This window comes from Pseudomonas sp. OF001 (genome assembly GCF_904426495.1).
GTDB lineage: Bacteria > Pseudomonadota > Gammaproteobacteria > Pseudomonadales > Pseudomonadaceae > Geopseudomonas.
In genome coordinates, this window is record NZ_CAJGBM010000018.1 from 1 (window position 1) to 56,796 (window position 56,796).

General features: G+C 68.5%; 47 protein-coding genes (1 of these 47 only partly in view). 22 read left to right on the top strand and 25 right to left on the bottom strand.

All coding sequences use genetic code 11. From position 1 onward, the window contains the following. Positions 1-599: 599 nt before the first annotated feature. Entirely contained in the window at positions 600-842 is a 243-nt protein-coding gene (locus RA210_RS11995) for a hypothetical protein (protein ID WP_201486599.1), read from the bottom strand. Between the two features lie 333 nt (positions 843-1,175). Here RA210_RS11995 and fabI point away from each other — a divergent pair, with 333 nt between their 5' ends. The 3 genes from fabI to RA210_RS12010 all read left to right on the top strand — a co-directional run bounded on the left by fabI (position 1,176) and on the right by RA210_RS12010 (position 3,874). Next, entirely contained in the window at positions 1,176-1,958 is a 783-nt protein-coding gene (fabI, locus tag RA210_RS12000; protein WP_201486600.1) for an enoyl-ACP reductase FabI, read from the top strand. Between the two features lie 123 nt (positions 1,959-2,081). Next, entirely contained in the window at positions 2,082-2,657 is a 576-nt protein-coding gene (locus RA210_RS12005; protein ID WP_201486601.1) for a DUF922 domain-containing protein, read from the top strand. Between the two features lie 80 nt (positions 2,658-2,737). Beyond that, entirely contained in the window at positions 2,738-3,874 is a 1,137-nt protein-coding gene (locus RA210_RS12010; protein WP_201486602.1) for a glycerate kinase, read from the top strand. Between the two features lie 4 nt (positions 3,875-3,878). Here the strand turns inward: RA210_RS12010 and RA210_RS12015 are convergent, their stop codons facing one another. The 8 genes from RA210_RS12015 to RA210_RS12050 form a co-directional block, all read right to left on the bottom strand. Further along, positions 3,879-4,340 (bottom strand): Lrp/AsnC family transcriptional regulator, encoded by a 462-nt coding sequence (locus tag RA210_RS12015; protein ID WP_136491639.1) that lies wholly within the window; start codon positions 4,338-4,340, stop codon positions 3,879-3,881. Between the two features lie 168 nt (positions 4,341-4,508). Further along, positions 4,509-5,198, bottom strand: a complete 690-nt coding sequence (locus RA210_RS12020; protein WP_201486603.1) for an ABC transporter permease — start codon at positions 5,196-5,198, stop codon at positions 4,509-4,511. Then, the gene (locus RA210_RS12025) at positions 5,195-5,890 is read right to left on the bottom strand and encodes an ABC transporter permease (protein ID WP_201486604.1); all 696 of its coding nucleotides are present in this window, start codon (positions 5,888-5,890) and stop codon (positions 5,195-5,197) included. Before RA210_RS12025 ends, RA210_RS12020 begins: the two co-directional genes overlap by 4 nt. A 52-nt stretch (positions 5,891-5,942) precedes the next feature. Continuing rightward, positions 5,943-6,698 carry an ABC transporter substrate-binding protein gene (locus RA210_RS12030; protein ID WP_201486605.1) on the bottom strand — a complete coding sequence of 252 codons (756 nt, stop codon included), beginning with the start codon at positions 6,696-6,698 and terminating at the stop codon, positions 5,943-5,945. Between the two features lie 14 nt (positions 6,699-6,712). Next, positions 6,713-7,486 carry an ABC transporter ATP-binding protein gene (locus RA210_RS12035; protein ID WP_201486606.1) on the bottom strand — a complete coding sequence of 258 codons (774 nt, stop codon included), beginning with the start codon at positions 7,484-7,486 and terminating at the stop codon, positions 6,713-6,715. 283 nt (positions 7,487-7,769) lie between these two features. Then, positions 7,770-9,158, bottom strand: a complete 1,389-nt coding sequence (hglS, locus tag RA210_RS12040) for a 2-oxoadipate dioxygenase/decarboxylase HglS (protein ID WP_136490186.1) — start codon at positions 9,156-9,158, stop codon at positions 7,770-7,772. A gap of 233 nt (positions 9,159-9,391) precedes the next feature. Continuing rightward, positions 9,392-10,642 (bottom strand): 2-aminoadipate transaminase, encoded by a 1,251-nt coding sequence (locus RA210_RS12045; protein ID WP_201486607.1) that lies wholly within the window; start codon positions 10,640-10,642, stop codon positions 9,392-9,394. A gap of 169 nt (positions 10,643-10,811) precedes the next feature. Then, positions 10,812-11,702, bottom strand: coding sequence for a LysR family transcriptional regulator (locus RA210_RS12050; protein ID WP_201486608.1), 891 nt, complete (start codon positions 11,700-11,702; stop codon positions 10,812-10,814). A 137-nt stretch (positions 11,703-11,839) separates the two neighbouring features. On the opposite strand from RA210_RS12050, the gene amaB reads away from it, so the two are divergent. From amaB to RA210_RS12065, 3 genes are all read left to right on the top strand, one after another. Continuing rightward, positions 11,840-13,330 carry an L-piperidine-6-carboxylate dehydrogenase gene (amaB, locus tag RA210_RS12055; protein ID WP_201486609.1) on the top strand — a complete coding sequence of 497 codons (1,491 nt, stop codon included), beginning with the start codon at positions 11,840-11,842 and terminating at the stop codon, positions 13,328-13,330. A gap of 139 nt (positions 13,331-13,469) precedes the next feature. Next, complete coding sequence (locus RA210_RS12060) at positions 13,470-15,440, top strand: DNA topoisomerase III (RefSeq protein WP_201486610.1); 1,971 nt, start codon at positions 13,470-13,472, stop codon at positions 15,438-15,440. A gap of 118 nt (positions 15,441-15,558) precedes the next feature. Further along, positions 15,559-17,778, top strand: coding sequence for an LTA synthase family protein (locus RA210_RS12065; RefSeq protein WP_236574730.1), 2,220 nt, complete (start codon positions 15,559-15,561; stop codon positions 17,776-17,778). Here the strand turns inward: RA210_RS12065 and RA210_RS12070 are convergent. Next, positions 17,775-19,439 (bottom strand): SulP family inorganic anion transporter, encoded by a 1,665-nt coding sequence (locus tag RA210_RS12070; protein ID WP_201486612.1) that lies wholly within the window; start codon positions 19,437-19,439, stop codon positions 17,775-17,777. The genes RA210_RS12065 and RA210_RS12070 overlap by 4 nt on opposite strands. A gap of 208 nt (positions 19,440-19,647) precedes the next feature. Here RA210_RS12070 and RA210_RS12075 point away from each other — a divergent pair, with 208 nt between their 5' ends. Next, on the top strand, positions 19,648-20,541 hold the full coding sequence (locus RA210_RS12075) for a hypothetical protein (RefSeq protein WP_201486613.1): 894 nt from the start codon (positions 19,648-19,650) through the stop codon (positions 20,539-20,541). Between the two features lie 94 nt (positions 20,542-20,635). Here RA210_RS12075 and katG read toward each other — a convergent pair whose 3' ends face one another. Then, entirely contained in the window at positions 20,636-22,807 is a 2,172-nt protein-coding gene (gene katG / locus RA210_RS12080) for a catalase/peroxidase HPI (protein WP_201486614.1), read from the bottom strand. A 523-nt stretch (positions 22,808-23,330) separates the two neighbouring features. On the opposite strand from katG, the gene RA210_RS12085 reads away from it, so the two are divergent. After that, on the top strand, positions 23,331-24,179 hold the full coding sequence (locus tag RA210_RS12085; protein ID WP_201486615.1) for an alpha/beta fold hydrolase: 849 nt from the start codon (positions 23,331-23,333) through the stop codon (positions 24,177-24,179). 115 nt (positions 24,180-24,294) lie between these two features. Beyond that, positions 24,295-24,906, top strand: a complete 612-nt coding sequence (locus RA210_RS12090) for a hypothetical protein (protein ID WP_201486616.1) — start codon at positions 24,295-24,297, stop codon at positions 24,904-24,906. Between the two features lie 676 nt (positions 24,907-25,582). Here RA210_RS12090 and RA210_RS12095 read toward each other — a convergent pair. The 8 genes from RA210_RS12095 to hmpA form a co-directional block, all read right to left on the bottom strand. Further along, entirely contained in the window at positions 25,583-26,668 is a 1,086-nt protein-coding gene (locus RA210_RS12095) for a CaiB/BaiF CoA transferase family protein (protein WP_201486617.1), read from the bottom strand. Continuing rightward, a complete protein-coding gene (locus RA210_RS12100) occupies positions 26,665-28,290 on the bottom strand; it encodes a long-chain fatty acid--CoA ligase (RefSeq protein ID WP_201486640.1) in 1,626 nt (541 codons plus the stop codon). The genes RA210_RS12095 and RA210_RS12100 overlap by 4 nt, the downstream gene beginning before the upstream one ends. 239 nt (positions 28,291-28,529) lie before the next feature. Beyond that, a complete protein-coding gene (locus RA210_RS12105) occupies positions 28,530-29,303 on the bottom strand; it encodes an enoyl-CoA hydratase (protein ID WP_201486618.1) in 774 nt (257 codons plus the stop codon). Positions 29,304-29,319: 16 nt separating this feature from the next. After that, the gene (locus RA210_RS12110) at positions 29,320-30,510 is read right to left on the bottom strand and encodes an acetyl-CoA C-acyltransferase (RefSeq protein ID WP_136490174.1); all 1,191 of its coding nucleotides are present in this window, start codon (positions 30,508-30,510) and stop codon (positions 29,320-29,322) included. A gap of 14 nt (positions 30,511-30,524) precedes the next feature. Then, positions 30,525-31,289 carry an SDR family NAD(P)-dependent oxidoreductase gene (locus tag RA210_RS12115; protein ID WP_201486619.1) on the bottom strand — a complete coding sequence of 255 codons (765 nt, stop codon included), beginning with the start codon at positions 31,287-31,289 and terminating at the stop codon, positions 30,525-30,527. A gap of 234 nt (positions 31,290-31,523) precedes the next feature. Then, the gene (locus tag RA210_RS12120) at positions 31,524-32,579 is read right to left on the bottom strand and encodes an AraC family transcriptional regulator (RefSeq protein ID WP_236574731.1); all 1,056 of its coding nucleotides are present in this window, start codon (positions 32,577-32,579) and stop codon (positions 31,524-31,526) included. Positions 32,580-32,821: 242 nt separating this feature from the next. Continuing rightward, entirely contained in the window at positions 32,822-34,012 is a 1,191-nt protein-coding gene (locus tag RA210_RS12125; RefSeq protein ID WP_201486620.1) for an NnrS family protein, read from the bottom strand. A 164-nt stretch (positions 34,013-34,176) separates the two neighbouring features. Continuing rightward, the gene (gene hmpA / locus RA210_RS12130) at positions 34,177-35,358 is read right to left on the bottom strand and encodes an NO-inducible flavohemoprotein (RefSeq protein ID WP_201486621.1); all 1,182 of its coding nucleotides are present in this window, start codon (positions 35,356-35,358) and stop codon (positions 34,177-34,179) included. Between the two features lie 182 nt (positions 35,359-35,540). Here hmpA and norR point away from each other — a divergent pair, with 182 nt between their 5' ends. Both norR and RA210_RS12140 read left to right on the top strand, forming a co-directional pair. Beyond that, positions 35,541-37,100, top strand: coding sequence for a nitric oxide reductase transcriptional regulator NorR (norR, locus tag RA210_RS12135; protein WP_201486622.1), 1,560 nt, complete (start codon positions 35,541-35,543; stop codon positions 37,098-37,100). A gap of 130 nt (positions 37,101-37,230) precedes the next feature. Continuing rightward, positions 37,231-37,653, top strand: a complete 423-nt coding sequence (locus RA210_RS12140; protein ID WP_201486623.1) for a DUF6306 domain-containing protein — start codon at positions 37,231-37,233, stop codon at positions 37,651-37,653. 72 nt (positions 37,654-37,725) lie between these two features. On the opposite strand, the gene cysS is transcribed toward RA210_RS12140, so the two are convergent. Next, entirely contained in the window at positions 37,726-39,111 is a 1,386-nt protein-coding gene (gene cysS, locus RA210_RS12145; RefSeq protein ID WP_201486624.1) for a cysteine--tRNA ligase, read from the bottom strand. Next, entirely contained in the window at positions 39,112-40,782 is a 1,671-nt protein-coding gene (locus RA210_RS12150) for a glutamine--tRNA ligase/YqeY domain fusion protein (RefSeq protein ID WP_136490167.1), read from the bottom strand. Between the two features lie 141 nt (positions 40,783-40,923). Here RA210_RS12150 and RA210_RS12155 point away from each other — a divergent pair, with 141 nt between their 5' ends. From RA210_RS12155 to RA210_RS12165, 3 genes are all read left to right on the top strand, one after another. Beyond that, positions 40,924-41,421: a peptidylprolyl isomerase gene (locus RA210_RS12155; protein ID WP_201486625.1), complete on the top strand. Its 498-nt coding sequence runs from the start codon at positions 40,924-40,926 to the stop codon at positions 41,419-41,421. 4 nt (positions 41,422-41,425) lie between these two features. Next, positions 41,426-42,151, top strand: coding sequence for a UDP-2,3-diacylglucosamine diphosphatase (gene lpxH / locus RA210_RS12160; protein ID WP_201486626.1), 726 nt, complete (start codon positions 41,426-41,428; stop codon positions 42,149-42,151). Between the two features lie 453 nt (positions 42,152-42,604). Next, positions 42,605-43,261 (top strand): hypothetical protein, encoded by a 657-nt coding sequence (locus tag RA210_RS12165; protein WP_201486627.1) that lies wholly within the window; start codon positions 42,605-42,607, stop codon positions 43,259-43,261. A gap of 57 nt (positions 43,262-43,318) precedes the next feature. Here the strand turns inward: RA210_RS12165 and RA210_RS12170 are convergent, their stop codons facing one another. Then, positions 43,319-43,921, bottom strand: coding sequence for a tRNA-(ms[2]io[6]A)-hydroxylase (locus RA210_RS12170; RefSeq protein WP_201486628.1), 603 nt, complete (start codon positions 43,919-43,921; stop codon positions 43,319-43,321). Positions 43,922-44,061: 140 nt separating this feature from the next. Here RA210_RS12170 and RA210_RS12175 point away from each other — a divergent pair, with 140 nt between their 5' ends. Further along, positions 44,062-44,928 carry a universal stress protein gene (locus RA210_RS12175; protein WP_201486629.1) on the top strand — a complete coding sequence of 289 codons (867 nt, stop codon included), beginning with the start codon at positions 44,062-44,064 and terminating at the stop codon, positions 44,926-44,928. A gap of 69 nt (positions 44,929-44,997) precedes the next feature. Here the strand turns inward: RA210_RS12175 and RA210_RS12180 are convergent, their stop codons facing one another. Further along, the gene (locus RA210_RS12180; protein ID WP_136490161.1) at positions 44,998-45,474 is read right to left on the bottom strand and encodes a DUF1289 domain-containing protein; all 477 of its coding nucleotides are present in this window, start codon (positions 45,472-45,474) and stop codon (positions 44,998-45,000) included. Between the two features lie 331 nt (positions 45,475-45,805). Between RA210_RS12180 and acnB the strand changes: the two genes are divergently transcribed. The 3 genes from acnB (at position 45,806) to RA210_RS12195 (ending at position 50,434) form a co-directional block, all read left to right on the top strand. Further along, positions 45,806-48,415 (top strand): bifunctional aconitate hydratase 2/2-methylisocitrate dehydratase, encoded by a 2,610-nt coding sequence (acnB, locus tag RA210_RS12185; RefSeq protein ID WP_201486630.1) that lies wholly within the window; start codon positions 45,806-45,808, stop codon positions 48,413-48,415. A 211-nt stretch (positions 48,416-48,626) separates the two neighbouring features. Further along, the gene (locus RA210_RS12190; RefSeq protein ID WP_201486631.1) at positions 48,627-49,838 is read left to right on the top strand and encodes a CmpA/NrtA family ABC transporter substrate-binding protein; all 1,212 of its coding nucleotides are present in this window, start codon (positions 48,627-48,629) and stop codon (positions 49,836-49,838) included. Positions 49,839-49,855: 17 nt separating this feature from the next. Next, a complete protein-coding gene (locus RA210_RS12195) occupies positions 49,856-50,434 on the top strand; it encodes an ANTAR domain-containing response regulator (protein ID WP_201486632.1) in 579 nt (192 codons plus the stop codon). Positions 50,435-50,541: 107 nt separating this feature from the next. Here the strand turns inward: RA210_RS12195 and RA210_RS12200 are convergent, their stop codons facing one another. Beyond that, positions 50,542-50,841: a hypothetical protein gene (locus RA210_RS12200; protein ID WP_201486633.1), complete on the bottom strand. Its 300-nt coding sequence runs from the start codon at positions 50,839-50,841 to the stop codon at positions 50,542-50,544. 204 nt (positions 50,842-51,045) lie between these two features. On the opposite strand from RA210_RS12200, the gene alaC reads away from it, so the two are divergent. After that, on the top strand, positions 51,046-52,272 hold the full coding sequence (gene alaC / locus RA210_RS12205; protein ID WP_201486634.1) for an alanine transaminase: 1,227 nt from the start codon (positions 51,046-51,048) through the stop codon (positions 52,270-52,272). A gap of 90 nt (positions 52,273-52,362) precedes the next feature. Here alaC and RA210_RS12210 read toward each other — a convergent pair whose 3' ends face one another. Further along, complete coding sequence (locus RA210_RS12210; RefSeq protein ID WP_201486635.1) at positions 52,363-53,286, bottom strand: 1-phosphofructokinase family hexose kinase; 924 nt, start codon at positions 53,284-53,286, stop codon at positions 52,363-52,365. Between the two features lie 447 nt (positions 53,287-53,733). Between RA210_RS12210 and RA210_RS12215 the strand changes: the two genes are divergently transcribed. The 3 genes in view from RA210_RS12215 to RA210_RS12225 are tightly spaced (at most 59 nt apart) and all read left to right on the top strand, a layout consistent with a single transcriptional unit that may run on beyond the window. Continuing rightward, positions 53,734-55,107: a CmpA/NrtA family ABC transporter substrate-binding protein gene (locus RA210_RS12215; RefSeq protein WP_201486636.1), complete on the top strand. Its 1,374-nt coding sequence runs from the start codon at positions 53,734-53,736 to the stop codon at positions 55,105-55,107. A gap of 59 nt (positions 55,108-55,166) precedes the next feature. Then, complete coding sequence (locus tag RA210_RS12220; protein ID WP_136490988.1) at positions 55,167-56,159, top strand: ABC transporter permease; 993 nt, start codon at positions 55,167-55,169, stop codon at positions 56,157-56,159. A 23-nt stretch (positions 56,160-56,182) separates the two neighbouring features. After that, a protein-coding gene (locus tag RA210_RS12225; protein ID WP_201486637.1) for an ABC transporter ATP-binding protein crosses the window boundary here: on the top strand, positions 56,183-56,796 show its 5' portion. 181 nt of this gene lie beyond the right edge of the window; only the first 614 of its 795 coding nucleotides appear in the window; the start codon lies at positions 56,183-56,185; its stop codon lies beyond the right edge, outside the window.

Here is a 56,796-nt window from a genome sequence, read left to right on the forward strand (position 1 = left end):
TGTGGTTGTGGTGAAAAGCGACACTGTCGGAACAGGCGAGTCCTGCAACGGAACAAGGCCGATAACAATCATGATCCTCGTGATCGATTGAGCGCTTGGCCCCCGCTGCGCGAACTACAGAGTGGCCGGGCGGCAACGCCTAGCAAAGGCCGGATATACGAATGCAACCGCACTGACGACAGGGTTGGTAAGGCTTTACTCACTACTTGTGGGGAGAGTCCATATACAGAATGTTAGAAGGCATTGCCCCTCCTGCGGTAGAAATGGGCTGCAACCGATGAAGCAATGACGCAACCCCAAAATACCCAAAATGAAAGCAAGCTATAAAACGGGGTTGCGATGTAGGGATGGTTCTCGGTGTAACTACATTGCCATGCGGAATAGTCGAAACTGCCACCATGATCTAAGCATGCATCAGGGGCAAATGCTTGCCCTAGGAAATACCAAAACGCCACAAGGCTCGGTAGAAAAATGAGCCCTGTTGTGATTGCTGAGCGCGGGGAGAATCTCATGGCTTCTAACGTTTGGTTAAGGGGCGACCGCGGCACGCGGACGTCCCAGTGAGCGAAGCGAACGACTTGAACCGCATGTTAGGCCGATCACTCGATGATCTCTAAATCCGCTTCAAGAATGTAAAGACTATTTTCGACTTCATTGTGGCATGCAAGGCCAAGTGATTTAACGGATGTATCGAATTTTACGAGTGCCCGCCCGCGAGCGTTCTTCCGTTCCACTAATTCGCCATAACTCCCAATGAGCAACCAATAGTTTTCTTCGGGCTCGGTATTTTTAGGAGGCGTGAGAGACCCGTTAAAGGATTTGAGTCGTACTTTTTGGATCACAAGACCCTCCTTGCGGCCTAACTATAAATAGACACCAACCGGTGCATAACACCCCGGACGGGGCTGGTGGATAAAATTCAAGGACGCGAAAGCCTGACCGCTCTGGAATGCAGCTTTCGGAGGTGGCCTGGGGTGAGTTGGCGGTTATACACCATGGCAGCAAGTCCTTTTGCGCGAGAGGTTTGACCGGTGTCGAGGTTAGCGCGGTGCACCGTGGAAAAACAACCGGGAGTGCGCCCGCAATCCCGGCGTTTCGGGTTAAATGGCCGTGCCGGTTACGACCGCCCCGTCAGCCCTTCGGGGCATCCCATCTGAAAACCGAGGAAAACGGACATGACTCTGGAAATCCCCCGCCTGCCGCTGAAGGGCGCCAAGGCCCTGGTGGTCGGTGTGGCCAACGAGCACTCGATCGCCTACGGCTGCGCCCGGGCCTTCGCCGAACTGGGCGCCGAGGTGGCCATCACCTACGCCAGCGACAAGGCCCGCCCCCACGTCGAGCCGCTGGCCCGCGAGCTGAACGCGCCGATCTTCATGCCGCTGGACGTCACCCATCCCGGTGAGCTGGAGGCGGTGTTCGCCGAGATCGAGCGGCACTGGGGGCAACTGGACATCCTGGTGCACTCCATCGCCTGGGCGCCGAAGGAGGACCTGCAGGGCGGCCTGCTCGACTCCTCGGCGGAGGGCTTCGCCCAGGCCATGGACATCTCCTGCCACTCCTTCGTGCGCATGGCCCGCCTGGCGGCGCCGCTGATGAAAAACGGCGGCACCCTGTTCGCCATGAGCTACTACGGCGCCAACAAGGTGGTGCCCAACTACAACCTGATGGGCCCGGTGAAGGCCGCGCTGGAAGCCTCCTGCCGCTACCTGGCCTACGAGCTCGGCCCGAAGGGCATCCGCGTGCACGCCATCTCCCCCGGCCCGCTGAAGACCCGCGCCGCCTCCGGCCTCAAGGACTTCGACCTGCTGCTCAACGAGGCCGCCCAGCGCGCGCCGCTGGGCGAGCTGGTGGACATCATGGACGTCGGCTTCACCTGCGCCTGGCTGGCCACGCCCTACGCGCGGCGCCTGTCCGGCGAGACGCTGTACGTGGACGGCGGGGTGAACATCATGGCGTGAGCGCCACAGCCGCCCGTCTCCCGCGCGGCGCCGGGATGGCCCCGCGCACTATCCTCTTGCAGACAACCCCGGAAAACAGACCTTCGCCGCCGCATGGATCGCCCGGGGCGGCGGGGAGGCTCCATGCGCGGGATCTGGCTGTTGCTGGCCCTCACCCCACTGGCCCTGGCGGCCGAGCCGGTCAGCTCGACGGTGCGCGAACAGCACTACCTGGTGTACGGCCGCACCATCGAGGAAATCCGCCGCTCGATCGGCGAGCGCAGCCCGGTGCGCAACGCCCACAGTGCGTTCGGCGGCGCCACCGAGACCCACTACAGCGCAAGCTACCGGCTGGTCCCGGTGGCGGAGACGCAATGCCTGCTGAAGGATGCCGCGGTGAAGGCCGAATCGGTGGTCACCCTGCCCCAGCTTGCCCCCGGCACCCTGCCCCCGGCGGTGTCGGCCGAGTGGCGACGCTACTATCTGGCGCTGCGCGCGCACGAGTACCAGCATGTGGAAAGCGCCAGGGCATCGGCCCGGGTGGCGCAGCAATGGCTGGCCGGCCTGCAGCTCAGCGGTCCGTGCCATGCGGCGCGGCCCCGCGTGCGTGCCGCCATCGAGGCGCGCATCCGCATGCTGGACGAGCGTGACCGGCTGCTGGACAGCATGACCGATCACGGCCGCTCACAGGGCGCCGAGCTGGATCTGCGGATCAGGTGAGTGGATCGCGGCTGATTTGTTGCTGCTCGCAGGTCAGAATCAGGCAACGCCTGTGCGCCCCATCGTCCGAGAGAGGCCCCATGAAAGTCGTCATCGCCCCCGATTCGTTCAAGGAAAGCCTGTCCGCCGCCGAGGTGGCCGCGGCCATCGCCGCCGGCTTGCGCGAGGTGTGGCCGCAGGCCGAGCTGCTGTGCCGGCCGATGGCCGACGGCGGCGAAGGCACGGTGGTGGCGCTGGTCGCGGCGACCGGTGGCGAGTACCGGGAGACGCTGGTGCGTGGCCCGCTGGGCGAGCCGGTGGCGGCCACCTGGGGCTGGATCGCGGCAAGCCGCAGCGCGGTGATCGAGATGGCCGCCGCCAGCGGCCTGCATCTGGTTCCCCCGGCCAGGCGCGATGTGCTGCGCGCCTGCACCCACGGCACCGGCGAGCTGATCCGCGCCGCGCTGGAGGCCGGCGCCACGCGCATCGTCCTCGGCTTCGGCGGCAGCGCCACCAACGACGCCGGCAGCGGCATGCTGCGCGCCCTCGGCGCGCGCTTCGAGGATGCCGCCGGCCAACCGCTGGCGCCCGGCGGCGCGGCGCTGGCGCAGCTGGCACGCATCGACCTGAGCGGCCTCGATCCGCGCCTGACGCAGGTGGACTTCGAGGTCGCCTGCGACGTCGACAACCCGCTGTGCGGGCCGCGCGGCGCCTCGCAGGTGTTCGGCCCGCAGAAGGGCGCGACGCCGGAGCAGGTGCGCCAGCTCGACGCCGCCCTCGCCCGCTTCGCCGACGTGTGCGCGCAGACCCTCGGGCGCGACGACCGCGACCTGCCCGGCAGCGGCGCGGCTGGCGGCATCGGCTTCGCGGCGCGCAGCTTCCTCGGCGCGAGCTTCCGCCCCGGCATCGAGCTGGTCGCCGAGGTCAGCGGGCTGGAGCAGGCGCTGATCGGCGCCGACCTGGTGATCACCGGCGAGGGGCGGATCGACCTGCAGACGCTGCACGGCAAGACGCCAATGGGGGTGGCGGCCATCGCCAAGCGTCACGGCGTGCCGGTGGTGGCGCTGGCCGGCATGCTCGGCGAGGGCTACCAGCAGCTCTACGGCCACGGCATCGACGCTGCCTTCAGCCTGGCGCCCGGGCCGATCAGCCTGGCCGACGCCCTCACCGAGGCGCCACGCCTGCTGCGCCAGCGCGCCGCGGACATCGCGCGGCTGTGGCAGCTGGCGAAGAAGTGAACCGCTAGAGCCGCCCGCCGCGGTCGAGCTTGCAGGACAGGATGATCGAGGTGTTGGTCTTCTCCACCCCGTCCACCGCGCTGATCTCGTCGAGCAGCTGGTCGAGGCGCTCGGGGGTTTCCGCGTGCAGCCAGGCGACGAAGTCGAACTCGCCGCTCACCGTGCACAGCTGCTGCACCTCGGGCATGTTGCTCAGGCGGCGCAGCACCTCCTTGCCCGAGCGCGGCTGCAGGGTGATGCCGACGTAGGCCTGCAGGCCGCCCTCCAGCACGCGCTGGCCGAGGCGCACGCCGTAGCCGGTGATGACCTTGCTCTTCTCCAGGCGCGCCAGGCGCGAGATCACCGTGGTGCGGGCGATGCCGAGCTTGCGCGCGAGCATGGCGGCGCTCTCGCGGGCGTCGACCTGCAGGGCGGCGATCAGCTGGCGGTCGATCTCGTCGAGGCGGATGTTGGTGAGCTCGGTCATCGGCAAATCATCGCAAACGGGAAAGAGGGCATCTTAACAAACGGCCGGGGCGGCTTGCGGTCGCAGGGGCCGCTGCCGCTACACAGAAAAACCCGGCCACCTCACGGAGACCGGGCAAGGGCATCGCCCCCCTTTACGGACGATGCCGGCACCAGACTCGCTCCTGCTTCACCGCCCCTGGCAAAGCTCCACCCGCAGGCGCTGTTCCAGCAGGCGGAACAGGCGCACCAGCCCGTAGGAAGCCAGCAGGTAGAACACCCCGGCCATCAGGAAGATCTCCACCGGCTGGTAGGTGCGGGCGATGATGGTGCGCGACATGCCGGTCAGCTCCAGCAGGGTGATGGTGCTGGCCAGCGCGCTGGCCTTGAGCATCAGGATCACCTCGTTGCTGTAGGCCGGCAGGCCGATGCGCGCGGCGCGCGGCATGACGATGTGCAGCAGCGCCTGCCAGCGCGACATGCCCAGCGCCCGCGCCGCCTCGATCTCGCCCGGCGGGATGGCGGCGATGGCGCCGCGCAGGATCTCGGCGATGTAGGCCGCGGTGTGCAGGGTCATGGTGATCACCGCGCACCAGTAGGGATCGCGCAGCACCGGCCACAGCGCGCTCTGGCGGATCGCCTCGAACTGCGCCATGCCGTAGTAGACCAGGAACAGCTGCACCAAGAGCGGCGTGCCGCGGAAGAAGAAGATGTAGCCGTAGGGCAGCGCGCGCACCCAGGCGTGCCGCGAGCTGCGCATCACGCCCAGCGGGATGGCGAGGATGAGGCCGGCCAGCACGGCGATGCCCACCAGCTCCAGAGTCAGCCAGGCGCCTTCGAGCAGGCGCGGCGTCCACTTGATCATCAGTTCCCAGTTCATGCGTAGGCCCTCCGGAAGCCGCGGGCGGCACGCTTCTCCATCAGCGCCAGGCTGCCCATGGCGACGATGGTCAGGCTCAGGTAGATGCAGGCGGCGATCAGGTAGAAGGTGAACGGCTGCTTGCTGGCGGTCACCGCGATCTGCGAATGGCGCATGATTTCCTCGAGGCCGATCACCGAGATCAGCGCGGTGTCCTTCATCAGGATCATGAACAGGTTGCCGAGGCCCGGCAGGGCGATGCGCCACATCTGCGGCAGGATCAGCCGCCAGAGGATGGCGAAGGTGCCGAGCCCGAGCGCCTGCCCGGCTTCGCACTGGCCCCTGGGGATGGCCAGGATGGCGCCGCGGAACACCTCGGTGGCATAGGCGCCGAAGCACAGGCCCAGCGCCAGCACGCCGGCGGCGAACGGGCTGAGCTCCAGGCTGTGCATGCCCAGGGTGTCGGCCAGCGCGCGCATCAGGCTGACGCTGCCGAAGTAGATCAGCAGCACCCAGAGCAGTTCGGGCACGCCGCGCACCAGGGTCGAGTAGGTGGAGCCCAGCCACTGCAGCGCCGGGTACTTCGAAGTCTTGGCCAGCGCGCCGCAAAGGCCCAGCACCAGGCCGACGGCCAGCGAGCAGAGCGCCAGCTGGATGGTGATCCAGGTGCCCGCCAGCAGGGCGGGACCGAAACCGTGCAAATCGAGAAACATGCTTGTCACCCTCGCCTGCAGGTGCGCCCGGCCGCGGCCGGGCGCGGGCCCGTCAGTAGATGCTGAACGGGAAGTACTTGTCGTTGATCTGCTTGTAGGTGCCGTCGGCGACTATGGCCTGCAGCGCGCTGTTGAGCTTCTCGCGCAGCTCGGCGTCGCCCTTGCGCAGGGCGATGCCGATGCGGTCGTTGTCGTAGACCGGCTCGCCCTTGAACTCGAAGTCCTTGCCCGGCTCGCTCTTCAGCCACTCCCAGTTGACCAGCTTGTCGGCCAGCACGCCGTCGACGCGCCCGGCGGCCAGATCCAGATAGGCGTTTTCCTGGGTGTCGTAGAGCTTGACCTGCACCACGTCGCCGAGGTTGTCCTCCAGCCAGGTGCCGGCGATGGTGGCGCGCTGCGCGCCGATCACCTTGCCCTTCAGGCTGGCTTCATCGGTCTTGAACTCGGCCCCCTTGGGCGCGATGAACTGCAGCTTGTTGGTGTAGTACGGGTCGGTGAAGTCGACCGCCTGCTTGCGCTCGTCGGTGATCGACATGGAGGCGACGATCATGTCGAACTTCTTCGCGTTGAGCGCCGGGATGATGCCGTCCCAGTCGGAGGTGACCACCTCGCAGTCGGCCTTCATCTGCGTGCACAGCGCCTCGGCGATCTCCACGTCGAAGCCGCCGACCTTGCCGCGGGCATCGACCAGATTGAACGGCGGGTAGGCGCCTTCGGTACCGATCCTGAGCTTGTCGGCGGCGACTGCCTGGCCGAGCAGACCGAGAACGCTGGCGGCGACGAGCAGCACTTTCTTGTAGTTATGCATGGTTGGCTCTCCGATCAGTGATTGCTGGACATGAACTGCTGGCAACGCGCGGACTGCGGGTTGTCGAATACCTGTTGCGGGGTGCCCTGCTCCTCGACGCGGCCCTGGTGGAGGAACACCACCTCGCTGGAAACCTGGCGGGCGAAGTTCATCTCGTGGGTGACCAGCAGCATGGTGCGGCCTTCCTCGGCCAGCGCACGGATCACGTTGAGCACTTCCTGGACCATCTCCGGATCGAGCGCCGAGGTCGGCTCGTCGAACAGGATCACCTTGGGCTCCATGCACAGGGTGCGGGCGATGGCCGCGCGCTGCTGCTGGCCGCCGGACAGTTGGGTCGGGTAGCTGTCGCGCTTGGCGGCGATGCCGACCTTGGCCAGCAGCGCCTCGGCGCGCTCGGTGGCCTCGGCCCTGGACAGGCCGAGCACGCGGCGCGGCGCCTCGATCACGTTGTCGAGGATGGTCATGTGCGGCCACAGGTTGAAGTTCTGGAACACGAAACCCAGCTCGCTGCGCAGGCGGTTGATCTGCCTGGGGTCGGCGGCGACCAGGTGGCCTTCGCGGGCGGTCTTCAGCCGCAGCTGCTCGCCGGCGACGTGGATCTCGCCCTTGCAGGGGTTTTCCAGCAGGTTGATGCAGCGCAGGAAGGTCGACTTGCCGGAGCCGGAGGAGCCGAGGATGGAGATCACGTCGCCGTCGCGGGCGGTCAGCGAGACGCCCTTGAGCACCTCCAGCTCGCCGTAGCGCTTGTGCAGGTCGCGGATTTCCAGGGCGGGGGCGGATGCTTGCATGGCTACACCTTTGTTGTTCTTGTCTCGCGTCCGGTCCGGGGCGGCCGGCGCGATGGCCTTGGTCACACCCCGATGAAAGCAACTCCGCGCGCACTGCTCAAACGAAAAGAACGACGCTTTCCATTCCAAAAACTACTGTTCGCGGCGCTCCTCACTGGCCCGGAAAACAAAAAATCCCCGGCGCACACGGCGACCGGGGACAGGGTAAGAACAGCGATGGGGAGAACCGCGCGCGACCGGGCAAGCCCGGTACCAGGACGCGGCGCCTGACGCGCGGCAGCGCCTACGCCAGCGGCAGGCCCAGCTCCTGCGCGCAGGCCTGCAGCGAGGCGTTCTGCACGCGGGCGTAGAGCATCAGCTCGTCGAGCGCCGGGCGGCCGAGGGCGCGCTCGAACTCGGCGCGGTTGGCGCTCCGGTCGTAGGCGCCGCGGGTGTTGCCGCCGAGGTTGGACTGGAAGATGCCCGCTGCGCTGACCGGCAGGAAGTCCTCGTAGCGCTGCGGCTCCCAGCGCAACTGGCCGGCCTTGAGAAGCGCCTCGCGATCGCCCGCCAGACAGCCCTCGCGGCGGGCCGTACGGCCCGCGTCGGTGACTTGGTAGCGGCCGAACACCAGCCCGTCGCGGCGCAGCTGGTCGTAGTCGTCGGGGAAGTCGGCGAAGCAGGCGGCCAGCGCCTGGGCGTAGGCCTGCGGGTAGTCCGCCGCCGGCACGCCCTGGCAGCGTTCGCGGGCGGCGGCGAGCAGGCGGTCGTAGAGCGCGCGGCCGCGGGCAGTCAGTGCGGCGCCGCGCTGCTCGATCTCGCCGAAGCGCGCGCTGTGCGAGCCCGGCGTGCCGCAGGCGAACTGCACCGCCTCGTCGAGCGCCTTGAAGCTGGTCTGGCGCAGCAGGATCGGGCAGCGCCGCGCCGGCGGGCCCTCAACCAGTTCCTTGGCCGCCATACCGCGGCCCGGCATCGCCGCCTGCACGGCGTCGATGTCCAGGGTGCAGGGGGTCAGGTGGTTGATGTGCGGATTGGGGAAGGCCACCACGTCGGCGATCAGGCGGTGCTGCTCGTGCAGCTGGCGATACACGGCGGCGCTGACCCGCGCCTGGCGCTGCCAGCGGAAGGTCTGCAGCGCCTCGCGGATGAACACGCCGGCCTGCTGCTCGGTCAGCCCGCCGGCCTGCTCGCACTGCTCGATCAGCGCCAGCGCCTGCTCGGTGAAGATCTGCCGGCCGGCGAGGATCCCGACGGCCTGGGCGCGCAGCGCCGGGTCATCGATCAGCTCCAGGCGCAGCAGCGAGGTGAACACGCGGAACGGGCTGTGCGCCAGCGCCGCCTCGTCGACCGCGCGGAACGCGGTGGCATGCACCGGCACGCCGGCGCAGCTCAGGTCGTAGTAGGCCACCGGCTGCATGCCCATCACCGCGAACAGCCGCGCCATGGTCGCCAGTTCCTCGGCGCTGCCCAGGCGGATGGCGCCGTGGCGCTCCTCGGCCAGACGTTGCAGCTCGCCGCTGGCGCACAGCGTTTCGGCCAGCGCCGGGGCCGCGTCCAGCGTGCGGCGGTTGATCCGGCCGACCAGGTCGAGCAGGTCGCCGTACAGCGGCACCTCACTCTGGTACATGGCGGACATGGCCAGGGAGAAACGCGCACGGATCGCGTCCGGACTGACAAAGGCGTTCTGGTTCATCGCACTGCACTCCTGGGAATCTGCTGCGGCCCGTAGGGTGCGCCGTGCGCACCTCTTGGCCATCGCTGGTGCGCACGGCGCACCCTACGGATTCATTCTGTTGAGGACTGAACCGCCGCTCAAACGACAAATTCTCTGCACTTCATTCCGCCGAGGAATTCCGATACCCGTAGGGTGCGCCATGCGCACCGCCGGCCTCTTATGGTGCGCGCGGCGTACCCTACGGGCGGGGTTCAGAGACTCGCCTGCAGGCAACGACGGAAGATCGCCATGCCTTCCTCGAGGATCTCCTCCTCGGCGGTCAGCGGCGCCAGCAGGCGGACGATGTGGCGGTGCTTGCCGCTCGGCATCAGCAGCAGGCCGGCCTCGCGGGCACTGGCCAGCAGGCGGGCGAGGCGTTCAGTGCCCGGCCCGCCGTCGTCGCTGCGCAGCTCGATGCCGCGCATGGCACCGACGCCGGTCAGGCGCGCCAGCGCCGGGGCCAGCTCGCTGTCCTGCCAGGCGCGGAAGTGGCGCAGGATGCACTGCTCCTGGCGCTCGCCCCAGGTCGCCAGGTTGGCGTCGCTCATCAGCTCCAGGCTGGCCAGTGCCGCCGCGCAGGCCAGCGGATTGCCCGAGTAGGTGCCGCCCAGCCCGCCCTTGGGCAGCGCATCGAGCAGCTCCGGGCGGCCGACCAGCGCGCCGAGCGGCAGGCCGCCGGCGATGCTCTTGCCGAGCAGCAGCAGGTCCGGCTCGATGCCGAGGCGCGAGAAGGCGAAGCGCTGGCCGGTGCGGCCGAAGCCGGACTGGATCTCGTCGACGATCAGCGCGATGCCGTGCTCGTCGCAGAAGCGCCGCAGGTACTGGGCGAAACCGGCGTCCAGCGCCTGGAAGCCGCCCTCGCCCTGCACCGCCTCGAGGATGAAGCAGCCGACCTCCGCGACGTCGATCTCCACGCTTAACAGGCGCTCCATGGCGGCGCGGGCGGCCTCCATGCTGACGCCGTTGTCGGCGCTGGGGTACGGCAGGTGGTAGACCGGACCGGGCAGGCTGCCGACCTTCTGCTTGTAGGGGGCGACCTTGCCGTTGAGGTTGAGCGCGGCCAGGGTGCGGCCGTGGAAGCCGCCGTCGAAGGCGATCACCGCGCCGCGCCCGGTGGCGGCGCGGACGACCTTCAGGGCGTTCTCGGTGGCTTCGGCACCGCTGTTGGTGAGCATGCCGGAGAGGCGGTAGGACACCGGCACGAAGCGCGCCAGCGCGTCCAGCAGCTGGCTATAGCCCTCGTGGGGCAGCGCGTTGAACGCCGAGTGGGTCAGCCGCCCGGCCTGCTCGCGCACCGCCTCGACGATGCGCGGGTGGCAGTGGCCGAGGTTGAGCACGCCGATGCCGCCGACGAAGTCGATGTAGCGCTTGCCCTGGGTGTCCCAGACTTCGGCGTTGCGCCCGTGGCTGAGGCTGATCGGGTGGACGATGGCCAGGGACTGGCTGAGGTGGGTCGACTGCATGGCGCGCTGCTCCGCAAGGACTGGTGGTACGCACCATGAAATCGGCAAGGGCTGGCGGGCGGCAAACGAAAAAAAATCGCTGTTCTATTCCTTTTTTTCCTGCCAAACCCGTAGGGTGCGCCATGCGCACCGTAACAGGGTGCCGACGTCATGGTGCGCACGGCGCACCCTACGCGGCGTCGAGCTGTCCGCGAATCCACTTCACGAAGGCGCGGATCTTCGGCACCTCGGCGGCGTGCTCGGCGTAGGCCATGAAGTGCTTGCCGGTGCTGGGCAGTTCGTGGTCCCAGGCGATCACCAGCTTGCCGTCGTTCAGCTCGTCCTCGACCAGGAAGCGCGGCACCAGCGCCACGCCGCAGCCGGCCTGGGCGGCGCGGATGCACATGTAGAAGGTCTCGAAGCGCGGGCCGTGGTAGCTGTGGCTGGTCTGCAGGCCGAGGCTGTCGAACCAGTCGTGCCAGGCCTCCGGGCGCGACACGCACTGCATCAGCACCTGCTCGCCGAGCTGCTCGGGGCTGGCGATGCCACCGGCGAACAGGTCCGGCGCGCACACCGGGACCATGGTCTCGCCGAACAGCTCGATGCACTCGGCGCCCGGCCAAGTGCCCTGGCCGAAGAAGAACACCACGTCGGCCTTGCCCTCCAGCAGGTCGAACGGCTCCAGCACGTTGCGCAGGTCGAGGTGGATGTTCGGGTTGGCCTTGCCGAAGCCCTTGAGGTGCGGAATCAGCCAGCGCGCGCCGAAGGTCGGCTGGGTCGCCACCTTGAGCACCTCGGTGTTGCCGCCGTAGGAGAGGATGTAGTGGGTGGACATCGCCACCTGGTTGAGGATCTTGTTGACCTCGGCCAGGTACAGCTCGCCGGCCGGGGTCAGCTGCAGGCGGCGGCGGATGCGGCGGAACAGCAGGTGCTGGAGCATGTCCTCGAGCTGGGCGACCTGCTTGCTCACCGCGCTCTGGGTCAGGTGCAGCTCCTCGGCGGCGCGGGTGAAGCTCAGGTGGCGCGCCACCGCCTCGAAGCACTGCAGCGCGGTCATGGACGGCATCAGACGTTTGGACATGGGACTCTCGGTGGCGGCCAGCAAAGCATGAATTAAAGGAATGATAAGGCGAAAAACCCTCGCTTGTGAGCCCGCGAGAGACGGATCGATACTGACCGGGAGGCCAAATTCCAACAATCCTGCGACAGGAGCCAATCATGGTCGAGCATCTTCTCAGCCGCCTGGGCGTCAGCGCCGAGGCCGCCAACCAGGGCAGCCACGTCATCCACAGCCCCATCGACGGCAGCCGCATCGGCGCCGTGGCGCTGGAACCGGCCGCCAGCGTGCCGGCGAAGATCGCCGCCGCCCAGGCCGCCTTCGATAGCTGGCGCAGCGTGCCGGCGCCGCGCCGCGGCGAGCTGGTGCGCCTGTTCGGCGAGGTGCTGCGCGAGCACAAGGCCGACCTGGCCGAGCTGGTGTCCTGGGAGGCCGGCAAGATCACCCAGGAAGGCCTGGGCGAAGTGCAGGAAATGATCGACATCTGCGACTTCGCCGTCGGCCTGTCGCGCCAGCTGTACGGCCTGACCATCGCCTCCGAGCGTCCCGGCCACCACATGCGCGAGAGCTGGCACCCGCTGGGCGTGGTCGGCGTGATCAGCGCCTTCAACTTCCCGGTCGCCGTGTGGGCGTGGAACGCCACCCTGGCGCTGGTGTGCGGCAACGCCGTGCTGTGGAAGCCGTCGGAAAAGACCCCGCTGACCGCCCTCGCCTGCCAGGCGCTGTTCGACAAGGCGCTGAAGGCCTTCGGCGACGCCCCGGCTGGCCTCAGCCAGCTGATCGTCGGCGACCGCGATGCCGGCGAGGCGCTGGTCGCCGACCCGCGCGTGGTGCTGGTCAGTGCCACCGGCAGCACCCGCATGGGCCGCGAGGTCGCCCCGCGCGTCGCCGCGCGCTTCGGCCGCTGCATCCTCGAGCTGGGCGGCAACAACGCGATGATCCTCGCGCCCAGCGCCGACCTGGACATGGCCGTACGCGCCATCCTGTTCAGCGCCGTCGGCACCGCCGGCCAGCGCTGTACCACCCTGCGCAGGCTGATCGCCCACGAGTCGGTCAAGGACGAGATCGTCGCCCGCCTCAAGGCCGCCTACGCCAGGGTGCGCATCGGCCACCCGCTGCAGGGCAACCTGGTCGGCCCGCTGATCGACAAGCAGGCCTTCGAGGCCATGCAGAACGCCCTGGTCAGGGCCCGCGACGAGGGCGGCCAGGTGTTCGGCGGCGAGCGCCAGCTGGCCGCCGAGAACCCGAATGCCTACTACGTCAGCCCGGCGCTAGTGGAGATGCCGGCGCAGAGCGAGGTGGTGCGCCACGAGACCTTCGCGCCGATCCTCTACGTGCTCAGCTACCGCGACTTCGACGAGGCGCTGCGCCTGAACAACGAGGTGCCGCAGGGCCTGTCCTCGTGCATCTTCACCCTTGATGTGCGCGAGGCCGAAGCCTTCCAGAGCGCGGCCGGCAGCGACTGCGGCATCGCCAACGTCAACATCGGCCCGAGCGGCGCGGAGATCGGCGGCGCCTTCGGTGGCGAGAAGGAAACCGGCGGCGGCCGCGAGTCGGGCTCGGACTCCTGGAAGGCTTACATGCGCCGGCAGACCAACACCGTGAACTACTCGCGCGAGCTGCCGCTGGCCCAGGGCATCGTGTTCGACTGATCCTTCCCCGGCGGCCTGCCCCGCTCCATCCTCCGCGGTGGAGCGGCGGCCAAGGCTGTACATCCATCCAGATAAAGATTGCCTGAAACGCTGTTTCTGCCCATGCTGTGCGCCATCGCGACAATCATCGATGGCAAGCATGCGGCTCTTCCTCTGCGAAAAACCCTCCCAGGCCAAGGACATCGCCAAGGTACTCGGCGCCAGCCGGCGCGGCGAGGGCTGCTGGCTGGGGGCCGGCGTGACCGTGACCTGGTGCATCGGCCACCTGCTGGAGACCGCGCCGCCGGACGCCTACGACGAGCGCTACAAGCGCTGGAACCTCGCCGACCTGCCCATCGTCCCGGAAAAGTGGAAGATGCTGGTCAAGAGCAAGACCGCCAGCCAGTTCAAGACGGTCAAGCGCCTGCTCGGCGAGTGCGCAGAGCTGGTGATCGCCACCGACGCCGACCGCGAGGGCGAGATGATCGCCCGCGAACTGGTCGAACACTGCCGCTATCGCGGACCGATCCAGCGCCTGTGGCTGTCGGCGCTGGACGACGCCTCGATCCGCAAGGCGCTCAAGGTACTCAAGCCGGGCAGCGAGACCTTCCACCTCTACCACGCCGCGCTGGGCCGCTCGCGCGCCGACTGGCTGATCGGCATGAACATGAGCCGGCTGTTCACCCTGCTCGGCCGCCAGTCCGGCTACCAGGGCGTGCTCTCGGTGGGCCGCGTGCAGACACCGACCCTGCGCCTGGTGGTGGATCGCGACCGCAGCATCGCCGCCTTCGTGCCGGTGCCCTACTGGGCCATCGACGTGCAACTGCTGGAGGGTGACGTGCCGTTCACCGCGCAGTGGCGCGCGCCGGAGGATGCCTGCGACGAGCAGGGCCGCTGCCTGAAGCCCGGACTGGCCCGGGACGCCGCCGAGGCCATGCGCCGCGCCGGCAGCGCGCGGTTGATCGAGCTGAAGACCGAGCGCATGCGCGAGGCCGCGCCGCTGCCGTTCGATCTCGGCACCCTGCAGGAAGTCTGCTCGAAGAAGCTCGGCCTCGGCGCCCAGGAAACCCTCGACATCGCCCAGGCGCTGTACGAGACGCACAAGGTCATCACCTATCCGCGCAGCGACTGCGGCTACCTGCCGCTCAGCCAGCACGCCGAGGCCCCGGCGATCCTCGCCGCCCTGGCCGCCGCCGATCCGGCGCTGGCTGCACTGCAGCCGCATCTGGACGCGCAGCGCCGCTCGCGGGCGTGGAACGACGCCAGGGTGAGCGCCCACCACGGCATCATCCCCACCGCCGCCGCGCAGGCCTCGGCGCGACTGGCCGGCAAGGAACGCGCGGTATTCAGCCTGATCCGCGCCCGCTACCTGGCGCAGTTCCTGGCCAACCACGAGTACGACCGCACCCAGGCCGACTTCGACTGCGCCGGCCATGCCCTGCGCGCGGTGGGCAAGCGCATCGTCGAGCCGGGCTGGCGGCGCGCGCTGCCCGAGGCGCTCGCGACGGCCAAGGGCCGCGAGGCGCCGGAGCCACAGGCCCTGCCGGCGCTGCGCGAGGGCCAGGACTGCGTGGTGCGCGAGGTGACGCTCAAGGACCTGCACACCCAGCCGCCCAAGCCGTTCACCGAAGGCGACCTGATCAAGGCGATGAAGAACGTCGCCAAACTGGTCGGCGATCCGCGCCTCAAGCAGAAGCTCAAGGACACCACCGGCATCGGCACCGAGGCGACCCGCGCCGGGATCATCCAGGGACTGCTCGATCGCGGCTACCTGACCAAACAGGGCAAGGCGCTGGCGGCCACGGCGGCGGCGTTCAGCCTGATCGACGCGGTGCCGCGGCCGATCGCCGACCCCGGCACCACGGCGATCTGGGAGCAGGCGCTGGACATGGTGCAGAGCGGCGAGATGCCGCTGGAGGAGTTCGTCGCCAAGCAGTCGGCGTGGATGAGCAAGCTGGTGGAGCGCTGCGCCGGCCTGCGCCTGACCATCAGCGGCCCGCCGGTCGCACCCGGCCGCGGCAAGCCGGCCTGGAAGGGCAAGCGCACGGGCGCCCCGCGCGAGGGCGCCCCACGCAAGGCCGGCGGCACGGCAGCCAGGCGCAGCGCCTCGCCCCGCCCGAAGCAGACCTAGGCGCAGGCCCATCGGCACGGCCCGGACGCAAGAACTTTCCGCGGCCGCAGTTGCCCAAAAAAGGAGCGATCCCGCCTAGCATATCTTCATGAACATCCGATGGCGTGAGGGTTTCCTCGTGAGCATCATCCCGCGCTGCCTGCGCCATCCCCGCGCCCCGCTCGCCAGTCTCATCGGCCTGGTGCTGATCGTCCCCCTGGGCATCCGCCTGGCCCTGGGCTGGTCCGCTCCCCTCGGCTATCTGTCCGACCTGGGCATCGCCAGCCTGCTGATCGTGCTGCTGTACCGCCGCCCCTGGTGGCTGGCCCTGCCCGTGCTGCTGGCGTGGGGCCTGCTGAACGTGGCGGCGGTGGAGCTGGTCAGCGCCGTCGGCCGCCTGCCGGACGTGGCAGACCTGCAGTACCTGACCGATCCGCAGTTCATGGAGAACTCCACTGCCGGCAGCCTTGCCCAGCCGTGGGTGGCCGCCGTCCTGCTCGGCGCCCTGGCCGTCTGGCTGGCCAGCCTGTGGGCCGGCCGCGCGCAACCGTCTCCGCGCCTGCCGCGGCATGCCTGGCTGGCGCCGCTGTCGCTCCTGCTGGCCCACGGCGGCCTGCAGTATCTCCAGCCCAGCGAGGCGGACCAGTGGCGACTGTTCAACCTGCCGCACCAGTGGCTGGTGGCCGGCGCCGGCCACGGACAGACCCGCCTGGAGGAATGGCTGGCCGGCGATGACGCCGACACGCCGCCACCGCTGGCCGGCCTCGTCCGGCTCGACCTGGACGGCCAGAAGCTGCTGGACGCCCCGGGACGCGCCCGCAACGTGCTGATCGTCGCCCTCGAAGGCATTCCCGGCGCCTATGTCGGGGTGAACCGCGCGGCGCTGAACGGCAGCTACCGTGAAAACCTGATGCCCAGGCTGAGCGCCTGGGCCGAGCGGGGCATGAACACGCCCGACTACGTGCTGCACAGCCACCAGACCATCCGCGGCCTGTACGCGATGCTCTGCGGCGACTACGACAAGCTCGACAACGGCACGCCCAAGGGCATCGAGATGCTCACCCAGAACCAGCGCAACCGGGCCTGCCTGCCCGCCCAGCTGCGCAGCCGCGGGTTCGCCACCCACTACCTGCAGGGCGCGGGTCTCAGGTTCATGGCCAAGGACCGGATCATGCCGCACATCGGCTTCGACGCCACCCGCGGCCGGGAGTGGTTCAGGAAGCCTGCCCGCCTGGACTTCCCGTGGGGCATGGACGACAGGTCTTTCTTCGAAGGCGCACTGGACTACGTCGGCCAGATGCGCCGCAGCAAGCAGCCCTGGATGCTCACCCTACTGACGGTCGGCACCCACCAGCCCTACTCGGCGCCGGCCGCGTACCTGCGCCGCCACGCCAGCCCCAAGCAGGCTGCGGTGGCCTATCTGGACGATGCCCTCGGGGACTTCCTGGCCGCACTGGAGCGCTCGGGCGTGCTGAAGGACACCCTGGTGATCGTCACCTCGGACGAGTCCCACGGCATCGACGGCGTGCGCCTGGCCTCGGCCTGGGGCTTCAGCCTGGTACTGGCTCCCGAGCAGGCACAGCTGCCCCGGATCAAGACCGGGGTCTACGGCCACGTCGACCTGAGCGCATCGGTGCTCGACTACTTCGGCTTCCCGGCGCCCAAGGCCCTCAGCGGCCGCTCGCTGTTCCGCGACTACGCCCATGGCCGGGAGATCATGTCGTACACCAACGGCAAGCTGCGCCATCACGATGGCCGGGGCACCCTGACCGAGTGCGACGTGCAGCAACGCTGCCGCTACTACGCCAGCGAAGGCTTCATCGCCGAGCGGGCCACCTTGCTCGGCCAGTACGGCGGCCGGCGCGCGCGCCAGATGGCGGCCAGGGCAAGCGCGCTCGACCAGTCGTTGCTGCACACCTCGCTGAACCAGCTCTACCAGTTCGGCAGCCCGGCCGTCATCCGCCTCAAGGCGCAGGTCCGCGACGACTGGACGGACAACCTGATCGGCGCCCAGTACCTGGAGCTGCCCAAGGGCTCGCTGACGCGGGTGCGCCTGACCGTGCGCTCGGTGGGCCGCAAGCAGAAGGCCTACATCCAGCTCAAGGCCAAGGAGTTCGAGCAGGACGTGCCGCTGGACATCCCCGCCCGGATACTGGTCACCCACGACAAGCCGCTGCAGATGGACTTCAGCTTCTACAACCCGGAATCGCGCAAGGCGTTCTCCTTCCACCTGCTCGGCTATGGGCGGGGAGCCATCGAGGTGAGCGACTTCAGCGTGATCACCGAGCAGGCGGAGCCGCTGCAACCCGGCGACGAGCCCCGGCTGGCGGAAGGCGGCGCCCTGCCCCGCTCCAGCTAGCCCGGCTCGCGGCGCTCGGCCGCCAGCAGCGCCAGCCCCCGGCTCACCGCATCGTCGACGCTCCAGTTGGTCAGCGCATCGGCCGGCAGACGTTCGCCAGCCGCCCGGCCCAGCACGGCGCGGGCCCGTTCGTGCAGGCGGGCGAACAGCAGGGTCATGCCGCGCGCCTCGACCTGCTGCGCCAGCTCCAGCAGCGCCTCGAGGCTGCTGCCGTCGAGATCCGGCGACTCCTCGAGACTGAGGATCAGCACCCGCGCGGCGTTTTCCGGGGCGCGCAGGCAACGGCGGACGAGCGCCAGGGTCTGCTCGGCATTGGCGAAGAACAGCGGCGCCTCCGGGCGCAGGATCAGCAGGCCCGGCACCGCCACGGCCTCCGGGTGCGCCCGCAGGTCGACGAAGTCGTGGCCCTCGCCGAGTCGGCCGAGCATCGACACCCGCGGCAGCGAGAAGCCGCGCAGGGTCATCAGCACGCTGACGCCGACCGCGACCAGCAGGCCGGCGAGGACACCGAGCAGCAGCACCGCGGCGATCGCGCTGAGCACCACCAGGCGGTCGCGGCGCCAGCCGAAGTAGCGGCGCAGCGCGGCGGGGTCGAGGCTGTGGCCCACCGCATGGATGACGATGGCGGCCAGTACCGGCATCGGCGTCAGCGCCATCCAGGGCATCAGACTGAGCACTGCCAGCAGCACCACCAGCGCGGCGCACCAGGCGGCCAGCCGCGAGCGCGCGCCGGCAGCCTCGTTGGCCGCGGTGGCCGAGTAGCCGGCGCCGACCGGCATGCCGCCGAACAGTCCCGAGGCCAGGTTGGCGGCGCCGAGGGCGATCAGCTCGCGGTTGGCCGACAGGCCGTCGCCATAGCGCAGGGCGAAGCTGCGCATGCTGCCGTAGGACTCGGCATACAGCACGAACAGCAGGGCGAAGGCCAGCTCGCCGAGGCGCAGCCACTCGCTCTGGTCGAGCCGCGGCAACTCGGGCGGGCGGAACTCCAGGTCGATGCTGCCGACCAGCGCCACGCCGAAGCGGTCGAGGCCGCAGAACAGCTGGACGACGATGCCAAGGACGATGACCACCAGCGCCGCCGGCACATGTCGGCAAGGCCTGAGCAGCCGCAGCAGCGCCAGCGCACCCAAGCCCAGGCCGATGCCGAGGGGATTCCAGGCCGCGAAGCCGGCCAGCAGGCTGGCCGCCAGCTGCAGCGGATTGCCGTGGCCGGGATGCACGCCGAGGATATGCGGCAACTGGTGCAGGATCACCACCAGGGCCAGGCCGAAGGTGAAACCGCGCAGCACCGGCTTGGCGATGAACGCGGTGATCGAGCCCATGCGCGCCAGCCCGGCGCCGAGAAAGCCCAGGCCGGTGAACAGCACCAGGCCGCTGGCCACTGCCAGCTTGAGGCTGCCGTCGCCCGGCGCCATGGTCGCGGTGGCTGCCGCCAGCACCGCCGCCGAGGATGAGGTGGCCGAGACGATGGCGAAGCGGCTGCGGCCCACCAGCCCGTAGAAGAGCAGCCCGGCGAGCAGCGCGACCACCCCGTGGCGGGGCGGCAGGCCGGCGATGCTGGCATAGGCGACCGCCTCCGGCAGCAGCAGACCGGCCACGGCCAGGCCGGCGATCAGGTCCGCCAGCCAGGGACGGACGGCGGCACGTTCAGGCGGGCGCATGTCGATACTCGGACGGGTGATGGCTGCGGGTCCGTTGCACAGGCATGTGGGCGTCCCTTCTGCGCGGCTGAGTGGGAGAAGTTCGCGCCGCCTGCCCGGTGCCGCGGGAGGCCGGGCGGTGGCTGATCTAACCTGAGGAAACCACCGATGCCGGCGCGGCATCCAGCACGTGCGGCATTGCCTCTTCATAGCACAGGCGGGCAGACCGATGAAGAAACGTCAGATCGCGGTGATCGGCCTCGGCAGGCTCGGCCGCCGCTGCGCCGAGCTGCTGCTGGACGATCCTACCCTTACCCTGGCCGGCGTGGTGCGGCGCACCCCCGCGCCGCTCGACTGGCTGGGCGACCTGCCGGTGGTCGGGCATTTCACCGAGCTGAAGCAGGTCGATGCCGCCCTGCTCTGCGGACCGGCGGACAGCATCCAGGGCCAGGCCCGGGAGCTGCTGCAGCACCGCATCCCGCTGGTCGAGTGCGCGCGCCTGCATGGCGACGCCTTCATCGCCCACCATGAGGAAATGCAGCGGATGGCCCACCTCTACCGGGCCACCGCGATTGTCGGCGCCGGCAGCGATCCCGGCATCCTGTCGCTGTTCCGCAGCCAGTTCGCCCTGCTGCTGCCCCACGGACATACCCGCAGCAGCCTGCATGCCGGCACCAGCCTGCACCACTCGCTGGCGGCGGAAGGCATCGCTGGCGTGCGCAAGGCGCTGGCGCTGGAGCAGAAGAGCCAGGACGGCACGCTGCAGCGCTACGTCTACGTCGAGCTGGAGCCGGGCGCCGACGCGGCCGCCGTCGAGCAGGCCATCCGCCGCGACCCGCTCTATCTGGACGAGCAGACCCTGGTGTTCCCGGTGGACAGCATCGCCGAGCTGGAAGCCGAGCGCGGCCTGCTGCTGGAACGCCATGCGGCGACCAGCAACAGCAGCCACGCCGCCCTGCTGCTCGAGGCCCGCTTCGACGAGATCGAGCTGGCGGCGCGCATGATGCTGGCCGGCGCGCGGGCGCTGCCGCTGCTGCAGCACGGTGCCCATTCGCTGTTCGACCTGCCGCCGCGTGCGTTGTGGGGCGATCAGGGGGCAGCAGCGGAACAGGAGTGGATGTAGCGCGTCAGCCGTCGCCACCATCCCCTCGCACCTCCGAACTGCGCATAAACGAATCGGGCCTGCAAAGCAGGCCCGATTCACTTCCTGAGTTACGTTACGCCAGATCGAAGCGGTCGGCGTTCATCACCTTGGTCCAGGCGGCGACGAAGTCCCTGACGAACTTCTCCTGGTTGTCGTCCTGGGCGTAGACCTCGGCGTAGGCGCGCAGCACCGAGTTGGAGCCGAACACCAGGTCCACGCGGGTCGCCGTCCACTTGACCTTGTCGGTCTTGCGGTCGCGGATCTCGTACAGGTTGTTGCCGGCCGGCTTCCAGGTGTTGCCCATGTCGGTCAGGTTGACGAAGAAGTCGTTGCTCAACGCGCCGACCCGGTCGGTGAACACGCCATGCTGGCTGCCGCCATGGTTGGTGCCCAGCACGCGCATGCCGCCGACCAGCACGGTCATCTCCGGCGCGGTCAGGCCCAGCAGTTGGGTGCGGTCGAGCATCAGCTCCTCGGGGCTGACGACGTAGTCCTTCTTCAGCCAGTTGCGATAGGCATCATGCACCGGCTCCAGCACGGCGAAGGACTCCACGTCGGTCTGCGCCTGGCTGGCATCGCCACGCCCCGGGGCGAACGGCACCGTGACGTCGAAGCCCGCCGCCTTGGCCGCCTGCTCGACGCCGAGGTTGCCGCCCAGCACGATCACGTCGGCCACGCTGGCGCCGGTCTCGGCGGCGATCTTCTCGTAGACCGCCAGCACCCTGGCCAGACGCGCCGGCTCGTTGCCTTCCCAGTCCTTCTGCGGGGCGAGGCGGATGCGCGCGCCGTTGGCCCCGCCGCGCATGTCCGAGCCGCGGAAGGTGCGCGCGCTGTCCCAGGCGGTGCTGACCAGCTCGCTGACCGACAGGCCGCTGGCGGCGATCTTCGCCTTGACCGCGGCGACGTCGTAGTCGCTGCGCCCGCTCGGCACCGGGTCCTGCCAGATCAGGTCTTCGGCCGGCACTTCCGGACCGATGTAGCGGGCCTTCGGCCCCATGTCGCGGTGGGTCAGCTTGAACCAGGCGCGGGCGAAGGCATCCTCGAAGGCGGCGGGATCCTTGTGGAAGCGCTCGGCGATCTTGCGGTACTCCGGATCCATCTTCATCGCCATGTCGGCGTCGGTCATCATCGGCTTGTGGCGGATGCTCGGATCCTCCACGTCGACCGGCATGTCCTCTTGCTTGATGTCGACCGGCTCCCACTGCCAGGCGCCGGCCGGGCTCTTCTTCAGCTCCCACTCGTGGTTGAGCAGCATGTCGAAGTAGCCGTTGTCCCAGCGGGTCGGATGGGTGGTCCAGGCGCCTTCCAGGCCGCTGGTCACGGTGTCGCGGCCGACGCCGCGCCTGGTCTTGTTGTTCCAGCCCAGGCCCTGCTCCTCGACGTCCGCCGCCTCGGGTTCCGGGCCGAGCAGCGCGGCGTCGCCGTTGCCGTGCGCCTTGCCCACGGTGTGGCCGCCGGCAGTCAGGGCGACGGTTTCCTCGTCGTTCATCGCCATGCGCTTGAAGGTCTCGCGCACGTCCTTGGCGGTCTTCAGCGGGTCGGGCTGGCCGTCGACACCCTGCGGGTTCACGTAGATCAGGCCCATCATCACCGCCGCCAGCGGGTTCTCCAGGTCGCGCTCGCCCGAGTAGCGACTGTTGGGGTTGTTGGTGGGCGCCAGCCATTCCTTCTCGGAACCCCAGTAGATGTCCTTCTCCGGATGCCAGATGTCCGCGCGGCCGTAGGCGAAACCGAAGGTCTTGAAGCCCATCGACTCGTAGGCCACGTTGCCGGCCAGCACGATCAGGTCTGCCCAGCTGATCTTGTTGCCGTACTTGCGCTTGATCGGCCACAGCAGGCGGCGGGCCTTGTCGAGGTTGGCGTTGTCCGGCCACGAGTTGAGCGGCGCGAAGCGCTGGTTGCCGGTGCCGGCGCCGCCGCGGCCGTCGGCCACCCGGTAGGAGCCGGCGGCGTGCCAGGCCATGCGGATCATCAGGCCGCCGTAGTGGCCCCAGTCGGCCGGCCACCAGTCCTGGCTGTCGGTCATCAGCGCGGTGAGGTCGCGCTTGAGCGCGGCGAAATCGAGCTTCTTCACTTCCTCGCGGTAGTCGAAGCCGCCCAGCGGGTTAGTCTTGGTGTCATGCTGATGGAGGATGTCGAGGTTGAGGGCCTTCGGCCACCAATCCATGGCCTGGTTGCCGGTGGTCGTATTGGCACCGTGCATCACCGGGCACTTGCCGGCAGTTTTCATGTTGGTTCCGCTCATGTTGTTCTCCGTTCATGACTTCATGGGTTACCGATCCGAAACAGCCTTCGGGTGCTTGCCCGCTTCATCCGCGGGTCGGCACTTCGACTCCTTGAGCCTGCTCTCACGCTTGCCGTGTTCAGCCAACCTTGTATCAATCTTGGCGTCCGGCTGCCGAGCCATCCAATAGGTTTTCGGAATGGGATTGATAGTAGACCCGGATTCGGCAGCCCATGGCCGCAGCCGCCGGCTGCTTGCGGTGTGCCGGGCTGGCAAGCTGCCGATCTGCCGGCTCGGATGGGGCACCGAGGCAGGCGCCGTGCGCTCGACCAGGCAGCAAGGCGATCCGCCCCGGCCATGGGTGCGGCCATCACCTTGCGCAGCGGGTACTTCCGGCGCCGGCTATTACCTTTACGTAAACTGGGAAATGTTGTTTCCTGTCGATCGTCGTCGCATCCGGATCTGCCAGCTGCCACCCCCACCGTTGCGGGCCTGTCCCGCGGAGCGCTGCGCAATCCTCTCTGACTGATCGCAAGGAGACCCCATGCAGCTGCGTGCTACCCGACAAGATCTCTGGATCGATACTTCCTGCGGCCGGATGTTCGTCCGTCGCTGGCGACCGCTGGGCGCTGGCGATTCCGTGGAAAACCCGCCGATCGTGCTGTTTCACGATTCCCTGGGCTGTGTTGAGCTGTGGCGGGACTTCCCGGAGCAGTTGGCCGTCGCGACCGGCCGCGAGGTCATTGCCTACGACCGCTTCGGCTTCGGCCGCTCGGCGCCGCATCCCGGGGACTGGTCGGCCCGTTTCATCCGCGACGAGGCGGAGCGCTTCTTCCCGATGCTGCGCGAAAGCCTGGCGATCGACCGTTTCGTGGCATTCGGCCACAGCGTCGGCGGCATCATGGCGGCCACCTGTGCGGCGCACTATCCGCACAGCTGCCAGGCACTGGTCACGCTGTCCGCCCTGGCATTCGTGGAGGAGCGGACGCTGCAGGGGATTCGCCTTGCCAAGCAGGAGTTCGGCCGGCCGGGGCAGATCGAGCGGCTGGAGAAATATCATGGCGACAAGGCGCGCTGGGTCCTGGCGGCCTGGACGGACACCTGGCTGTCCGCAGGCTTCGCCGACTGGACGCTCGAAAGTCATGCGTCGTCCATCGCCTGCCCGCATCTGGTCATTCACGGCGAGGAGGACGAGTACGGCTCGCTGCTGCATCCGGAACGCCTGAGCAGGCTGAGCAACGCCACCAGTGCCTCGCTGATTCTGGAGGGATGCCAGCATTTCCCCCATCGGGAATTCCCCGAGAGGGTGCTCGATGCGAGCGCCAGCTTCCTGGAAAGCCAGAGCGCATCCGTCGCCGGGAATGCTGCGGGGTGCGCCGAGGCCTGCTATTAGCGGCCTGCAGCGGGCGAAGCCACCCTGCCGGCAACCCTGCTGCCATGCGCAACACTGACTAAGCTGCATGGGGCGTGCGCAAGCAACCGCGCACAGGCATCCCGAGGAGAGCTCCATGTCCGTGATTCGCAACCTTCCCCTGCTGGTCGGCATCACCCTGCTCGGTGCCTGCGCCAGCCAGCCCGACGACCAGCCACTGACCAGCACGCTCAGCCAGAGCGCCGTCGTTGCCGCAGGCGTGCCGGGCGGGATCATCATCGAGGAGGAGAAAGTCGAGGCTACCGTGGTCGCCATCGAGCGCAGCAAGCGCACCTTCACCCTGCAGGATCGGCAGGGCAATCGGCGCACCGTGCAGGCCCCGCCGGAAATGCGCAACCACCCGCAGCTCGAGGTCGGCGACAGGGTCACGGCGACCACCAGGGTGGAAAGCGCCATCTACCTGCGCGAGCCGGGCAAGGGCGACGAGGAGTCCATGAAGGGCGCGGCCATGGTGATGACGCCGCCGGAGGGCAGCAAGCCGGGCCTGCTGGTGTCCAGCACCCGCGCGAGCACCGCCGTGATCAAGGCCATCGACCCCACCGCGCATACCGCCACCCTGCAGTTCGCCGACGGCAGCAGCCGCACCTACCAGATGCGCCCGGATGTCGAGGTCAAGCCCGAATACGTCAACCGCGAGGTGATGATCCGCCAGGACTCGGAACTGGCGGTGACCGTCGAGGCCCAGTGAGTCGGCCGCCGGCGGACGCGAGCGATGGGTGATGGAGCTGGGATAGGCGCAACGTGCCCCGCCCTCCGGGCGAAACAGCCGCGAGCCGGCAGCGCTGCCGGTCAGGCTCGAACGGATCGCAGATAGCACAAGGGGGAGCCCGTAGGCTCCCCCTTGAAGTCGGTCGTGCTGTGTTCTTCTTGTTGGTACAGGCTTGTTGTTCTTGTTGGTTGCCCGCCCGGACTCCATGGTCCGGTTAAGGTCCCAAGCAGGGACTCAAGAACAAACGTATTCCTTTGGACGCTGATGTCGCCACAACCCTAGCGGGTCCTACCGGTGCTGGCCGCTGCCTCGGGGCAGTTTTATCGTTCTCGGTCCGGTCGGGGGAGAACCCTGTCGGGCAACTCCTCTCCAAAAGAATCTGTTTGCTGCGCCTCCATCCGATTGTTCTTGTTGTTATGGAGTCGTTACGTGTTGTTTTTGTTCTGTTGTGATGCGTTCTTGTTTTTGTCGTGCCAAGAATAAAGCAGATGGCGTGCCAACTTTAGAAAACCCTTATAAATCAACAACTTGAGAATTCTGAAGCACCGCACATAGCCCCCGAAGGGGCCGTTCCCGTTACCGGACTGCCCAGCGCCCGTTACGCCGGAAAGACCCGGTAACACCTGAGGGTATGACCGGTAACCGCCCCCTCCTCTCAGGTTACCGCCGCGCGCGCTTCCCCCCACAGCGGCGCATCCGCCGCCAGCCGCACCGAGGCGCGCGCCTCCCCCGGCGTGCGCGACAGCCGTGGCGCCGGCGCCACCTGCAGCTGCCCGTCGACCTCGCGGTACACCCCGCGCGCCTGCAGGTGCGGGTGCTGCGGCGCCTCGTCGAGCGTGAGCACCGGCGCGAAGCAGGCGTCGGTGCCCTCCAGCAGCGCGCACCACTCGTCCCGCGTGCGGCGGGCGAACAGCGCGGCCAGGCACTCGCCCTGCGCCGCCCATTCAGCCGGATCGTCGCAGCCGGCGTAGAGCTGCTCGGGCGCCTCGATGCGCTCCAGCAGCTCGCGCAGGAACTGCGGCTCCAGCGGGCCGACGGCGATCTCGCCGCCGTCGGCGCAGCGGTAGCAGCGGTAGTGCGGCGCGGCGCCGCCGAGCAGGTTGCGTTCGCGCTGCATCGACAGGCTGCCGCCGGCGAAGAAGCTCATCAGCGAGGACACCCCGTCGACGATGGCGGCGTCGACCACCTGGCCCTGCTCGGAGCGCTCGCGCTCCCACAGCGCCGTCATGATTCCGAAGGCGAGGAACAGCGAGCCGCCGCCGAAGTCGCCGACCAGGTTGAGCGGCGGGATCGCCCCGCCCGAACGCCCGCCGATGGCGGCCAGCGCGCCGGTCAGGGCGATGTAGTTGATGTCGTGGCCGGCGGCGCGGGCCAGCGGTCCATCCTGGCCCCAGCCGGTCATCCGCCCGTAGACCAGCCGCGGATTGAGCTCGCGCAGCTCCTCCGGACCGAGGCCGAGGCGTTCCATCACCCCGGGGCGGAAGCCCTCGATCAGCACGTCGGCGCGCTCGGCCAGCTCCAGGCAGCGCGCCCGCCCGGCCGCGCTGCGGATGTCCAGCTCCAGCACCTGGCGGCCGCGGTCGGCCACCGGGTTGGGCCAGCCGTTGCCGCCGGCGCGCTCGATGCGCACCACGTCGGCACCCATGTCGGCGAGCAGCATGGCGCAGTGCGGCCCGGGGCCGATGCCGGCGAACTCCAGCACGCGCAGGCCGGCCAGCGGTCCCTGCCGGTCGGTCGTCATCCCTGCGCCTCCAGCCGCAACTCGGCGACCAGATAGTCGCGGTAGCGCTCGCGCAGCACCTTCTTGTCGATCTTGCCGGTGGCGGTCAGCGGCACGCGGTCGATCACCACCGCGTCGGGCATCCACCACCTGACGATATGCGGCTCGAGGTGGGCCAGCACGCGCTTGACGCACACCTCGGCATCCTCGTGCGGCTCGATTACCAGCAGCGGGCGCTCCTCCCATTTGGGGTGGAACACGCCGACCACCGCGGCGATCTTCACCCCTGGGCAGGCCACCGCGACGTTCTCGATGTCGATCGAGCTGACCCACTCGCCGCCGGACTTGATCACGTCCTTGCTGCGGTCGGTGATGCGCATGAAGCCGTCGCCGTCGAGGGTGGCGATGTCGCCGGTGTCGAACCAGCCGTCGGCGTCCAGCGCGCTCTTCTCGCTGCGGAAGTAGCGCTCGACCGTCCACGGCCCGCGCACCAGCAGCTTGCCCGGGGTCACTCCGTCGCGCGGCAGCTCGCTGCCCTCCTCGTCGACGATCTTCAGCTCGATGCCGAACTGCAGGCGCCCCTGGCGGGTCCAGATCACCTCGTCGGTGGCCGCCTGGCCGCGCGCGGTCAGCTTCGGCGTCGGCGTCGAGATCACCCCGAGCGGGCTGGTCTCGGTCATGCCCCACAGCTGGCGGATGGTCACCCCATACTTGCCCTGGAACTTCTCGGCCATCGCCCGCGGCACCGCCGAGCCGCCGATCACCAGGCGCTCGAGCGTGCCGGCGTCCTCGCCGCTGCGCTCCAGGTGGTCGAGGTACATGGTCCAGATGGTCGGTACGCCGCCGGAGAAGGTCACCCCCTCGTTCCTGATCAGTTCCTGCAGGCTGCGGCCGTCCATCCTGTCGCAGGGCAGCACGAACTTGCAGCCGTTGATCGCCGCGGCGAACGGCAGGCCCCAGGCGGTGCCGTGGTACAGCGACGAGCACGGCATCACGCAGTCGAAGGCCGACAGGCCGAAGGCGCCGCTGAGGCCGGCGGCCAGCGCGTGCAGCACCACCGAGCGATGGCTGTACAGCACGCCCTTGGGATCGCCGGTGGTGCCCGAGGTGTAGCAGAGCACCGCGCCGGCGTTCTCGTCGAAGCTCGGCCAGTCGATGGGGCGCTCACCGGCAATCAGCGCTTCATAGCAGGGCACCGCACCTTCCCCGACATCGAAGCAGTCGCGATCCGACAGCACGATGAAGTGGCGGATGTGCGGCAGCTGCGGGCGCAGGCGGGCGACCAGCGGCGCGAAGCTGCGGTCGAACAGCAGCACGCTGCTCTCGGCGTGGTTGAGGGTGAAGGCGATCTGCTCGTCGGACAGCCGCGGGTTGGCGGTGTGCAGTACCGCGCCGATGCCCGGCACGGCGAAGAACAGTTCGTAGTGGCGATGGGTGTTCCAGGCCAGCGAGGACACCCGGTCGCCGGCGCGTATTCCCAGGCGCTGCAGCAGCGAAGCTGCCTGTCCGGCGCGCTGCGCCAGGCCGCGGTAGTCGTAGCGCCACAGCGGCTCGTCGACCAGCCGCGAGACGATCTCGGTGTCGCCATGGGCGCTGGCGGCATGGGTGAGGATGCCGCTGATCAGCAGCGGCGCCTTCTGCATCAGACCTTCGAGCATTGCGATTTCCTCTACTTTCTTGTTGTTGTTTTCAACGGATATCGGCGGCCGGTTCCCTAGCCGCTGGGCAATCGCATGAAGCCAATTTCCCGGTCCGTAGGGGCGAATTCATTCGCCTTGACGGGGCGCTTTGGCGAATGAATTCGCCCCTACAGCGGATTGACCAGGCTCGGAGGCTATTCATGCGATTACCCGGTTCCCTGGCCGCATGACGCAGGCACAGCTCAGCGATGGGTGAAGTTCGGCGCGCGCTTGTCGACGAAGGCCGCCATGCCCTCCTTCTGGTCGGCGGTGGCGAACACCGAGTGGAACACCCGCCGCTCGAAGCGCACGCCCTCGCTGAGGCTGGTCTCGTCGACGCGGTTGATGCACTCCTTGATCAGCATCGCCGCGGTCAGCGACTTGCCGGCGATGGCGTGGGCGGCCTGCAGGGTTTCCTCGAGCAGGCTGTCGGCCGGGAACACCCGCGCCACCAGCCCGGCGCTTTCCGCCTCGGCGGCGCCCATCATGCGCCCGGTCAGGCACATCTCCATGGCCTTGGCGCGGCCGATGGCGCGGGTCAGGCGCTGGGTGCCGCCGATGCCCGGCAGCACGCCGAGGGTGATCTCCGGCAGGCCGAAGCGGGCGGTGTCGGCGGCGTAGATGAAGTCGCACATCAGCGCCAGCTCGCAGCCGCCGCCCAGCGCGTAGCCGGACACCGCGGCGATGACCGGCTTGCGCCGCGCGGCGATGCGGTCGGCTTGAGCGAAGTGGTCGTCGTGGTAGATCTGCGGAAAGGTCATGTCCGCCAGTTCCTTGATGTCCGCGCCGGCGGCGAAGGCCTTGCTCGAGCCGGTGAGGACGATGCAGCCGATCTGCGGGTCGGCTTCCAGGCGGTCGAGCGCCTGGTTGAGTTCGCCGACCAACTGGGAGTTGAGCGCATTCAGCGCCTGGGGACGGTTGAGGGTGATCAGCGCGACGCGCTCGCGGATCTCCACCAGCAGGGTTTCGTAGTTCATCGGACTCTCCTTGTATTCAGTCCAGCAGCTCGACGGCCATCGCCGTGGCCTCGCCGCCGCCGATGCAGATGGCCGCCACGCCACGGCGCAGGCCGTGGCTGCGCAGCGCCGCCAGCAGGGTGACCAGGATGCGCGCGCCGGAGGCGCCGATCGGGTGGCCGAGGGCGCAGGCGCCGCCGTGCACGTTGACCCTGGCGTGATCGAGGCCCAGCTCGCGCATGGCGACCATGGTGACCACCGCGAAGGCCTCGTTGATCTCGAACAGGTCGACCTGATCGAGGCTCCAGCCGGTGCGCTGCATCAGGTTGCGGATCGCGCCGATGGGCGCGGTGGGGAACAGGTTGGGTGCATCGGCGAAGGCGGCATGGCCGCGGATCGCCGCCAGCGGACGCAGGCCGCGACGCTCGGCTTCGGAGCGGCGCATCAGCACCAGCGCGGCGGCGCCGTCGGAGATCGAGCTGGAGTTGGCCGCGGTCACCGTGCCGCCGTCGCGGAACGCCGGGCGCAGAGTCGGGATCTTCTCCGGACTGGCCTTGGGCGGCTGTTCGTCCTGCGCGACCAGGCGCTGCTCGCGGCCCTGGGTGACCGTCAGCGGCACGATTTCCCCGGCGAAGTAGCCGTCGGCCATGGCGTCGCGGGCGCGCTGCAGCGAGGCCAGCGCATAGGCGTCCTGCTCCTCGCGGCTGAAACCGTGCGCCTGGGCGCAGTCCTCGGCGAAGGTGCCCATCAGGCGGCCCTTGTCGTAGGCGTCCTCCAGGCCGTCGAGGAACATGTGGTCGAGCACCTTGCCGTGGCCCATGCGGTAGCCGGCGCGTGCCTTGTCCAGCAGGTAGGGCGCGTTGGACATGCTTTCCATGCCGCCGGCGACCACCACATCGGCGCTGCCGGCGCGCAGCAGGTCGTGGGCGAGGATCACCGTCTGCATGCCCGAGCCGCACATCTTGTTCAAGGTGGTGCATACGGTAGAGCGGGACAGACCGGCGCCCAGCGCCGCCTGGCGCGCCGGGGCCTGGCCGATACCGGCGGGCAGCACGCAGCCCATCAGCACTTCCTGCACCGCCTCAGGCGGCAGGCCGCTGCGCTCGACCGCGGCGCGGATCGCGGCGGCGCCCAGCTCGGGGGCGGTCACGTTCCTGAAGTCGCCCTGGAAGCCGCCCATGGGAGTACGGGCGCTGGCGACGATGACGATCGGATCTTCGTGGTTCATGGGGTGTTCTCCTGTCACTTGGCGGCCATGCGCAGGGCGCCGTCGAGGCGGATCACCTCGCCGTTGAGCATGCTGTTCTCGACGATGTGGCGGACCAGCGCGGCGTACTCCTCGGGCCTGCCGAGGCGCGGCGGGAACGGCACGCCCGCGGCCAGCGAGGCGCGCACCTCGTCGCTCATGCCGGCCATCATCGGCGTCTCGAAGATGCCGGGAGCGATGGTCATCACCCGGATGCCATGGCGCGCCAGCTCGCGCGCTACCGGCAGGGTCAGGGCGGCCACCCCGCCCTTGGAGGCGGCGTAGGCGGCCTGGCCGATCTGCCCGTCGAAGGCGGCGATGGAGGCGGTATTGACGATCACCCCACGCTCGCCGCCCTCGTCCGGAGTCCCCTCGGCCATGACCTCGGCGGCCAGGCGCAGCATGTTGAAGGTGCCGATCAGGTTGATAGCGACGATGCGGCTGAAGCTCTCCAGCGCGTGCGGGCCGTTGCGGCCGAGCACCTTCTCGCCGCCGACCACGCCGGCGCAGTTGACCAGTCCGTGCAGCGCGCCGAAGGTCTCGCGGGCGGCGGCCACGGCGCGGCGCGCGGCGGCCTCGTCGGTGATGTCGGCCACCAGGCCGCGGGCATTGGCGCCCAGCTCGGCGGCGCGCGCCTCGACGGCGGCGGCGACGTCGACCAGCAGCACCCGGGCGCCGGCCTCGACCAGCGCGCTGGCGGTGGCCGCGCCGAGCCCGGAGGCGGCGCCGGTGACCAGGAATACCTTGTTGGGGATGCGCATGAGTTGTCTCTCTTGTTCTGGCGACGCGCGGGCAGCCGGAGGCCGGCGCACGGGCGGCGCAACCACTTGATCGGGATTGGCGGGAAGCTGTCGGGCGACTAGCCCGCGGGGGGATGCACGACAGGGAAGCAGGGCGGCATGGCGGTTTCCTTATCTTGTTCTAGTTCGGAAGCACGACAGGCGTGATGGCTTCATATTGGTCAGCGGACCACGGCCCGGCAATGGCCGTTCCTGTCAATCTGCGTGACCGTTTTGGCCAATGCCGGGGGCGAGGATCAAGGTGCGGTAGTGGCCGGGGTTGGTGCCGGTCCACTTGCGGAAGGCCTTGTAGAAGGCGCTGACGTCGGCGAAGCCGAGGCGCTCGGCGATGGCGCCGAAACTCACCTGCGGATCGGCCAGCCAGGCGGTAGCGCGCTCCTGGCGCACGGCGTCCTTGATCGCCTGGTAGGACTGGCCGACCTCGGCCAGCCGCCGACGCAGGGTCGAGGGCGACATGCACAGCACCTGGGCCAGCTCGTCGCCGGTCGGCCAGCGTTCACCCGGCAGGCTGCGCAGGTGGACCTTGATGCGGTGGGCCAGGCTGCCGGTGTCGCGGTATTTGACCAGGATGTTCGACGGTGCGCGGGCGAGGAACTCGCTGAGCTCCGCCTCGCTGCGCCGCACCGGCAGGTCGAGCACCTCGGCGGCGAAGATGATCCGGTTCGACGGGCGGGCGAAGCGCAGGTTGTCGGAAAACATCACCCGGTAGTCGCCGATGTACTCGGGCTCCGCGCCGCGCAGCTCCACCGCCAGCAACGGGAAACGCCGACCCACCAGCCAGCAGGCCAGGCCGTGCAGCAGCAGCCAGAAGGTGAAGCAGGTGAAGGGCCGCAGCGGCGCGGCCGTGCGCTCGTGCAGCACCACCTCGGCGAGGCTCTGGCTGCGGGCGAGGGTCGGACGGAAGTTCTCGAAGGTCAGGGCGAAGAAGTCCAGCGCGGTATGCAGCGCCTCCTCCAGGGTCGCCTGGTTGCGGCAGGTGCGACACAGGAAGGCGAAGCTGCCCCAGCGCATGCGCCGCGGGTCCATGGCGAAGAACTCGTCGTCGAAGCGACGCGCCAGATGCAGCCACAAACGGCTGTAGTCGCGCACCTCGACCCGCGCGTTACGGTCGGCCAGCAGCGCCGGCTCCAGGCCCACCTCGCGCAGCAGCTCGTCGACCGGCTCGCCGCGCTCGGCGAAACCGCGCAGGGCCTCCTCGACCAGACGGATGGAGATGCTGTCCTTGACTACCGGTGCTACGCGCTGGATCACGGGGTCCGCTTCCCTGATGAGTGGGCGGACACCATAGGGCAAGGCGGGCCTGCAGCGCCAGAACGGGTACACATGTAGGGTGGACAACGGCGCAGCCTTGTCCACCCTGCAGCACCCCGGTGGGCAATCGCTGCGCGAGTTGCCATATATCGCTGATGGCGCACCCTACTGCGGAACGGACGTAGGGTGCGCCATGCGCACCGCAGGCACGCCGTCGAGGCAGTTGGTGCGCACGGCGCACCCTACCCCGGCTGGCCATCCAGACGCGGGCGGCACAGCATCGGCCCGTAGTGCCAGACGAACAGGACGAAGGCCGCCACCCAGGCCGTGCCGGCCAGATGCAGGCCGCCGAGCGGGAAGAACGGCGGCAGCAGCACCCGCGCCGCGGCGCCGAGGTTGACCAGCGCGAAGGCGCAGGCCATCGCCGCCGGCGGCTGCAGCGGCCGACCGGTATGGCCGAGGCTGACCCGCGCGACCATGGCGAGGATCAGCCCGCCCATGCCGCCGACGCCGAGGGCGTGCAGCGCCAGGCTGGAGCTGGCCAGCAGGCCGAAGTGCCACAGCGCCTGCCCGGCCAGGGCGACCACCAGCCAGCCATAGGCCAGGTGCAGCGACCACAGCAGCGGCACCCGCCACAGGCCGGCGTCGTGCCAGCGCGCCAGGCGCACGCCGTGCAGCAGCGCCACCAGGGCGAACAGCGCGCCCAGCCAGGCCTGCGGCGCGAGGGCCAGGCCGCTGGCGGTGAGCACGGCGAGCAGCACCAGGCCGCCCTGGGCGCTCCATTCCAGCCAAGGCAGCGCCGGCACCTGCGCCGTGCGGCCAAGACCGCGCTGAGTGAAGAACGGGATCACCCGTCCGCCGATCAGGCCCATCATCACCGCCACCAGCCACAGCGCGGCGATCACGCCCTGGCGCTGCCAGGCATCGTTGGACTGCGCGAGGCCGGCGACCACCAGCAGGTCGGCCAGGGTCAACAGGGTGAGGACGCCGACGATGGGGTAGTTGCGCACCTGACGCACCGCCCACAGCATGCGGCCGAGCACCACGGCAACGGCGGGCAGGAAGGCGATTTCCAGCGGGATCAGCAGCCACAGCGGCGCGCCCAGCAGCCAGGCCAGTCGCGCCGCCAGCCAGAGCCCGGCCAGTGCGGCGAGCGGCGGTCCGGAGAGACCGGGGCGGCCGGTCCAGTTCTGCGCGGCGGTGAGCAGGAAGCCGGCGATGATCGCCGCGCCGAAGCCGAACACCATCTCGTGGCGGTGCCAGGCCAGTGCGCCACCGGCCGGCTGCCAGACGGGCCAGAGCCCGGCCAGCGCGCCGAGCCAGAGGGGAATGGCCAGCGCGGCGAAGGCCGTGCCGGCGAGGAAGAAGGGACGAAAACCGAGGCGCCACAGCGGCGCGATCTGCAACAGGGCCTTGCGGTCGACCAACTGCATGATGTGTTCCTGTATTGCTGATGGTGCCCACGCTCCTGCGTGGGCACCGGACTCCGGGCGCTCCGCGCCCTGCCACGGCGGTAGTGGGACGCGGAGCGTCCCTGCACAGCGTTCCCACGCCGGAGCGTGGGAACGATCACCACCGTGCATCACCCCAGCCTGGCTCAGGCCTCCAGTGCCGCCGCCGGGCCGAAGAACTCGTAGCGGCACTGCGCCTGCGGCACGCCCAGCTCGGCGAGCTGCTTCTTCACCTGGGCCATGAACGGCTTCGGGCCGAGGAAGTAGGCGTCCAGATCGCGCTGCTCCGGCAGCCAGTCGTTGAGCAGCGCGGCACTGCTGAAGCCCTCGGCGTCGGCCACATCGCCCTCGCGCGGTTCGCTGTAGCAATAGAAGCGCTTGAGCTGCGGGTGCTGGGCACTCTTCTCGTCCAGCCACTCGCGGAAGGCGTGCACGCCACCGTGACGGGCGAAGTGGATGAAGCGCACCTCGCGGCCGCTCTGCAGCGCCTGCTCGAGCATGGCCACCGCCGGGGTGATGCCGACGCCGGCGGTGATCAGCGCCAGCGGCTTGTCGCTGTCCTCGAGGACGAAGTCGCCGGCCGGCGGGAAGACTTCCAGCTCGGCGCCGACCTGCACCTCGTCGTGCAGGTAGTTGGAGATGCGGCCGCCCTCCTCGCGCTTGACGCTGATGCGCAGCTCGCGGCCGTTCGGCGCGGCGGACAGCGAGTAGTTGCGGCGCATCTCCTCGCCGTCGATGACGAAGCGCAGGCCTAGGTACTGGCCCGGCACGAATTCCGGCACCGCGCCGCCGTCCACCGGCTGCAGGTAGAAGGAGGTGATCTCCTCGCTCTCGGCTTCCTTGCGCGCCACGCGGAACTGGCGCGAGCCGCGCCAGCCGCCTTCCTTGGCCTCGTTGGCGGCGTACACCGCTTCCTCGGCGCCGATCAGGATGTCGGCCAGCTGCTGGTAGGCGGCGCCCCAGGCTTCCAGCACCTCGTCGGTGGCGATCTCCTCGCCGAGCACCTCGCGGATGGCGCGCAGCAGGCAGGAGCCGACGATCGGGTAGTGTTCCGGGAGGATCTGCAGCGACACATGCTTGTGCACGATCTGGCCGACCAGCGGGCCCAGCTCCTGCAGGCGGTCGATGTGACGGGCGTACATCAGCACGCTGTTGGCCAGCGCGCGCGGCTGGTCGCCGCTGGCCTGGTGGGCCTGGTTGAACAGCACCTTCACCTGCGGGTACTCGCCGAGCATGATCTTGTAGAAATGCTTGGTCAGGGTTTCGCCGCCGGTTTCCAGCAGCGGGACGGTGGCCTTGATGATGGCGGTTTGTTGAGCAGACAGCATGGACAACTCCTGAATGGGACCAAGTGAGATGGGCGGCCATCGACAGGCCGCCTGCACGCAAGCACAATGGACATATCAGTTTCCGTGCCAGAATTTTTATTCAATAAAATCAATGGCTTGAGATTATCGCGAGTCATCACGACAACAACCGAACGCTGTCAACCCGACAACACGCTATCGAAATGACAACGCATCCGCTGCTCAACGCCCTGATCCCGCTGGTCGCCGACCTGTCCCGCGACCTGCCGGAAGCGGAACGCTACCGCCGCCTGCTCGGCGCCCTGCGCGCCCTGCTGCCGGCCGATGCCGCCGCCCTGCTGCGCCTGGACGGCGACACCCTGGTGCCGCTGGCGGTGGACGGCCTGAGCGCCGACACCCTCGGCCGGCGCTTCCGGGTCAGCGAGCATCCGCGCTTCGAGAGCCTGCTGGCCCATCGCGGGCTGACCCGCTTCGCCGCCGACTGCGCCCTGCCCGACCCCTACGACGGCCTGGTCGAGGGCCTTTCCGGCCACCTGGAAGTGCACGACTGCCTGGGCTGTCCGCTGTACGTCGACGAGCAGCCCTGGGGGCTGCTGACCCTCGACGCCCTCGACCCGTCGCGCTTCGAACACATCGACCTGGACAACCTGGAAGCCTTCGCCAGCCTGGCCGCCGCCACGGTGCGCGCCGCCGAGCGCATCGACGCCCTGACCCGCCGCGCCGAGCACGACGAGCAGTTGGTCGAGGTGTACCGCGAGGCCGCCGGCCAGCAGGCGCGCCGCGAGCTGATCGGCCAGAGCCGCGAGCACCAGCGCCTGCTGGAGGAGATCGCCCTGGTCGCCGGCAGCGACCTGAGCGTGCTGATCAGCGGCGAGACCGGGGTGGGCAAGGAGCTGGTCGCCCAGGCCATCCATGGCGCCTCGCCGCGGGCGCGCAAGCCCTTGATCAGCCTCAACTGCGCCGCGCTCCCGGACACCCTGGTGGAGAGCGAGCTGTTCGGCCACGTGCGCGGCGCCTTCTCCGGTGCTGTGAACGAACGTCACGGCAAGTTCGAGCTGGCCGACGGCGGCACGCTGTTCCTCGACGAGGTCGGCGAGCTGCCGCTGACGGTGCAGGCCAAGCTGCTGCGCGTGCTGCAGAGCGGCCAGCTGCAGCGGGTCGGCTCCGACCGCGAGCATCGCGTCGACGTGCGGGTGATCGCCGCCACCAACCGCGATCTGGCCGAGGAGGTGCGCGCCGGGCGCTTCCGCGCCGACCTCTATCACCGCCTGAGCGTCTACCCGCTGCCGGTGCCGCCGCTGCGCGAGCGCGGCCGCGACGTGCTGCTGCTGGCCGGCTACTTCCTCGAGGAGAACCGCGCCCGCCTCGGCCTGCGCAGCCTGCGTCTGACCAGTGAGGCGCAGGCCGCCCTGCTCGCCTACGACTGGCCGGGCAACGTGCGCGAGCTGGAGCACCTGATCGGCCGCGCCGCGCTCAAGGCCATGGCCGCCGGCGAGCGCAGCGAGCGCCGGCGCATCCTCAGCATCGGCGCCGAGCTGCTCGGCCTGCCGGGCACGATGCCGGCCACCCCGGCCAGCGCCGCCGCCGAGGCCACGGCCCCCGCGCCCGGCGGCAACCTGCGCGAGGCCACCGAGCAGTTCCAGCGCCAGCAGATCGCCGCCGCACTGGAGCGCCACGCCCACAACTGGGCCGCCGCCGCCCGCGAGCTGGGCCTGGACCGCGCCAACCTGCACCGGCTGGCCAGGCGGCTGGAGCTGCGCTGAGGCGGGCCGCCCCATTCGCGGACCTGCGGTGCGGTTCCGCCAGCGGGCATTGTCGGCCCTGCTCCCGCCCCCGCGGCAGGGCAAACCGGCTACCATGGATTGCCAGGACCAACCGTCGGGGAGCCCGATCATGACCGACTCAGCCCACCTCCACAGCGCTGCCGACCAGGCCGAGCTGCTGCAGACCCTGCTCAGCGCCGAGCGCGCCGGCGCCAGGGTGGCCGGCGAAACCCTGCGCCAGGCCACCGATCCCGACCAGCGCGAACTGCTGCAGCAGATCCTCGCGGGCGAGGGCGAGAGCTGCCAGCACCTGCTGACCTGCCTCAAGCACCTGGGCCTCACCCCCAACCACGAGACCGGCGCCTTCTACGACAAGGCCATGGCCATCGAATCGCTGGAGGAGCGCCTGGCCTTCGTCGACCGGGGCCAGCAGTGGGTGATCCGCAAGCTGCGCGAGTTCCTGCCCGGCTGCGAGGACGCGCTGATCCGCCGCGAACTGGAGCGGATGCTGCAGATCCACGAGGAGAACAGCGCGGCTGCGCAGCAGCAGTAGCGCACTACAAATAGCGCGCCACAAACGAAAAGGGCCGCCTCTCGGCAGCCCCTTCCGGTACAGCGGATCGACTTACTCGGCCAGACGCCAGGTGGTGCCGCCCTTGCCGTCCTCCAGCACCACGCCCATGGCGGTGAGCTGGTCGCGGATGCGGTCGGACTCGGCCCAGTTCTTCTCGGCGCGTGCCTGCAGGCGCGCGGCGATCAGCGCCTCGACCTCGGCGGCGTCGACCTTGCCCGCGGCGCCGGCCTGCAGGAAGGCCTCGGGGTCGAGCTGCAGCACGCCGAGCACGCCGGCCAGCTCCTTGAGGCGCGCGGCCAGCGCTGCGGCGGCGGCAAGATCCGACTCGCGCAGGCGGTTGACCTCGCGGATCATCTCGAACAGCACCGCGCAGGCTTCCGGCGAGTTGAAGTCGTCGTCCATCGCCGCGCCGAAGCGGGCGACGAACTCCTCGCCACCGGCAGGCTGCGCGTCCGGCAGGCCCTTGAGGCCGTTGTAGAAGCGTTCCAGGGCGCCCTTGGCCTCGCGCAGGCTGTCCTCGGAGTAGTTGATCGGGCTGCGGTAGTGGCTGGACACCAGCAGGTAGCGCACCACCTCGGGGTGGTACTTCTCCAGCACCTCGCGGATGGTGAAGAAGTTGCCGAGGCTCTTGGACATCTTCTCGCCGTCGACGCGCACCGCGCCGGCATGCATCCAGGCGTTGGCGTACAGCTTGCCGGTGGCCGCCTCGCTCTGCGCGATCTCGTTCTCGTGGTGCGGGAACACCAGGTCCGGGCCACCGCCGTGGATGTCGAAGGTCTCGCCCAGGCAGCAGGTGGACATCACCGAGCACTCGATGTGCCAGCCCGGACGTCCGGCGCCCCAGGGCGATTCCCAGCTCGGCTCGCCCGGCTTGGCGCCCTTCCACAGCACGAAGTCGAGCGGATCTTCCTTGGCCTCGTCGACCTCGATGCGCGCGCCGATCTTCAGGTCCTCGATCTTGCGCCGCGACAGCTTGCCGTAGCCCTCGAACTTGCCGACCCGGTAGTAGACGTCGCCGTTGCCCGGGGCGTAGGCGAAGCCCTTGTCGATCAGGGTCTGGATCATCGCGTGCATGCCGGCGATGTGGTCGGTGGCGCGCGGCTCGATGTCCGGACGCAGCACGTTGAGGCGCGCCTCGTCCTCGTGCATCGCTTTGATCATCCGCGCGACCAGGTCCTGGAACGATTCGCCGTTCTCGTTGGCGCGCTTGATGATCTTGTCGTCGATGTCGGTGATGTTGCGCACGTAGGTCAGCTCATAGCCGCGATGACGCAGCCAGCGGGCGACCACGTCGAACGCCACCATCACTCGCGCGTGGCCGATGTGGCAGAAGTCGTAGACGGTCATGCCGCACACGTACATGCGCACCTTGTTGCCTTCCAGCGGCTTGAACGCGTCCTTGCTCTTGGACAGGGTGCTGTAGATGGAAAGCGTCATTCACTGCCCCCAGGAGTCGCGCAGGGTGACGGTACGGTTGAACACCGGGGCGCCCGGCTTCGAGTCCTTCAGGTCGGCGCAGAAGTAGCCTTCGCGCTCGAACTGGAAGCGCTCTTCCGGCGCGGCATTGGCCAGCGACGGCTCGGCGCGGCAGCCCTTGAGCACCACCAGCGACTCCGGGTTGATGTTGTCGAGGAAGCTGCCGCCCTCCTCGTCGGTCTTCTCCGGGTTGGCGGCCTTGAACAGTCGGTCGTACAGGCGCACCTCGCACTCGACGCTCTCGGCGGCCGGCACCCAGTGGATCACGCCCTTGACCTTGCGGCCTTCCGGGTTCTTGCCCAGGGTGTTCGAATCAAAGGAGCAGCGCAGCTCGACGATATTGCCTTCGGCATCCTTGATCGCCTCGTCGGCGCGGATCACGTAGCTGCCGCGCAGGCGCACTTCGCCGCCGGGGATCAGGCGCTTGTAGCCGGCTGGCGGGACTTCCTCGAAGTCGCTGGCGTCGATGTAGATCTCGCGGGAGAACGGCAGCACGCGCACACCCATGTCCTGCTTGGGATGGCGCGGCAGCTCGAGGTTCTCGACCTGGCCTTCCGGATAGTTGGTGATCACCACCTTGAGCGGCTTGAGCACGCACATGGCGCGCGCGGCGTTGGCGTCGAGATCCTCGCGGATGGCGAATTCCAGCATGCCGATGTCGACCAGGCCGCCGGCGCGGTTGACGCCGATCATGTCGCAGAAGGCGCGGATCGATGCCGGGGTGTAGCCGCGGCGACGGTAGCCGGACAGGGTCGACATGCGCGGGTCGTCCCAGCCGGTCACGTGATTCTCATCGACCAGTTGCTTGAGCTTGCGCTTGCTGGTGATGGTGTAGTTCAGGTTGAGGCGGGCGAACTCGTACTGGCGCGGCTGGGCCGGCACCGGCAGGTTGGCGAGGAACCACTCGTACAGCGGGCGGTGATCCTCGAACTCCAGAGTGCAGATCGAGTGGGTGATGCCTTCCAGGGCGTCCGACTGGCCGTGGGTGAAGTCGTAGCTCGGGTAGATGCACCACTTGTCGCCGGTCTGGTGGTGATGGGCGTGGCGGATGCGGTAGAGGATCGGGTCGCGCAGGTTCATGTTCGGCGAGGCCATGTCGATCTTGGCGCGCAGCGCACGGGCGCCGTCGGGGAACTCGCCGGCCTTCATGCGCGCGAACAGGTCGAGGTTCTCCTCGACGCTGCGCTCGCGGAACGGGCTGTTCTTGCCCGGCTCGGTCAGGTTGCCGCGGTAGGCGCGCGCCTCGTCCGGCGACAGGTCGCAGACGTAGGCCTTGCCGGCCTCGATCAGGTGCACCGCCCAGGCGTACAGCTGGTCGAAGTAGTTGGAGGCGTAGCGCTCCTCGCCGGCCCACTTGAAGCCCAGCCACTCGACGTCGGCCTTGATGGCGTCGATGTACTCCTGGTCTTCCTTGGCCGGGTTGGTGTCGTCGAAGCGCAGGTTGCACTCGCCGCCGAACTCCTCGGCCAGGCCGAAGTTCAGGCAGATCGACTTGGCGTGGCCGATGTGCAGGTAGCCGTTGGGCTCCGGCGGGAAGCGGGTGATGATCTTGGCGTGCTTGCCGGCTTCCAGGTCGGCCTGGACGATCGGGCGCAGGAAGTTGGCGGCTTTTTCGACGGTGGGCTTGCTCATGGTGTCCTTGAACATGTCGGTGCCGGCCAGGGTAGGCCAGCCAATGCAAAGCGCTTATCATAGCGAACCCGTCAGGCACCCGACAGACCACCTGCCGCCGCAGGTGCCGGATGCCCTCACCCATTCAGCGGAATTCCCTCCATGATCAAGCTGCACACCAACTTCGGCGTCATCACCCTCAAGCTGTTTGCCGACAAGGCCCCGGAAACTGCCGCCAACTTCGAGCAGTATGTGAAGGACGGCCACTACAACGGCACCATCTTCCACCGCGTGATCGGCAACTTCATGATCCAGGGCGGCGGCTTCGAACCGGGCATGAAGCAGAAGAGCACCCGCGCACCGATCAAGAACGAGGCCAACAACGGCCTGTCCAACAAGGTCGGCACCATCGCCATGGCCCGCACCATGGACCCGCACTCGGCCAGCGCGCAGTTCTTCATCAACGTCGCCGATAACACCTTCCTCGACCATACCGCACCGACCACCCAGGGCTGGGGCTACGCCGTGTTCGGCGAAGTGGTGGAAGGCATGGACGTGGTCAACAAGATCAAGGCCGTGGCTACCGGCAATCGCTCTGGCCACGGCGACGTGCCGGTGGACGACGTGATCATCGAGAAGGCCGAAGTCGTCGCCGAGTGATTCGATGAGCGTCCTGTTCATCGCGGACCTGCATCTTGAAGCGCAGCGCCCGGACATCGTCCGGGCGTTTCTGCATTTCCTGGATACCCGCGCCGCCGGTGCCGAAGCGCTGTACATCCTCGGCGACTTCTTCGAGGTGTGGATCGGCGACGACGGCATGGACGAGTTCCAGCGCTCCATCGCCAGCGCCCTGCGCCGCCTGAGCGACAAGGGCACGCGCATCTACCTGATGCACGGCAACCGCGACTTCCTGCTCGGCAAGGGCTTCTGCCGCGAAGCCGGTTGCACCCTGCTCAGGGAAGGCAGCGTGGTGGAACTGTACGGCGAGCCGGTGCTGCTGCTACACGGCGACAGCCTGTGCACCCGCGACGAGAGCTACCAGCGCCTACGCAAGCGCCTGCGCAACCCGCTCTCGCTGTGGCTGCTGCGCAACCTGCCGCTGGCCACCCGCCACAAGCTGGCGCGCAAGCTGCGCGACGCCAGCCGCATGCGCACCCGCGAGAAGGCCGCCGACATCATCGACGTCACCCCCGAGGTGGTGCCGCAGGTGATGGCCGAGCGCCGCGTGCGCACCCTGATCCACGGCCATACCCACCGCCCCGCCGTGCACCGACTGCTGGTCGACGGCCACAACGCCCAACGCATCGTCCTCGGCGACTGGGACCGCCAGGGCTGGGCGCTGGAAGTGGACGCGCAGGGCTATCGCCTGGCGCCCTTTCCGCTGGACTGAGCCCGCCCGCGACCGGCAACGCGCCACCCTGGCTGCGTTGCGCTCGCAAACCGCTGCCGGCGGCCGTTGCAGAGCCATCGGCTTCGCGCAAGACACAACTCGCCTACTATCAATTCACAAACTGCGCAAGTGAATCGACCCATCCATTCGTCGCCATTTCACGAATACTGCGAACCATTTCACGATCCATTCACTCTCACTCCTCACTGTCGCAACAGACAGCACGGTGATGGCGCCCCTACTCGCGCCCGCCGCCATGGCTCCCCTATCTCCCCGAAGAGGAGCCGCCCCACCGACGGGACACGACGCCCCGTCAGCACAACTGGGCAAGGCGATACTTCAGCAGCCGCAACCTGCGGCGAGCGCCCTGCCGCTGCAACACCAGGAACAAGGACCTCCATCCAATCAATCGCAAGTGCCGCCGGCACCGAAAAAAGAAACAGAGAGGCAACCATGGAACTGAGCAACTTCCTCCAGGCATTCCTGCAACAGGAAACCGCCGTCGAACTCGCGCGCATGGGCATCGTCTACGTCCACCTGATCGCCTGCTGCGTGGCGGTCGGCCTGATCCTCACCAGCGACGTGGCGCTGATCCGCAACCTGCTGCGCGGTGGCGCCGCCGAGCCCGAACAGGCGCAGCATCTCGAACACCTGAAGAAGAGTGTCTCGCTCGCCCTGATCGTGCTGTGGGTCAGCGGCATCGGCATCGTCGGCCTCGACTATGCCGGCAAGGGCATGGAGTACTTCCTCAATCCCAAGCTGCAGGCCAAGGTGACCATCGTCACCCTGCTGACCCTCAACGGCTTCATCCTGCACGGCACCGTCCTGCCCGCCCTGCAGAAGAGCGGCTCGCTGCTGCAGCTGCCCCGCGGCCTGCGCAGCCTGGCGCTGCTGGCCGGCTCGGTTTCGGCGGTATCCTGGTTCTACGCCGCCATGCTCGGCATCGGCCGCCCGCTGGCCTGGAAGTACTCGCTGCTCGAGCTGATGGCGGCCTATCCGCTGCTCATCGCCGCCGGCTTCCTCGGCATGCAGCTGCTGTGCAGCTGGGCCGAACGGCGCAACGCCGGTGAGGATGAGTGGCCGGCCGGCGTGATCGTCACCGCCCACTGAATAGCGGCGATAACCTGAAATGAGAAAAGGGGGGGCAGCGATGCCCCCCTCTTCGTTTCAGGCCGCCGCGCCGCTGTGGAAACGGAACTCGGCGTCCGGGGTGAGGATCGCCTGGCGCTCGATCTCGGCGAAGAAGGCCACCCGCTCGTCGATCGGCTCGCCGGCGTACTGGCGGGCCATGTTCAGGTAGTCCTGGTAGTGGCGCGCCTCGGACTTGAGCAGCGAGACGTAGAACTTGCCCAGCTCCTCGTCGAGGAACGGCGCCAGCCGGTAGAAGCGCTCGCAGGAGCGCGCCTCGATGTAGGCGCCGACGATCAGGGTGTCGACCAGCTTGCCCGGCTCGTGCTTGCGGATGTGCGCGTGCAGGCGCTGGGCGTACTGCGAGGCGCTGACCGGACGGTAGGCGACGCCGCGCTTCTTCATCAGCGCGGCGACCTGCTCGAAATGCCGCAGTTCCTCGCGCGCCAGGCGCGACAGCTTGTACTGCAGGTCCTCCTTTTCTACATAGCGATACAGCAGGGTCAGCGCCGTGCTCGCCGCCTTCTTCTCGCAGTTGGCGTGGTCGATCAGCAGGATCTCGGGATGTTGCAGCGCCTGGTCGATCCAGGCCTGGGGCGTCGGGCAGAGCAGGAAGCTCTCGATCTCGGGGAGCAGGGACATGGCAATCCGGCTAGTCTTGGGAAGCCGCGCATTATACGGCTCCCGCCCGCCACCGGCATGCCCGGCGGTTGACGTGCATCAAGCGGCATTCCTCCTGCCTGCGTCTAGAGTTGAACCTGAAGCCAATGAGGGAGACGACCATGCAAGCCATCCGCAGCATCCTGGTAGTGCTGGAACCCGACCAGGAGGAAAGCCTCGCGCTCAAGCGCGCGCGGCTGATCGCCGGCTGCACCGGTTCCGAGCTGCACCTGCTGGTCTGCGACGGCCAGCACGACCGCGGCGAGTTCCTCGGCGAACTGACCGAAGGGCTGGAGACGGAAGGCTTCAAGGTCAGCACCCGCCAGGAATGGCAGGACGCCAGCCACGAGATCATCATCGCCGCCCAGCAGGCCGAAGGCTGCGGCCTGGTGGTCAAGCAGCACTACCCGGACAACCCGCTGAAGAAGGCCCTGCTCACCCCGGACGACTGGAAGCTGCTGCGCTACTGCCCCTGCCCGGTGCTGCTGGTCAAGACCGACCGCCCGTGGGGCGGCGGCAAGGTGCTGGCCGCGGTGGACGTCGGCAACGACGATCCCGAGCACCAGACCCTGCACGCGGCCATCGTCTGCCATGCCCACGAGGTCGCCCACCTGGCCAGGGGCGAACTGCACGTGCTCAGCGCCCACCCGGCGCCGATGCTCAGCGCCGCCGACCCGACCTTCCAGTTGCGCGAGACCATAGCCGCGCGCTACCGCGATGCCTGCCAGCGCTTCCAGGACGAATACGGCCTGAGCAACCACCAGCTGCACATCGCCGAAGGCCCGGCCGACCTGCTGATCCCGCAGCTGGCCCTGCAGCTCGACGCAGTGGTCACCGTGCTCGGCACCGTGGCGCGCACCGGCCTATCCGGCGCGCTGATCGGCAACACCGCCGAGGTGGTGCTGGACGTGCTGGAAAGCGACGTGCTGGTGCTCAAGCCGGACGACATCTGCGACCACCTGGAGAAGCTGCTCGAAGAACAACCCTGATCCCCCTGTGGGAGCAGATTCATCTGCGACCCTGTCGCGAATGAATTCGCTCCTACAACGGTGGCGCGATCAGACGCGGATATCCTCGCCGTCGACCAGGAAGCGCGGCGCGATGTAGCGCTGGTAGTGGGCCTCGGAGAGCAGGAAGAACTCGCGGTCGATGGCATCGCGCAGCTCGGGCAGGCCGCTGCCGCGGAACTCGGGCAGCAGCGTGATGCCGTAGGCCTCGATCTGCTGGATCTGCCGCGCGCCACGGGCGATCAGCTGGTAGGCCCAGCAGTAGGGCGACTGCTGGACCACGAAGCGGATCTGCCGCTGCTCCAGCTGGCGGCGCAGCAGGGCCGCATCGATCACCTCGAGCTTGGCCTGCACCACCTGCACCAGCAGGCCTTCCAGGCGCCGCCACACGGCGCGCTTCTCCTCCTCGCCGTACAGGTTCCAGTTCACCACCTCGTGGTGGAAACGCTTGCAGCCACGGCACACCAGGTCGCCGTAGACCGTGGAGCAGAGGCCGACGCAGGGGGTCTTGATGCGCTGTTGGGACATGGCGGAAGCGGACTGGCGAAGGAAACTGGGCGGCATGTTAGCCCTTTGTCTAAGCCGGGTCATCCGCCAGCGACCGGGAGTCTTGCTTAACTTATCGCGGTCTTTCCAGTAGAATCCGCCTGCCTTGTTACAGGCACCAATGTCCGCAGGAAGCTGTTTTCAAAGCGTCACGAGCACAGTAAACCCGGCTGGAAGCGGTTGGTGGACAGCATCGCGACAGATCGTTGTTCACCACCTCATCCTCGTCACAGTCGCCGGCGTAAAACTTTGAAAACAGCTTCTGGACGAGAGTCCCGGACTCCCGCATGGGACCACTGATGAGGGTAATACTGTGCTTGAAGCCTACCGCAAACACGTAGAAGAGCGTGCCGCCCTGGGCGTCGTGCCCCAGCCGCTGAACGCCGAGCAGACCGCTGCTCTGGTCGAGCTGCTGAAGAATCCGCCGGCTGGCGAAGAAGAATTCCTGGTTGACCTGATCACCAACCGCGTTCCCGCTGGCGTGGACGAAGCCGCCTACGTCAAGGCCGGCTTCCTGACCGCGCTGGCCAAGGGCGAAGCCACCTCCCCGCTGCTGAGCAAGACCCGCGCCGTCGAGCTGCTGGGCACCATGCAGGGCGGCTACAACATCGCTACCCTGGTCGAGCTGCTGGACAACGCCGAGCTGGCCAACGCCGCCGCCGAACAGCTCAAGCACACCCTGCTGATGTTCGATGCCTTCCACGACGTCGCCGAGCGCGCCAAGAAGGGCAACGAAGCCGCCAAGGGCGTGATGGCCTCCTGGGCCGAAGGCGAGTGGTTCACCAGCCGCCCGGCGCTGGCCGAGAAGATCTCCCTGACCGTATTCAAGGTCACCGGCGAAACCAACACCGACGACCTGTCCCCCGCTCCGGACGCCTGGTCGCGCCCCGACATCCCGCTGCACGCCCTGGCCATGCTGAAGATGGCCCGCGACGGCATCAACCCGGACGTTCCGGGCTCGGTCGGCCCGATCAAGCAGATGGAAGAGCTGAAGGCCAAGGGCTTCCCGGTCGCCTACGTCGGCGACGTGGTCGGCACCGGCTCCTCGCGCAAGTCCGCCACCAACTCCGTGCTGTGGTTCTTCGGTGACGACATCCCGAACGTGCCGAACAAGCGCGCCGGCGGCTTCTGCTTCGGCACCAAGATCGCCCCGATCTTCTACAACACCATGGAAGACGCCGGTGCCCTGCCGATCGAATTCGACTGCACCAACCTGGCCATGGGCGACGTCATCGACGTCTACCCGTACGCCGGCAAGGTCTGCAAGCATGGCACCGAAGAAGTCATCACCACCTTCGAACTGAAGACCGAAGTGCTGCTGGACGAAGTCCGCGCCGGCGGCCGCATCCCGCTGATCATCGGCCGTGGCCTGACCGAGAAGGCCCGTGCCGAGCTGGGCCTGGCGCCGTCCACCCTGTTCAAGAAGCCGGTCGCTCCGGCCGACAGCGGCAAGGGCTTCACCCTCGCCCAGAAGATGGTCGGCCGCGCCTGCGGTCTGCCGGAAGGCCAGGGCGTGCGTCCGGGCACCTACTGCGAGCCGAAGATGACCACCGTCGGCTCCCAGGACACCACCGGCCCGATGACCCGCGACGAGCTGAAGGACCTGGCTTGCCTGGGCTTCTCCGCCGACCTGGTGATGCAGTCCTTCTGCCACACCGCCGCCTATCCGAAGCCGATCGACGTCAACACCCACCACACCCTGCCGGACTTCATCATGAACCGCAGCGGCGTGTCCCTGCGTCCGGGCGACGGCATCATCCACAGCTGGCTGAACCGCATGCTGCTGCCGGACACCGTCGGTACCGGTGGTGACTCGCACACCCGCTTCCCGATCGGCATCTCCTTCCCGGCCGGTTCCGGCCTGGTCGCCTTCGCCGCCGCCACCGGCGTGATGCCGCTGGACATGCCGGAATCCGTGCTGGTGCGCTTCAAGGGCAAGATGCAGCCGGGTATCACCCTGCGTGACCTGGTGCATGCCATCCCCTACTACGCGATTCAGGCTGGCCTGCTGACCGTCGAGAAGAAGGGCAAGAAGAACATCTTCTCCGGCCGCATCCTCGAGATCGAAGGTCTGGAAGGTCTGACCGTCGAGCAGGCGTTCGAGCTGTCCGACGCCTCCGCCGAGCGTTCGGCTGCCGGTTGCACCATCAAGCTGCCGGAAGACGCCATCGCCGAGTACCTGAAGTCGAACATCACCATGCTGCGCTGGATGATCGGCGAAGGCTACGGCGATGCCCGCACCCTGGAGCGTCGCGCCCAGGCCATGGAAGCCTGGCTGGCCGATCCGCAGCTGCTGTCCGCCGATGCCGACGCCGAATACGCCGCCGTCATCGAGATCGACCTGGCCGAGATCAAGGAGCCGGTTCTCTGCGCTCCGAACGACCCGGACGACGCTCGCCTGCTGTCCACCGTTGCCGGTCAGAAGATCGACGAGGTGTTCATCGGCTCCTGCATGACCAACATCGGTCACTTCCGCGCTGCCGGCAAACTGCTGGACAAGGTCAAGGGTGGCATTCCGACCCGTCTGTGGCTGGCTCCGCCGACCAAGATGGACGCCCACCAGCTGACCGAGGAAGGCTACTACGGCATCTACGGCAAGGCTGGCGCGCGCATGGAAATGCCGGGCTGCTCGCTGTGCATGGGTAACCAGGCGCGCGTACAGACCGGCTCCACCGTGGTTTCCACCTCGACCCGTAACTTCCCGAACCGCCTGGGCGACGCTACCAACGTGTTCCTGGCTTCTGCTGAGCTGGCGGCTGTCGCCTCCATCCTCGGCAAGCTGCCGACCGTCGAGGAGTACATGGAATACGCGAAGAACATCGACAGCATGGCTGCCGACGTCTACCGCTACCTGTCCTTCGACCAGATGGCCGAGTACCGCGATGCTGCGGCCAAGGCCAACATCCCGGTGCTGCAGGCCTGAGCCCGGTAAGCGCTAGATCGCTGTAGGAAGAAGCCCCGCCCCGTGCGGGGCTTTTTCTTTTCTACCCGCCATGTGGCACAGCGCTTGCTTCGTCGTGACCATCCGAACGCTCCAACGGCGGAGCCGTTCCCCGACAATGGCGTCGTACCCGACTGTCGCCCAGAGCGATGGCCGGTACGGCGCTTTTTTGTGCAGCGATGGAACACACGCGATGACCGACCACCACGCAACGCCACGCCCCGACGCCCTGGCCTGGGTCGCCGGCTCCGATGCCCCGGAAAAGAACGTCCTCGAACTCGGCTTCATGGCCCTGGCCGACTCGGCGCCGCTGATCGTCGCCGCCACCCAGGGCTTCGCCCAGCCCTACGGCCTGACCCTCAACCTGCGCCGCCAGGCCTCCTGGGCCGGCCTGCGCGACAAGCTGCTCGGCGGCGAACTGGATGCCGCGCAGATGCTCTACGGCCAGGTCTACGGCATCCACCTCGGCCTCGGCAGCCCGATCACGCCCATGGCCATCCTCATGGGCCTGAACCAGAACGGCCAGTCGATCACCCTGAGCCAGGCCCTGCGCGCGGCCGGCGTGACCGACGGCGAGGCGCTGCGCGCACGCACGCACCAGGGCGGTGCACGCCTGACCCTCGCCCACACCTTCCCCACCGGCACCCACGCCCTGTGGCTGTACTACTGGCTAGCCAGCCACGGCATCCATCCCCTCGCCGACGTGCACAGCGTGGTGGTGCCGCCGGCGCAGATGGTCACCCACCTGCGCGCCGGGCGCATCGACGGCTTCTGCGCCGGCGACCCCTGGGGCGCCCACGCGGTGGACGAGAACCTCGGCTTCACCGTCGCCACCAGCCAGTCGATCTGGCCGGACCACCCGGAGAAGGTGCTCGGCGTCACCCGCACCTTCGCCGAGGAATGCCCCAACAGCGCCCGCGCCCTGACCATGGCCCTGCTCGAGGCCTGCCGCTTCATCGACGCCAGCGTGGAAAACCGCCGCAGCACCGCCCAGCTGCTCAGCGCCGCCGAATACGTCAACGCGCCGGTCGCCACCCTCGAGCCGCGCTTTCTCGGCCACTACCAGGACGGCCTCGGCCACGCCTGGCTGGACGCCCACCCGCTGCGCTTCTTCGCCGACGGCGCGGTGAACATGCCCTACCTGTCCGACGGCATCTGGTTCCTCACCCAGCTGCGCCGCTGGGGTCTGCTGCGCGACGATCCGCAGTACCATGAACTGGCCGGCCAGGTGCACCAGCTCGCGCTGTACCGCGAGGCCGCCGGCGCGCTGGGCATCGCCGTGCCGGCAGCCATGCGCCGCTCCACTCTGCAGGATGGCAGGGTCTGGGACGGCAGCGATCCGGCCGGCTACGCGCGCAGCTTCGACCTGCACGCACTGGCCGAACGCCAGAAGCTGGCCCTCTGATAGCGGGAGACATGTCCATGCTGCGCATCCTCCTGATCAACGACACCGCGAAGAAGGTCGGCCGCCTGAAGAGCGCGCTGAACGAAGCCGGCTTCGAGGTGATCGACGAGTCCGGGCTGACCGTCGACCTGCCGGCGCGGGTGGCCGCCGTGCGCCCCGACGTGATCCTGATCGACAGCGAATCGCCCGGCCGCGACGTCATGGAGCAGGTCTGCCTGCTCAGCCGCGACCAGCCGCACCCCATCGTCATGTTCACCGACGAGCACGACCCCGGCGTGATGCGTCAGGCCATCCGCTCCGGGGTCAGCGCCTACATCGTCGAGGGCATCCACGTCCAGCGCCTGCAGCCGATCCTCGACGTGGCCATGGCCCGCTTCGAGAGCGACCAGGCCCTGCGCGCCCAGCTCAACGCCCGCGACCAGCAGCTCGCCGAGCGCAAGCGCATCGAGCTGGCCAAGGGTCTGCTGATGAAGATGCGCCAGTGCAACGAAGAGGAGGCCTACACCCTGATGCGCCGCCAGGCGATGAGCAAGCAGCAGAAGCTGATCCAGGTGGCCGAGCAGATCATCTCGATGCACGAGATGCTCGGTAACTGACCTGCATCGCTCCGACAGCGGGTGCCCATGCTCCTGCGTGGGCACCCGGACCTGTCGCGATCCCGACACTGGCTGCCACGCTGGAGCAACAGGTACAACCTCCCTCCTCAGTCCAGGCCGAGAAACTTCAGCGTCGCCCGGTACAGCTTGCCCTCGCCGCAGACCAGCACCAGCGCGTCGCCCGACTTCGCCGAGCCGAGGATGTTGGTCAGGTCGCGGGTCAGCCGGAAGGGGTTGTCGAGCATCGCCACCTGCACGTCGCCGCCCTCCGGCAGGGCGCGGTCGGCGACCAGCCGGTCCGGATTGCGGGTCACCGTGATCCTGAGCGCCTTGCCGCCGAAACGGGTGTCGAGGAATTCGCTGCCGGCCGAGCGCTGCGCCCCGACCCTGAGGCTGACTGCCTTCATGAACTGCTCCGTGTCTGTGGGGAGACACAAGCGCAGCATTAACCGGGCCAGCTCCGTACCCCCCGCTTCGCGACAGGGCGTCGCACTTCGACCATTGCAGCGCTTGCAGGCAACGAGCGGCCGGCGTATGTTGCTCCGCGCAGGCCAGCGCACTGGCCAACGTCGCTCGGACGGTTCCGGGCGCTTACGTCTCTCGAGGAAATCATGGCCGAACACGGCAAGCGCCGCTTTGCGCGCATCGATCGTCTCCCCCCCTACGTCTTCAACATCACCGCCGAGCTGAAGATGGCCGCCCGCCGCCGTGGCGAGGACATCATCGACTTCAGCATGGGCAACCCCGACGGCGCCACCCCGCCGCACATCGTCGACAAGCTGGTGCAGGTCGCCCAGCGCGAAGACACCCACGGCTACTCCACCTCGCGCGGCATCCCGCGCCTGCGCCGCGCCATCTCGCGCTGGTACCAGGACCGCTACCAGGTCGACATCGACCCGGACAGCGAAGCCATAGTCACCATCGGCTCCAAGGAAGGCCTGGCGCACCTGATGCTGGCCACCCTCGACCACGGCGACACCGTGCTGGTGCCCAACCCCAGCTACCCGATCCACATCTACGGCGCGGTGATCGCCGGCGCCCAGGTGCGCTCGGTGCCGCTGGTGCCCGGCGTCGACTTCTTCGCCGAGCTGGAGCGGGCGATCCGCGAGGCGATTCCCAAGCCGAAGATGATGATCATCGGCTTCCCCTCCAACCCCACTGCTCAGTGCGTGGAGCTGGACTTCTTCGAGCGCGTGGTGGCGCTGGCCAAGCAGCACGACATCCTCGTGGTGCACGACCTGGCCTACGCCGACATCGTCTACGACGGCTGGAAGGCGCCGTCGATCATGCAGGTGCCGGGCGCCAAGGACGTCGCCGTGGAGTTCTTCACCCTGTCCAAGAGCTACAACATGGCCGGCTGGCGCATCGGCTTTATGGTCGGCAATCAAGAACTCGTGAGCGCCCTGGCGCGGATCAAGAGCTACCACGACTACGGCACCTTCACCCCGCTGCAGGTAGCCGCCATCGCCGCCCTGGAAGGCGACCAGCAGTGCGTGCACGAGATCGCCGAGAAGTACCGCGAGCGGCGCAACGTGCTGGTCAAGGGCCTGCACGAGATCGGCTGGATGGTCGAGAAGCCCAAGGCGTCGATGTACATCTGGGCGAAAATCCCCGAGGCCTACGCCCATCTCGGCTCGCTGGAGTTCGCCAAGAAGCTGCTGGCCGAGGCCAAGGTGTGCGTTTCCCCCGGCGTCGGCTTCGGCGACTACGGCGACGACCACGTGCGCTTCGCGCTGATCGAGAACCTCGACCGCACCCGCCAGGCGATCCGCGGCATCAAGGCGATGTTCCGCGCCGACGGCCTGCTGCCGGCGAAGGCAGCCAAGGGCGACAGCTGATCCTCGGGTAGGATGGGAAACTGCCGAAGGCATTTCCCACCCTGGAGCCGGCCACGGTGGACAAGGCTGCGCCGTTGTCCACCCTACATCTCACCCCCGGTACAACCGCTCGACATCCTCCGCCCGGCACAGCTCGGTGCCCGGGCGCAGGATGGTCGCCGAGCCGGCGGCGATGCCGTAGCGCACCGCATCCGTCAGGCTCCAGCCGCGACTCAGGGCCAGCACCATGGCGCCGACCATGCTGTCGCCGGCACCCACCGCGCTGCACACCGGCACGTCCAGCGGCGCGAAGCGCTCGATGCCCTCCTTGCTGGCCAGCACCGCCCCCTCGCCACCCAGCGACAGCACGATGACCTCCGCCACGCCACGCCCGATCAGCTCGCGCAGCGCCGCTTCCTGCGCCGCCGCGCCCTCCACCTTGCCGCCCATCAGGGTGGCCAGCTCGCTGAGGCTCGGCTTGAGCAGGTGGATGCCGCCGCGTCCGGCGGCGTAGGCGAGCGCCTCGCCCGAGCAGTCGAGCACCAGCCGCGCCTTGATGCGCCGCGCCAGCGCGGCCACTGCGTCGAAGTAAGCCAGCGCCACGCCGGGCGGGAAGCTGCCGCTGAGGACGATGAACTCTGGCGCGGGATCAAGCGCGGCGATGGCGTCCAGGCAGGCCTGCTGTTCGGCCGCCGACAGTTCCGGGCCCGGCAGCACGAAGCGGAACTGCCGGCCGGTGGCGGTCTCGTCGACGGTGAAGCTCTCGCGGGTATCGCCGGCGATCGGCACGCGCAGCTGCGGCAGCGCCAGAGCGGCGAGGATGCGCTCGAGCATGTCGCCGAACGGCCCGCCGGCCGGATAGACCGCCACGACGTCGCCGCCGAGCTCGGCGACCACCCGCGCCACGTTGATGCCGCCGCCGCCCGGATCGTAGCTCGGCAGGCTGCAGCGCAGCTTGCGGGTCGGCTCGACCTGGGCGGTGGCGGTGGACAGGTCCATCGCCGGGTTGAGGGTCAGGGTGGCAATGCGCGGCATCGGAGGCTCCAGACTGGCCCGCCGCAGCGGGATAGCGGGTTCGTGTTGCCCCCTATTCTGCCCCAGGCGGTGGCACGCGCGCCGCAAAAGGCAGCGTTCCGCCACCCGCCGCTGAACCAAAACGGCCCTCGCTCCGCCCGCGCTGCACAGCCCTGGCCTGGACCTCTGGCGCAGGGAGCCGCCGCGCCGACTGCACACCCAAGGGCAATCCATTGATTTTCCTGAAGATCCCCTGGACCGCCGGACGCCGGATCAGGCATTCACGCGCCGCCCCGCAGGCCGCGACAAAACTGGCAAGCCCCTTGCAGGAGTGAACGTACATCCGTCTTCGGATCGCCAACGGCGGTGATCGGGACGAACTGACAAAGACGTCAAAAGCCAGCTGATCCCTGCAGGATCGGCGCGCTTGCGACGTCTTTTTTCGTTTCTGACCTTTGGGAAATCGCCATGCACATTCGCAGTCACCGTCGTTTCTTCAAGCATGCCCTCGCCGCCGCTGCCCTGCTGCTCGCCCCGCTGGCCAGCTCCGTCGCCCTGGCCGCCGATCCGGAGAAGGAAGAACTCAAGCTCGGCTTCATCAAGCTCACCGACATGGCCCCGCTGGCCATCGCCTACGAGAAGGGCTTCTTCGAGGACGAAGGCCTGTACGTCACCCTCGAGGCACAGGCCAACTGGAAGGTGCTGCTCGACCGGGTGATCACCGGCGAGCTGGACGGCGCGCACATGCTGGCCGGCCAGCCGCTGGGCGCCACCATCGGCTTCGGCACCAAGGCCGAGGTGGTCACCGCCTTCTCCATGGACCTCAACGGCAACGGCATCACCGTGTCCAACGCCGTATGGGAGGAGATGAAAAAGCACGTGCCGATGCAGGACGGCAAGCCGGTGCACCCGATCAAGGCCGACGCGCTCAAGCCGGTGATCGAGCAGTACAAGGCCCAGGGCAAGCCGTTCAACCTCGGCATGGTGTTCCCGGTCTCCACCCACAACTACGAGCTGCGCTACTGGCTGGCCGCCGGCGGTATCAACCCCGGCTACTACGCTCCCGCCAAGGGCGACATCACCGGCACCATCAGCGCCGACGCCCTGCTCTCGGTGACCCCGCCGCCGCAGATGCCGGCCACCCTCGAGGCCGGCACCATCAGCGGCTACAGCGTGGGCGAGCCGTGGAACCAACAGGCGGTATTCAAGGGCATCGGCGTGCCGGTGATCACCGACTACGAGATCTGGAAGAACAACCCGGAGAAGGTCCTCGGCGTGTCCAAGGCCTGGGCCGACGCCAACCCGGAAACCCACAAGCGCCTGGTCAAGGCGCTGATCCGCGCCGCCATGTGGCTGGACGAGAACGACAACGCCAACCGCGCCGAGGCGGTGCAGATCCTCGCCCGCCCCGAGTACGTCGGCGCCGACGCCAAGGTGATCGCCAACTCGATGACCGGCACCTTCGAGTACGAGAAGGGCGACAAGCGCGAAGTCCCGGACTTCAACGTGTTCTTCCGCTACAACGCCACCTTCCCCTACTACTCCGACGCCATCTGGTACCTGACCCAGATGCGCCGCTGGGGCCAGATCGCCGAGAACCAGCCGGACAGCTGGTACTTCGAGACCGCCCGGAAGGTCTACCAGCCGCAGACCTACCAGGCGGCCGCCGCCGAACTGGTCGCCGAGGGCAAGGCCGCGGCTTCCGACTTCCCGCCGGCCGGCGAGGAAGGCTTCCGCGCGCCGAGCAGCGACTTCATCGACGGCCTCACCTATGACGGGCGCAAGCCGAACGCGTACATCGAGCAGTTCAAGATCGGCCTTAAGGCCGACTCCGCGCTGTGATGCCCGATCCGTCCCGGGAGCCGGCCACGCCGGCTCCCCTCAGCCCCGAGGACCAGACGATGAGCAATCCCGCCGTCGCCAAACCGATCCAGGACACCATCAAGTCCGCCCACAAGGCCGCGCTGATCCAGCGCTGGATGCCCGCCCTGCTGCTGCCCGCCGCCGGCATCCTGGCCTTCCTGCTGTTCTGGCAGGTCGTCGCCGGCAGCATCGACACCAGCCTGGGCAAGTTCCCCGGCCCGACCCAGGTGGTCGGCCAGTTCACCAGCCTGGTGCAGGAGCATGTCGCCGAGCAGCGCAAGGCCGACGACTTCTACGCCCGCCAGGAAGCGCGCAATGCCGAGCGGCTGGCCAAGGACCCCGACGCCAAGGTGAGCGTGCGCCCGTACACCGGCAAGCCGACCTTCTTCAAGCAGATCCTCACCAGCCTGTACACGGTGATGACCGGCTTCGCCCTCGCCTCGCTGCTGGCCATCCCGCTGGGCATCGTCTGCGGCCTGAGCAAGCCGATCTACAGCGCCATCAACCCGCTGATCCAGGTGTTCAAGCCGGTGTCGCCGCTGGCCTGGCTGCCGCTGGTGACCATGGTGGTCAGCGCCGTGTACACCAGCGCCGACCCGCTGCTGGCCAAGTCCTTCGTCACCTCGGCCTTCACCGTGGCGCTGTGCTGCCTGTGGCCGACGGTGATCAACACCACGGTCGGCGTCGCCAACCTGGACAAGGACCTGCTCAACGTCAGCCGCGTGCTCAGCCTGTCGCCGCTCGACCACGTGCGCCGCATCGTGCTGCCCGCCGCCATCCCGATGATCTTCACCGGCCTGCGCCTGTCGCTGGCCACCGGCTGGATGGTGCTGATCGCCGCCGAGATGCTGGCGCAGAACCCGGGCCTGGGCAAATTCATCTGGGACGAGTTCCAGAACGGCAGCTCCAACTCCCTCGGCCGCATCATGGTCGCCGTGCTGACCATCGGCCTGATCGGCTTCGTCCTCGACCGTCTCATGCTCGGCCTGCAACGCCGCGTCAGCTGGGACAAGAACGCCGACCTGCGCTAAGCGCCCTTCATCAGGAGTCCGCCATGAACAACGCACACCTCGAACTGACCGGCGTCGGCATCAGCTTCCCCACCGACAAGGGCCTGTTCTGCGCCCTCTCGAACGTCAACCTGAAGATCGCGAGGGGCGAATTCGTCTCGCTGATCGGCCACTCCGGCTGCGGCAAGTCCACCGTGCTCAACATCGTCGCCGGCCTCTACCAGGCCAGCACCGGCGGGGTGATCCTCGACGGCAAGGAGGTCAACGCCCCCGGCCCGGAGCGCGCGGTGGTGTTCCAGAACCACAGCCTGCTGCCCTGGCTGACCTGCTACCAGAACATCGAACTGGCCGTGCAGCAGGTGTTCAAGGGCAAGAAGGGCAAGGCGGAGATGCGCGAGTGGATCGAGTACAACCTCGACCTGGTGCACATGACCCACGCCCGCGACAAGCGCCCCAGCGAGATTTCCGGCGGCATGAAGCAGCGCATCGGCATCGGCCGCGCGCTGGCCATGCAGCCCAAGGTGCTGCTGATGGACGAGCCGTTCGGCGCCCTCGACGCCCTGACCCGCGCCCACCTGCAGGACTCGCTGATGGAGATCCACGCCGACCTCGGCAACACGGTGATCATGATCACCCACGACGTCGACGAGGCGGTGCT

What these genes read in the sequence shown, in the direction of transcription:
- fabI (WP_201486600.1), top strand. Translation starts at nt 1,176, where the DNA reads ATGACTCTGGAAATCCCCCGCCTGCCGCTGAAGGGCGCCAAGGCCCTG.
- RA210_RS12005 (WP_201486601.1), top strand. Translation starts at nt 2,082, where the DNA reads ATGCGCGGGATCTGGCTGTTGCTGGCCCTCACCCCACTGGCCCTGGCG.
- RA210_RS12010 (WP_201486602.1), top strand. Translation starts at nt 2,738, where the DNA reads ATGAAAGTCGTCATCGCCCCCGATTCGTTCAAGGAAAGCCTGTCCGCC.
- RA210_RS12015 (WP_136491639.1), bottom strand. Translation starts at nt 4,340, where the DNA reads ATGACCGAGCTCACCAACATCCGCCTCGACGAGATCGACCGCCAGCTG.
- RA210_RS12020 (WP_201486603.1), bottom strand. Translation starts at nt 5,198, where the DNA reads ATGAACTGGGAACTGATGATCAAGTGGACGCCGCGCCTGCTCGAAGGC.
- RA210_RS12025 (WP_201486604.1), bottom strand. Translation starts at nt 5,890, where the DNA reads ATGTTTCTCGATTTGCACGGTTTCGGTCCCGCCCTGCTGGCGGGCACC.
- RA210_RS12030 (WP_201486605.1), bottom strand. Translation starts at nt 6,698, where the DNA reads ATGCATAACTACAAGAAAGTGCTGCTCGTCGCCGCCAGCGTTCTCGGT.
- RA210_RS12035 (WP_201486606.1), bottom strand. Translation starts at nt 7,486, where the DNA reads ATGCAAGCATCCGCCCCCGCCCTGGAAATCCGCGACCTGCACAAGCGC.
- hglS (WP_136490186.1), bottom strand. Translation starts at nt 9,158, where the DNA reads ATGAACCAGAACGCCTTTGTCAGTCCGGACGCGATCCGTGCGCGTTTC.
- RA210_RS12045 (WP_201486607.1), bottom strand. Translation starts at nt 10,642, where the DNA reads ATGCAGTCGACCCACCTCAGCCAGTCCCTGGCCATCGTCCACCCGATC.
- RA210_RS12050 (WP_201486608.1), bottom strand. Translation starts at nt 11,702, where the DNA reads ATGTCCAAACGTCTGATGCCGTCCATGACCGCGCTGCAGTGCTTCGAG.
- amaB (WP_201486609.1), top strand. Translation starts at nt 11,840, where the DNA reads ATGGTCGAGCATCTTCTCAGCCGCCTGGGCGTCAGCGCCGAGGCCGCC.
- RA210_RS12060 (WP_201486610.1), top strand. Translation starts at nt 13,470, where the DNA reads ATGCGGCTCTTCCTCTGCGAAAAACCCTCCCAGGCCAAGGACATCGCC.
- RA210_RS12070 (WP_201486612.1), bottom strand. Translation starts at nt 19,439, where the DNA reads ATGCGCCCGCCTGAACGTGCCGCCGTCCGTCCCTGGCTGGCGGACCTG.
- RA210_RS12075 (WP_201486613.1), top strand. Translation starts at nt 19,648, where the DNA reads ATGAAGAAACGTCAGATCGCGGTGATCGGCCTCGGCAGGCTCGGCCGC.
- katG (WP_201486614.1), bottom strand. Translation starts at nt 22,807, where the DNA reads ATGAGCGGAACCAACATGAAAACTGCCGGCAAGTGCCCGGTGATGCAC.
- RA210_RS12085 (WP_201486615.1), top strand. Translation starts at nt 23,331, where the DNA reads ATGCAGCTGCGTGCTACCCGACAAGATCTCTGGATCGATACTTCCTGC.
- RA210_RS12090 (WP_201486616.1), top strand. Translation starts at nt 24,295, where the DNA reads ATGTCCGTGATTCGCAACCTTCCCCTGCTGGTCGGCATCACCCTGCTC.
- RA210_RS12095 (WP_201486617.1), bottom strand. Translation starts at nt 26,668, where the DNA reads ATGACGACCGACCGGCAGGGACCGCTGGCCGGCCTGCGCGTGCTGGAG.
- RA210_RS12100 (WP_201486640.1), bottom strand. Translation starts at nt 28,290, where the DNA reads ATGCAGAAGGCGCCGCTGCTGATCAGCGGCATCCTCACCCATGCCGCC.
- RA210_RS12105 (WP_201486618.1), bottom strand. Translation starts at nt 29,303, where the DNA reads ATGAACTACGAAACCCTGCTGGTGGAGATCCGCGAGCGCGTCGCGCTG.
- RA210_RS12110 (WP_136490174.1), bottom strand. Translation starts at nt 30,510, where the DNA reads ATGAACCACGAAGATCCGATCGTCATCGTCGCCAGCGCCCGTACTCCC.
- RA210_RS12115 (WP_201486619.1), bottom strand. Translation starts at nt 31,289, where the DNA reads ATGCGCATCCCCAACAAGGTATTCCTGGTCACCGGCGCCGCCTCCGGG.
- RA210_RS12125 (WP_201486620.1), bottom strand. Translation starts at nt 34,012, where the DNA reads ATGCAGTTGGTCGACCGCAAGGCCCTGTTGCAGATCGCGCCGCTGTGG.
- hmpA (WP_201486621.1), bottom strand. Translation starts at nt 35,358, where the DNA reads ATGCTGTCTGCTCAACAAACCGCCATCATCAAGGCCACCGTCCCGCTG.
- norR (WP_201486622.1), top strand. Translation starts at nt 35,541, where the DNA reads ATGACAACGCATCCGCTGCTCAACGCCCTGATCCCGCTGGTCGCCGAC.
- RA210_RS12140 (WP_201486623.1), top strand. Translation starts at nt 37,231, where the DNA reads ATGACCGACTCAGCCCACCTCCACAGCGCTGCCGACCAGGCCGAGCTG.
- cysS (WP_201486624.1), bottom strand. Translation starts at nt 39,111, where the DNA reads ATGACGCTTTCCATCTACAGCACCCTGTCCAAGAGCAAGGACGCGTTC.
- RA210_RS12150 (WP_136490167.1), bottom strand. Translation starts at nt 40,782, where the DNA reads ATGAGCAAGCCCACCGTCGAAAAAGCCGCCAACTTCCTGCGCCCGATC.
- RA210_RS12155 (WP_201486625.1), top strand. Translation starts at nt 40,924, where the DNA reads ATGATCAAGCTGCACACCAACTTCGGCGTCATCACCCTCAAGCTGTTT.
- lpxH (WP_201486626.1), top strand. Translation starts at nt 41,426, where the DNA reads ATGAGCGTCCTGTTCATCGCGGACCTGCATCTTGAAGCGCAGCGCCCG.
- RA210_RS12165 (WP_201486627.1), top strand. Translation starts at nt 42,605, where the DNA reads ATGGAACTGAGCAACTTCCTCCAGGCATTCCTGCAACAGGAAACCGCC.
- RA210_RS12170 (WP_201486628.1), bottom strand. Translation starts at nt 43,921, where the DNA reads ATGTCCCTGCTCCCCGAGATCGAGAGCTTCCTGCTCTGCCCGACGCCC.
- RA210_RS12175 (WP_201486629.1), top strand. Translation starts at nt 44,062, where the DNA reads ATGCAAGCCATCCGCAGCATCCTGGTAGTGCTGGAACCCGACCAGGAG.
- RA210_RS12180 (WP_136490161.1), bottom strand. Translation starts at nt 45,474, where the DNA reads ATGTCCCAACAGCGCATCAAGACCCCCTGCGTCGGCCTCTGCTCCACG.
- RA210_RS12190 (WP_201486631.1), top strand. Translation starts at nt 48,627, where the DNA reads ATGACCGACCACCACGCAACGCCACGCCCCGACGCCCTGGCCTGGGTC.
- RA210_RS12195 (WP_201486632.1), top strand. Translation starts at nt 49,856, where the DNA reads ATGCTGCGCATCCTCCTGATCAACGACACCGCGAAGAAGGTCGGCCGC.
- RA210_RS12200 (WP_201486633.1), bottom strand. Translation starts at nt 50,841, where the DNA reads ATGAAGGCAGTCAGCCTCAGGGTCGGGGCGCAGCGCTCGGCCGGCAGC.
- alaC (WP_201486634.1), top strand. Translation starts at nt 51,046, where the DNA reads ATGGCCGAACACGGCAAGCGCCGCTTTGCGCGCATCGATCGTCTCCCC.
- RA210_RS12210 (WP_201486635.1), bottom strand. Translation starts at nt 53,286, where the DNA reads ATGCCGCGCATTGCCACCCTGACCCTCAACCCGGCGATGGACCTGTCC.
- RA210_RS12215 (WP_201486636.1), top strand. Translation starts at nt 53,734, where the DNA reads ATGCACATTCGCAGTCACCGTCGTTTCTTCAAGCATGCCCTCGCCGCC.
- RA210_RS12220 (WP_136490988.1), top strand. Translation starts at nt 55,167, where the DNA reads ATGAGCAATCCCGCCGTCGCCAAACCGATCCAGGACACCATCAAGTCC.